Annotated in this window: 53 protein-coding genes (2 of these 53 running past the window's edge); 35 read left to right on the top strand and 18 right to left on the bottom strand. The window is 66.0% G+C overall.

What is annotated here, in order from left to right; all coding sequences use genetic code 11:
• Positions 1-163, bottom strand: partial view of an MFS transporter gene (locus tag ACYX4S_RS03800; protein ID WP_476361941.1) — the beginning only. Its footprint begins 1,004 nt before the window's first position; the window shows 163 of its 1,167 coding nt (coding positions 1-163); the start codon lies at positions 161-163; its stop codon lies off the left edge, out of view.
• 137 nt (positions 164-300) lie between these two features.
• Between ACYX4S_RS03800 and ACYX4S_RS03795 the strand changes: the two genes are divergently transcribed.
• The gene (locus tag ACYX4S_RS03795) at positions 301-1,569 is read left to right on the top strand and encodes a protein phosphatase CheZ (RefSeq protein WP_476361940.1); all 1,269 of its coding nucleotides are present in this window, start codon (positions 301-303) and stop codon (positions 1,567-1,569) included.
• A 236-nt stretch (positions 1,570-1,805) separates the two neighbouring features.
• The gene (locus tag ACYX4S_RS03790) at positions 1,806-2,855 is read left to right on the top strand and encodes a DUF2336 domain-containing protein (RefSeq protein WP_422069434.1); all 1,050 of its coding nucleotides are present in this window, start codon (positions 1,806-1,808) and stop codon (positions 2,853-2,855) included.
• Positions 2,856-2,864: 9 nt separating this feature from the next.
• Here the strand turns inward: ACYX4S_RS03790 and ACYX4S_RS03785 are convergent, their stop codons facing one another.
• The 3 genes from ACYX4S_RS03785 to ACYX4S_RS03775 all read right to left on the bottom strand — a co-directional run bounded on the left by ACYX4S_RS03785 (position 2,865) and on the right by ACYX4S_RS03775 (position 5,806).
• Positions 2,865-3,851 (bottom strand): threonine ammonia-lyase, encoded by a 987-nt coding sequence (locus tag ACYX4S_RS03785; RefSeq protein ID WP_476361939.1) that lies wholly within the window; start codon positions 3,849-3,851, stop codon positions 2,865-2,867.
• A gap of 96 nt (positions 3,852-3,947) precedes the next feature.
• A complete protein-coding gene (locus ACYX4S_RS03780; protein WP_476361938.1) occupies positions 3,948-4,979 on the bottom strand; it encodes a glycosyltransferase family 4 protein in 1,032 nt (343 codons plus the stop codon).
• Positions 4,976-5,806, bottom strand: coding sequence for a UDP-2,3-diacylglucosamine diphosphatase (locus ACYX4S_RS03775; protein WP_476361937.1), 831 nt, complete (start codon positions 5,804-5,806; stop codon positions 4,976-4,978). Before ACYX4S_RS03775 ends, ACYX4S_RS03780 begins: the two co-directional genes overlap by 4 nt.
• Before the next feature lie 238 nt (positions 5,807-6,044).
• Here ACYX4S_RS03775 and ACYX4S_RS03770 point away from each other — a divergent pair, with 238 nt between their 5' ends.
• Positions 6,045-6,824 (top strand): SDR family oxidoreductase, encoded by a 780-nt coding sequence (locus ACYX4S_RS03770; protein ID WP_476361936.1) that lies wholly within the window; start codon positions 6,045-6,047, stop codon positions 6,822-6,824.
• Positions 6,825-6,983: 159 nt separating this feature from the next.
• On the opposite strand, the gene ACYX4S_RS03765 is transcribed toward ACYX4S_RS03770, so the two are convergent.
• The 3 genes from ACYX4S_RS03765 to ACYX4S_RS03755 form a co-directional block, all read right to left on the bottom strand.
• Positions 6,984-8,291 (bottom strand): OmpP1/FadL family transporter, encoded by a 1,308-nt coding sequence (locus tag ACYX4S_RS03765; RefSeq protein ID WP_476361935.1) that lies wholly within the window; start codon positions 8,289-8,291, stop codon positions 6,984-6,986.
• 375 nt (positions 8,292-8,666) lie between these two features.
• Complete coding sequence (locus tag ACYX4S_RS03760) at positions 8,667-11,846, bottom strand: efflux RND transporter permease subunit (RefSeq protein ID WP_476361934.1); 3,180 nt, start codon at positions 11,844-11,846, stop codon at positions 8,667-8,669.
• Positions 11,843-12,988 carry an efflux RND transporter periplasmic adaptor subunit gene (locus ACYX4S_RS03755; protein WP_476361933.1) on the bottom strand — a complete coding sequence of 382 codons (1,146 nt, stop codon included), beginning with the start codon at positions 12,986-12,988 and terminating at the stop codon, positions 11,843-11,845. Before ACYX4S_RS03755 ends, ACYX4S_RS03760 begins: the two co-directional genes overlap by 4 nt.
• A 502-nt stretch (positions 12,989-13,490) precedes the next feature.
• Here ACYX4S_RS03755 and ACYX4S_RS03750 point away from each other — a divergent pair.
• Positions 13,491-14,207, top strand: a complete 717-nt coding sequence (locus ACYX4S_RS03750; protein ID WP_476361932.1) for a TetR/AcrR family transcriptional regulator — start codon at positions 13,491-13,493, stop codon at positions 14,205-14,207.
• Positions 14,208-14,228: 21 nt separating this feature from the next.
• On the opposite strand, the gene ACYX4S_RS03745 is transcribed toward ACYX4S_RS03750, so the two are convergent.
• Complete coding sequence (locus ACYX4S_RS03745) at positions 14,229-15,386, bottom strand: TRAP transporter substrate-binding protein (protein WP_293723734.1); 1,158 nt, start codon at positions 15,384-15,386, stop codon at positions 14,229-14,231.
• Between the two features lie 249 nt (positions 15,387-15,635).
• Between ACYX4S_RS03745 and ACYX4S_RS03740 the strand changes: the two genes are divergently transcribed.
• Positions 15,636-15,872 (top strand): Lrp/AsnC ligand binding domain-containing protein, encoded by a 237-nt coding sequence (locus ACYX4S_RS03740; protein ID WP_293723732.1) that lies wholly within the window; start codon positions 15,636-15,638, stop codon positions 15,870-15,872.
• 22 nt (positions 15,873-15,894) lie between these two features.
• Here the strand turns inward: ACYX4S_RS03740 and ACYX4S_RS03735 are convergent, their stop codons facing one another.
• Both ACYX4S_RS03735 and ACYX4S_RS03730 read right to left on the bottom strand, forming a co-directional pair.
• Positions 15,895-16,869 carry a DMT family transporter gene (locus ACYX4S_RS03735; protein ID WP_476361931.1) on the bottom strand — a complete coding sequence of 325 codons (975 nt, stop codon included), beginning with the start codon at positions 16,867-16,869 and terminating at the stop codon, positions 15,895-15,897.
• 290 nt (positions 16,870-17,159) lie between these two features.
• On the bottom strand, positions 17,160-19,478 hold the full coding sequence (locus ACYX4S_RS03730; protein ID WP_476361930.1) for a xanthine dehydrogenase family protein molybdopterin-binding subunit: 2,319 nt from the start codon (positions 19,476-19,478) through the stop codon (positions 17,160-17,162).
• A gap of 360 nt (positions 19,479-19,838) precedes the next feature.
• Between ACYX4S_RS03730 and ACYX4S_RS03725 the strand changes: the two genes are divergently transcribed.
• Complete coding sequence (locus ACYX4S_RS03725; RefSeq protein WP_476361929.1) at positions 19,839-20,804, top strand: DMT family transporter; 966 nt, start codon at positions 19,839-19,841, stop codon at positions 20,802-20,804.
• A 30-nt stretch (positions 20,805-20,834) separates the two neighbouring features.
• Here ACYX4S_RS03725 and ACYX4S_RS03720 read toward each other — a convergent pair whose 3' ends face one another.
• From ACYX4S_RS03720 to ade, 3 genes are all read right to left on the bottom strand, one after another.
• Positions 20,835-21,707 (bottom strand): substrate-binding domain-containing protein, encoded by an 873-nt coding sequence (locus tag ACYX4S_RS03720; RefSeq protein ID WP_422069445.1) that lies wholly within the window; start codon positions 21,705-21,707, stop codon positions 20,835-20,837.
• A gap of 96 nt (positions 21,708-21,803) precedes the next feature.
• On the bottom strand, positions 21,804-23,456 hold the full coding sequence (locus ACYX4S_RS03715) for a long-chain-fatty-acid--CoA ligase (protein ID WP_476361928.1): 1,653 nt from the start codon (positions 23,454-23,456) through the stop codon (positions 21,804-21,806).
• Between the two features lie 231 nt (positions 23,457-23,687).
• The gene (ade, locus tag ACYX4S_RS03710; RefSeq protein WP_476361927.1) at positions 23,688-25,424 is read right to left on the bottom strand and encodes an adenine deaminase; all 1,737 of its coding nucleotides are present in this window, start codon (positions 25,422-25,424) and stop codon (positions 23,688-23,690) included.
• A 265-nt stretch (positions 25,425-25,689) separates the two neighbouring features.
• Between ade and ACYX4S_RS03705 the strand changes: the two genes are divergently transcribed.
• The 14 genes from ACYX4S_RS03705 to ACYX4S_RS03640 all read left to right on the top strand — a co-directional run bounded on the left by ACYX4S_RS03705 (position 25,690) and on the right by ACYX4S_RS03640 (position 39,297).
• Complete coding sequence (locus ACYX4S_RS03705) at positions 25,690-26,991, top strand: ROK family protein (RefSeq protein WP_293723716.1); 1,302 nt, start codon at positions 25,690-25,692, stop codon at positions 26,989-26,991.
• A 45-nt stretch (positions 26,992-27,036) separates the two neighbouring features.
• Positions 27,037-28,053, top strand: coding sequence for a sugar ABC transporter substrate-binding protein (locus ACYX4S_RS03700; RefSeq protein WP_293723715.1), 1,017 nt, complete (start codon positions 27,037-27,039; stop codon positions 28,051-28,053).
• A 104-nt stretch (positions 28,054-28,157) separates the two neighbouring features.
• Positions 28,158-29,234: an ABC transporter permease gene (locus ACYX4S_RS03695; protein ID WP_293723714.1), complete on the top strand. Its 1,077-nt coding sequence runs from the start codon at positions 28,158-28,160 to the stop codon at positions 29,232-29,234.
• Positions 29,231-30,010, top strand: coding sequence for an ATP-binding cassette domain-containing protein (locus ACYX4S_RS03690; protein WP_476361926.1), 780 nt, complete (start codon positions 29,231-29,233; stop codon positions 30,008-30,010). Before ACYX4S_RS03695 ends, ACYX4S_RS03690 begins: the two co-directional genes overlap by 4 nt.
• A 9-nt stretch (positions 30,011-30,019) precedes the next feature.
• Positions 30,020-30,208 carry a hypothetical protein gene (locus tag ACYX4S_RS03685; RefSeq protein ID WP_476361925.1) on the top strand — a complete coding sequence of 63 codons (189 nt, stop codon included), beginning with the start codon at positions 30,020-30,022 and terminating at the stop codon, positions 30,206-30,208.
• Positions 30,205-31,179 carry a carbohydrate kinase family protein gene (locus ACYX4S_RS03680; protein WP_476361924.1) on the top strand — a complete coding sequence of 325 codons (975 nt, stop codon included), beginning with the start codon at positions 30,205-30,207 and terminating at the stop codon, positions 31,177-31,179. The genes ACYX4S_RS03685 and ACYX4S_RS03680 overlap by 4 nt, the downstream gene beginning before the upstream one ends.
• Before the next feature lie 11 nt (positions 31,180-31,190).
• A complete protein-coding gene (gene zwf, locus ACYX4S_RS03675; protein ID WP_476361923.1) occupies positions 31,191-32,663 on the top strand; it encodes a glucose-6-phosphate dehydrogenase in 1,473 nt (490 codons plus the stop codon).
• A 186-nt stretch (positions 32,664-32,849) separates the two neighbouring features.
• On the top strand, positions 32,850-34,676 hold the full coding sequence (gene edd / locus ACYX4S_RS03670; protein ID WP_476361922.1) for a phosphogluconate dehydratase: 1,827 nt from the start codon (positions 32,850-32,852) through the stop codon (positions 34,674-34,676).
• A 35-nt stretch (positions 34,677-34,711) separates the two neighbouring features.
• Positions 34,712-35,347: a bifunctional 4-hydroxy-2-oxoglutarate aldolase/2-dehydro-3-deoxy-phosphogluconate aldolase gene (gene eda, locus ACYX4S_RS03665; RefSeq protein WP_476361921.1), complete on the top strand. Its 636-nt coding sequence runs from the start codon at positions 34,712-34,714 to the stop codon at positions 35,345-35,347.
• Between the two features lie 131 nt (positions 35,348-35,478).
• On the top strand, positions 35,479-35,793 hold the full coding sequence (locus ACYX4S_RS03660; RefSeq protein ID WP_476361920.1) for a hypothetical protein: 315 nt from the start codon (positions 35,479-35,481) through the stop codon (positions 35,791-35,793).
• 87 nt (positions 35,794-35,880) lie between these two features.
• Positions 35,881-36,822, top strand: coding sequence for a calcium/sodium antiporter (locus tag ACYX4S_RS03655; RefSeq protein WP_476361919.1), 942 nt, complete (start codon positions 35,881-35,883; stop codon positions 36,820-36,822).
• A 16-nt stretch (positions 36,823-36,838) separates the two neighbouring features.
• Positions 36,839-38,467 (top strand): glucose-6-phosphate isomerase, encoded by a 1,629-nt coding sequence (gene pgi / locus ACYX4S_RS03650; protein ID WP_476362812.1) that lies wholly within the window; start codon positions 36,839-36,841, stop codon positions 38,465-38,467.
• 212 nt (positions 38,468-38,679) lie between these two features.
• On the top strand, positions 38,680-38,949 hold the full coding sequence (locus ACYX4S_RS03645) for a glycine zipper domain-containing protein (RefSeq protein WP_293723701.1): 270 nt from the start codon (positions 38,680-38,682) through the stop codon (positions 38,947-38,949).
• A 78-nt stretch (positions 38,950-39,027) separates the two neighbouring features.
• Complete coding sequence (locus ACYX4S_RS03640; protein ID WP_293723699.1) at positions 39,028-39,297, top strand: glycine zipper domain-containing protein; 270 nt, start codon at positions 39,028-39,030, stop codon at positions 39,295-39,297.
• An 81-nt stretch (positions 39,298-39,378) separates the two neighbouring features.
• On the opposite strand, the gene ald is transcribed toward ACYX4S_RS03640, so the two are convergent.
• A complete protein-coding gene (gene ald / locus ACYX4S_RS03635; protein ID WP_293723698.1) occupies positions 39,379-40,515 on the bottom strand; it encodes an alanine dehydrogenase in 1,137 nt (378 codons plus the stop codon).
• Between the two features lie 195 nt (positions 40,516-40,710).
• Between ald and ACYX4S_RS03630 the strand changes: the two genes are divergently transcribed.
• From ACYX4S_RS03630 to ACYX4S_RS03620, 3 genes are all read left to right on the top strand, one after another.
• Complete coding sequence (locus ACYX4S_RS03630) at positions 40,711-41,178, top strand: Lrp/AsnC family transcriptional regulator (RefSeq protein WP_476362811.1); 468 nt, start codon at positions 40,711-40,713, stop codon at positions 41,176-41,178.
• A gap of 78 nt (positions 41,179-41,256) precedes the next feature.
• Complete coding sequence (locus ACYX4S_RS03625; RefSeq protein WP_476361918.1) at positions 41,257-41,775, top strand: response regulator; 519 nt, start codon at positions 41,257-41,259, stop codon at positions 41,773-41,775.
• 112 nt (positions 41,776-41,887) lie between these two features.
• Positions 41,888-42,775 carry an SMP-30/gluconolactonase/LRE family protein gene (locus tag ACYX4S_RS03620; RefSeq protein WP_476361917.1) on the top strand — a complete coding sequence of 296 codons (888 nt, stop codon included), beginning with the start codon at positions 41,888-41,890 and terminating at the stop codon, positions 42,773-42,775.
• On the opposite strand, the gene trhO is transcribed toward ACYX4S_RS03620, so the two are convergent.
• Both trhO and ACYX4S_RS03610 read right to left on the bottom strand, forming a co-directional pair.
• Positions 42,765-43,601 carry an oxygen-dependent tRNA uridine(34) hydroxylase TrhO gene (gene trhO / locus ACYX4S_RS03615; RefSeq protein ID WP_476361916.1) on the bottom strand — a complete coding sequence of 279 codons (837 nt, stop codon included), beginning with the start codon at positions 43,599-43,601 and terminating at the stop codon, positions 42,765-42,767. The two genes, ACYX4S_RS03620 and trhO, sit on opposite strands and share 11 nt — an antisense overlap.
• A 51-nt stretch (positions 43,602-43,652) precedes the next feature.
• The gene (locus ACYX4S_RS03610) at positions 43,653-44,366 is read right to left on the bottom strand and encodes an SDR family NAD(P)-dependent oxidoreductase (RefSeq protein WP_476361915.1); all 714 of its coding nucleotides are present in this window, start codon (positions 44,364-44,366) and stop codon (positions 43,653-43,655) included.
• Between the two features lie 219 nt (positions 44,367-44,585).
• On the opposite strand from ACYX4S_RS03610, the gene ACYX4S_RS03605 reads away from it, so the two are divergent.
• Positions 44,586-45,494, top strand: a complete 909-nt coding sequence (locus tag ACYX4S_RS03605; RefSeq protein WP_476361914.1) for a PhzF family phenazine biosynthesis protein — start codon at positions 44,586-44,588, stop codon at positions 45,492-45,494.
• Here the strand turns inward: ACYX4S_RS03605 and ACYX4S_RS03600 are convergent.
• Both ACYX4S_RS03600 and ACYX4S_RS03595 read right to left on the bottom strand, forming a co-directional pair.
• The gene (locus ACYX4S_RS03600; protein WP_476361913.1) at positions 45,491-45,895 is read right to left on the bottom strand and encodes a ribbon-helix-helix domain-containing protein; all 405 of its coding nucleotides are present in this window, start codon (positions 45,893-45,895) and stop codon (positions 45,491-45,493) included. The two genes, ACYX4S_RS03605 and ACYX4S_RS03600, sit on opposite strands and share 4 nt — an antisense overlap.
• Positions 45,896-45,992: 97 nt before the next feature.
• On the bottom strand, positions 45,993-46,562 hold the full coding sequence (locus ACYX4S_RS03595) for a DJ-1/PfpI family protein (RefSeq protein ID WP_476361912.1): 570 nt from the start codon (positions 46,560-46,562) through the stop codon (positions 45,993-45,995).
• 257 nt (positions 46,563-46,819) lie between these two features.
• On the opposite strand from ACYX4S_RS03595, the gene ACYX4S_RS03590 reads away from it, so the two are divergent.
• The 11 genes from ACYX4S_RS03590 to ACYX4S_RS03540 form a co-directional block, all read left to right on the top strand.
• Positions 46,820-47,479 (top strand): TetR/AcrR family transcriptional regulator C-terminal domain-containing protein, encoded by a 660-nt coding sequence (locus ACYX4S_RS03590; protein WP_293723686.1) that lies wholly within the window; start codon positions 46,820-46,822, stop codon positions 47,477-47,479.
• Between the two features lie 55 nt (positions 47,480-47,534).
• A complete protein-coding gene (gene ilvC, locus ACYX4S_RS03585; protein ID WP_293723685.1) occupies positions 47,535-48,554 on the top strand; it encodes a ketol-acid reductoisomerase in 1,020 nt (339 codons plus the stop codon).
• Between the two features lie 321 nt (positions 48,555-48,875).
• Positions 48,876-49,421, top strand: coding sequence for a dihydrofolate reductase (locus ACYX4S_RS03580; RefSeq protein ID WP_476361911.1), 546 nt, complete (start codon positions 48,876-48,878; stop codon positions 49,419-49,421).
• Positions 49,422-49,592: 171 nt separating this feature from the next.
• Entirely contained in the window at positions 49,593-50,702 is a 1,110-nt protein-coding gene (locus ACYX4S_RS03575) for an S-(hydroxymethyl)glutathione dehydrogenase/class III alcohol dehydrogenase (RefSeq protein ID WP_422069462.1), read from the top strand.
• A gap of 86 nt (positions 50,703-50,788) precedes the next feature.
• On the top strand, positions 50,789-51,190 hold the full coding sequence (locus ACYX4S_RS03570; RefSeq protein WP_293723682.1) for a helix-turn-helix domain-containing protein: 402 nt from the start codon (positions 50,789-50,791) through the stop codon (positions 51,188-51,190).
• A complete protein-coding gene (locus tag ACYX4S_RS03565; RefSeq protein WP_476361910.1) occupies positions 51,190-51,738 on the top strand; it encodes a GNAT family N-acetyltransferase in 549 nt (182 codons plus the stop codon). The genes ACYX4S_RS03570 and ACYX4S_RS03565 overlap by 1 nt, the downstream gene beginning before the upstream one ends.
• Entirely contained in the window at positions 51,735-52,577 is an 843-nt protein-coding gene (gene fghA, locus ACYX4S_RS03560; RefSeq protein WP_422069464.1) for an S-formylglutathione hydrolase, read from the top strand. The genes ACYX4S_RS03565 and fghA overlap by 4 nt, the downstream gene beginning before the upstream one ends.
• 203 nt (positions 52,578-52,780) lie before the next feature.
• Positions 52,781-53,959 carry an FtsH protease activity modulator HflK gene (gene hflK / locus ACYX4S_RS03555; protein ID WP_476361909.1) on the top strand — a complete coding sequence of 393 codons (1,179 nt, stop codon included), beginning with the start codon at positions 52,781-52,783 and terminating at the stop codon, positions 53,957-53,959.
• Positions 53,959-54,900, top strand: coding sequence for a protease modulator HflC (gene hflC, locus ACYX4S_RS03550; RefSeq protein ID WP_476361908.1), 942 nt, complete (start codon positions 53,959-53,961; stop codon positions 54,898-54,900). Before hflK ends, hflC begins: the two co-directional genes overlap by 1 nt.
• Positions 54,897-55,082, top strand: coding sequence for a DUF2065 domain-containing protein (locus ACYX4S_RS03545; RefSeq protein ID WP_476361907.1), 186 nt, complete (start codon positions 54,897-54,899; stop codon positions 55,080-55,082). The genes hflC and ACYX4S_RS03545 overlap by 4 nt, the downstream gene beginning before the upstream one ends.
• Positions 55,083-55,206: 124 nt before the next feature.
• A protein-coding gene (locus tag ACYX4S_RS03540; RefSeq protein ID WP_293723676.1) for a DegQ family serine endoprotease crosses the window boundary here: on the top strand, positions 55,207-56,175 show its 5' portion. The gene runs 537 nt beyond the window's last position; 969 of the gene's 1,506 nt are visible here — the first part of the coding sequence; the start codon lies at positions 55,207-55,209; the stop codon falls past the right edge of the window.

Genomic DNA, 56,175 nt, shown 5'->3' with positions numbered 1-56,175 from the left:
GATTCGCGGCGAGCCTTACCAGCATCGGCAGCGACAGCAGCGTGCCGATTTCGCCTGGCGAGAGACCTGAGTCGCGCAGCACCACGGGAAAGAAGGGCAGAAACAGCCCGAAGCCAAAGAAGTAGGCCGCAAAAAGACTTGCGACCAGATGACCTTGCGTCATTATCCGGTGTCCGGTTGGGCGGCGTTTCGCCTTCTATACCGATTTTAAGGATTTGGCGATTAAACCTCGAGGCTGCGGACACCGTGTCGCCGATCCCGGCGGCAGATGAGCGAAACGACCTTTTGCGGATCTCGAGCATGGCTGAAAGTGGAGCGCCCGGCGCGATCAGGGAGAACGAGTACGAGGCCCTCCTCGGTGCCCTGACGGAGACCGATCGCGGTCGCTGGTTCCTGGACGAGTACATCCGCCGGAACCAGAAGCCTGAAACACAGGTCGTCCTCGACGCCATCGCACGGCTCGAGAAGACCATGACGCGCGAGCGCACGGTGCCCAGCATCGACCGCATCCGGCTCGACATCGCGGACATGCAGGAGGCCATCGAGCGCACGAAGCGCGAGATCGCCAACATCAAGCACGAGTCCGACGACGGCAACCGCTTCATCGAGGCCTCCAACGAACTCGACGCCATCGTCACCAAGACCGAGGCCGCGACCCAGGAGATCCTCGCGGCCGCCGAGGCCATCCAGGAGCACGCCTGGACGATGCGCGAGGCAGGCGCCGACGAGACGGCCTGCGACGAGATCGACGCCCGCGCCACCGAAATCTTCATGGCCTGTTCCTTCCAGGACCTTACCGGCCAGCGCACCCAGAAGATCGTCAATGTGCTCCAGTACCTGGAATCGCGCATCAACATGATGATCTCGATCTGGGGCATCCAGGACGCAAGCGCCGACGAGGGCGCCTACATCGAGGACAGCCGCCCCGACGCCCACCTTCTCAACGGCCCACAGCTCGACGGTCGCGGCGTCAGCCAGTGTGCCGTGGACGAGATGTTCGGATCGTCCGCAAGCGCCGGGGACGAGGCGGAAACCGCCTCCGAGGAGGACATCGACGCGCTTTTCGCCGCCGCTCCGGCGCAGGAGACACCGGCCCCGCAGGACGCCGCGCCCTCGCTTGCCGAAACGCAGACCCAGGCCGAGGCCGAAGCCGCCGCCGCGCTCAGCGAAATGACGGACCAGGAAGCCGCCGAGGCCGCCGCGCTCGACGCCGGCGAGATCGACATCGACGCGCTCTTCGCCGCCGAATCCGGCACGCCGGAGGACGCATCCGGGGACGGAGCCGAAGCCGGCGATCCCTTCGATGATCTGGTGATGGTCGAGGCCGAGGACGCGGCCGGCGTCGAGACCGACGAGGACGTCGCCACCACGGAAGACGGCGAGATCGACTTCGACTCGATCGACTTCGATGCCATCGACACCGACGACGCGCCGGAGAAGGATGAGCCGTCCGCCACGACGGACCTTGCCAGCCACCGCGACCGCGCGCTGGATCTGGACGAGGATGACGCGGGCGAGGATCCGCTGGAGCAGCTTTCCCCGGGAGAGCGCCAGTCGCTCTTCAGTTGAGGTTCGGGCCGCGCCGGTTACGTCGCGGCCCTTTTTGCAGGGAGGGATCTTTCAGAGGCCGCCACGGGGCGGCAATTGGAACCGTGAGACGCTGAACAGTTTGCGCCTGCTTGCAAAGCGTGTTCGCCTGCGGTGTTTTATCTACGTGATTTTAACAGTGCATGGCCAAGACTGGGGTCTTCGCGTCGGCGTTGCCGGGCGCGGCTTGGCGGCACCCGGGAGATTGGGTCGAGGGGATGATCAGGGAGAGATTGGAGGAGCTTGCGAGGATCCGGGAGCCATCGGCCCGTTCGGAACTCGTACGCCTTCTCAGTGCGCAATATTCGGACAAGCTGGAACGCGAGCCCACCGGAGCCGAGCGAATGCTGTTCTCGGGCCTGGTTCTCGACGTTTTCGACCAGCTCGATCATTCCGCCCGCCTCGACATCGTCGTGCGTCTCGCCCGCACCGACCGCATCACCACGGACCTCGCCGACCGTCTGGCGGAGGAAGCCTTCGACCTCAGCGAGCCCGTGCTCCAGCACTCTCCGGTGATCTCGGAGGAAAAGCTCGTCGACGTCGCGCGTCACCGCTCCGACAGGCACCGCCTTGCCATCGCGCGTCGAACGGGCGTCTCTTCCCGCGTGGTCGACACGCTCGTCGCGCGCGGCGCGTTTCCCGTGGTCAATGCATTGCTGCACAATGACGATGCCACCTTCGGCACCCGTGCCCTGCTCGCGCTGCTCATCCTGTCGAGCGGCGATCCGCGCCTTCTCGGCGCGCTCGCCTGGCGCTGCCACGCCGACAACGTGTTCCGCGAGGAGCTGCGCCTCGTGAGCGACACCGACTGCCCGCTCATGCCGCCGGAGCTGGACAAGGCGCTCGCCAACGAGGACGCGCTCGCCCGCCTCGCCCAGCGCGCCATCGCCGACACGCCGGACGCGGGGCTCGACATCAACGGCGAAACCCTGTCCAAACACGAGGTCCACATCCAGATCGCCGCCGGCGAGCTGAGCTTCGAGACGATCCTGCTGACGCTCATCGCCCGCGAGGACATGGACGCCATCATCTGGCTCGTCTCGCGTCACCTGTCTCTTCGCGACAGCGCGGTGCGCGACACCTTCGCCTCGCAGGCCGACGGCGCGGTCGCCTTGCTGATGAAGGAGACCGGCATCGGCTACAAGACCTACGGAAGCTTCCTGCGCTTCAGGTGCGGCTGGCTCGGCATCGGCACGTCGAGCGTCGCCCGCGACGTCTACGTCTACCGCACCATGCGCCATCCCGGCAGCCAGCGCGCCTTCAACTGACGCCTGCCGTCAAAGCGCCAGCGCGCGCTCCAGCATCTCCGGATCGAGGTTGCCGCCGGAGAGTGTCAGGGCGATGGTGCGCCCCTTCACCGGCAGCTTGCCCGAAAGAACGGCGGCCAGGCAGACCGCGCCGCCCGGTTCCACCACCAGCTTGAGCTCGCGGAAGGCGAAGGCGACCGCACGAAGCGCTTCCTCGTCGCTCACCTTCAGGCCCGAGGTCGCGCGCCTGCGCACGATCTCGAAGCCCAGTTCGCCCGGCATCGGCGTCAGCAGCGCGTCACAGACCGAGCCGCCCGAACGGGCGTTGCCGACCCGCGTGCCGGCCTGCAGCGAGCGGTCGTAATCGTCGAAATCCTCCGGCTCCACCGGCACGAAGGCGCACTCCGGCGCGAGCCGTTCCAGCGCCAGCGCAACACCTCCGGACATGCCGCCACCGCCGGTGCAGACCAGCATCGCCTCGGGCGCGAGACCCATGGCTTCGGCCTGTTCGACCGTCTCGGCGGCAAGCGTCCCCTGCCCCGCGATCACACCCGGGTCATTGTAGGGGTGCACCATGGTCGCGCCGCGTTCGGCCGCGATGGCCTCGGCGATCGCCTCACGGTCCTCCGTCTCGCGCTTGTAGGTTACCACCTCCGCGCCGGAACGCTTCGTCCGCGCGATCTTGGCCGTCGGCGCGTCCTCGGGCATGACGATCACCGCCGGCATTCCCAGAATGCGCGCCGCCTCGGCGACACCCTGCGCGTGATTGCCGGACGAGCAGGCAACGACACCGGCGGAGCGCGCCTCCTCGGGGATCATCGAAAGGCGGTTGAAGGCGCCACGGAACTTGAAGGATCCCGTGCGCTGGAGGTTTTCCGCCTTGAGCAGGATGCGCCCGCCGACGAGTTCGTCCAGATAGGCCGACGACAGCAGCGGCGTGAGATGCGCCTGGCCGGCGATCCGCGCGCGCGCGTCGACAATGTGCTGAAACTCGGGAACCTTGAAGCTGATCGTCATGGGACTCTCCAAACCGGCGGGATCCTCAATCGGTACACGATCCTCCGCGTCCGGTGAAGCCTCACGCCGGCCGAACAGCAGGCACGCCCAAAAGCGTCAGGCCGCGACGCGGCTGTCCGCCGTATGCGCCCTCATGCAATTCTCCATGAACTGGCGGGTGCTGCGCTGCCAGGTGAACTCCAGCGCCAGGTCCCGCGCCCGGGCCGGCGAAACCGACAGCGCGCCGAGCGCGGCAAGCCTGAGATCGGCGTCGAGTACGCCCGCACCCGTGCCGCCGAGAATGTCGAGCGGCCCCATGACGGGAAAGGCGGCGACCGGAACGCCGCAGGCCAGCGCCTCGAGCACCACGTTGCCGAAGGTGTCGGTCAGGCTCGGGAACACGACCACATCGGCGCTGGCGTAGTGGCGGGCAAGATCCTCCCCCGACTTCGCGCCGGTGAAGAGCACCTCGCGATAGCGCGCCCTGAGGTCCGCAAGCTGGGGGCCATCGCCCACGACCACCTTGGAGCCCGGCAGGTCCAGGTCGAGAAAGGCGGCGATGTTCTTTTCGACCGCCACCCGGCCCACATACATGAACACCGGGCCCGTCACCTCCGCCGGCAGAACACTGCCCTCATAGGGACGAAACAGCTCGTGATCGACGCCGCGCGACCAGCGCATCAGGTTGCGGAAGCCGCGCGCCGAAAGGTCGTCTTCCAGCGTGCGCGTCGCCACCATGCAGCCGTTGCCGGAATTGTGGAAGCGCCGCAGCCAGCCGTAGGACCACGCGACGGGCACCGGAATGCGGGCCGAGAGATACTCGGGGAACCGGGTGTGATAGCTCGTGGTGAAGGCAAGCGCCTCGCCCCGCGCGATCCGTCCGGCCAGAAGGCCCAGCGGACCCTCGGTGGCGATATGCAGATGCTCGCAGTCGAGTTCGGCCATGCGCCGGCGCACCGCGCCCGGTGTCGTCAGCGACAGGCGGATCTCCGGATAGGTGGGGCATGGCAGCGTCGGGTAGTCGGCGGGCGAGAGCACCTCGACCCGCACGCCGAGGCGTTCGAGCTCGGCCGCCGTGCGCTCGATGGACCGCACCACGCCATTGACCTGGGGGTGCCAGGCGTCGGTGACGATCAGCAGCGACTTCATGCGGCGACCTGCCGGCCGCCCTCGGCCTTGCGCTTTGCCTTGGCTTCCGCCTTGGCGTCGGCGGCCTGACGGCCCGCCTCCACCGTCCAGCGGATGATCTCGAAGCGTCCGTCGTGGTGCTCGGCAACCGCCGTGCAGCTCTCCACCCAGTCACCGGTGTTGATGTAGTGCGTGCCGAACTCATGGTGGTCGGCGGCATGGTGGATATGGCCGCAGATGACCCCGTCCACGCTCTGGCGCGCCGCCTCGTGGGCCAGAGTCTCCTCGAACTTGCCGATGAAGCTGACCGCGTTCTTGACCTTGAGCTTCGCCCAGGCCGACAGCGACCAGTACTGCAGGCCGAGGCGCCGTCGCACCACGTTGAGCACCGTGTTCAGGTTGAGCGCGCTCACGTAGGCCCAGTCACCGAGGAAGGCCAGCCACTTGGCGTGGCGCACCACCACATCGAACTTGTCGCCGTGGATCACGAGATAGCGCTTGCCGTCGGCCGCCTCGTGGATCGTCTCCTCGACGACCTCGATGCCGCCGAAATGCGTGCCCAGGAAGTCGCGCAGGAACTCGTCGTGATTGCCGGGCGTGTAGATGATGCGCGCGCCCTTGCGGCCCTTGCGCATCAGCTTCTGCACCACATCGTTGTGCGCCTGGGGCCAGTACCAGGCGCGTTTCAGCCGCCACCCGTCGACGATGTCCCCGACGAGATAGATCGTCTCGGCGTCGTGGTGACGCATGAAGTCGAGCAGAAGATCTGCCTGACACCCGCGTGTTCCCAGATGGATGTCGGAAAGAAAGATCGCCCGGTAGTGTCGCGGGGCCGGATCGACGGACATGGCGCGCTCCTGACAAGTATTCGCGACCTGTTTCCTCGATTCCGATCTCATTAATGTGACAGCCGGGGCAGAAGAGCCGCATAGTGCCCGCAATCACCTATCAGCCTGCGCCGGCCGCGCCTCCCCCGTGCAGCGAGGGGGCCACGGGATGGACGTCCGCAAGGCTCTTCCGCTATCACCGGGTTCGACCCTTGCTCACCTTGACCGGCACCCGCCGGCAGCGACAGGAGCTGATTTCATGGATCTTGGTATTTCCGGCCGCAAGGCAATCGTGTGTGCCTCAAGCCGAGGGCTCGGCCGTGGCTGCGCCGAGGCGCTGGCCGAGGCCGGCTGCGATCTCGTCATCAACGGGCTGGACGGCGCCCGCCTCGACGCGACGGCGAGCGACCTTCGCGCGCGCTACGGCGTCGACGTGAAGCGGGTCGTGGCCGACGTCTCCACGCCGGAAGGCCAGAAGGCGCTTTTCGCCGCCTGCCCCTCCCCCGACATCCTGGTCAACAACAACGGCGGGCCGCCGCGCCGCGACTTCCTCGAGCTCGACCGGGAGAAGATGATCGAGGGCGTGATCCAGAACATGATCTCGCCCATCGAGATGATCCAGCAGGTCGCCGAAGGCATGGCCGAGCGCGGCTTCGGGCGCATCGTCAACATCACGTCGATCTCGGTGCGCATGCCGCTCGAGGGTCTCGACCTGTCGAGCGGCGCGCGCGCGGGCCTCACCGCGTTCCTGGCCAGCATCGCGCGGCGCTACGCCTCGCGCAACGTGACCATCAACAACCTGCTGCCGGGCAAGATGGACACCGACCGCCTGCGCGGCGGACTGGAGCGCGCCGCCGGTCAGGCCGGCGTCAGCCTCGCCGAGGCAGCCGCCGCCCAGGAAGCTGAAATCCCCGCAGGTCGCTTCGGCACGGCGGAGGAGTTCGGCAAGGTCTGCGCCTTCGCCTGCTCCACCCACGCGGGCTACCTGACGGGCCAGAACCTGCTGCTCGACGGCGGCCTGTATCCGGCCGCCTTCTGAGACCCGCAAGGACGGGGACGGAGAGGTTCGCCGACCGGCCGGCAGGCAAAACGAAAAAAGCACCGGCGGATGTGTCCGCCGGTGCAACTTGAAAAAAGTTCGACTCAATTCTTCGAACTTTCCTGTTCGAAATTGCGCGTCCTGAAAAGGATGCGGCGCTCAGTAGCCGCGCACCGGATCCTTCTGCGGACGCGGCAGTGCGCCGCCCCAATTGTAGCGCATCGACGCCGTGACGATGTTGACGCTGGAATCGGCGCTGCCGTTGAAGGTACCGATCGCCGGATTGTAGTCCTGATGCGTGCCGCTGATGTTGATCGGCGTGCTCTTGGCCGTGAGAATGTGCGTGTAGCCGAGATCGAACGCCAGATTGTCGCTCCAGTTGTAGGAAGCACCGGCCGACAGCCAGATCCGGTCGTTGTCCGGCAGGCGGGTCGAGCGGATCGCATCGTCCACCGGCGAGATCTCGTAGGCCGCGCCCGCGCGCAACGTCAGGTCCTCGTTGACGTCGTACTCGCCGCCGAGAGCGAAGAACCAGCCGTCGTCGTAGTTGAACTGCAGGTTCGTGACCGTCGCACCATTGGCCTGAGCGTAGACGCGCGGCGCCTTGAGACGGCTCCAGTTGGTCCACTCCACCGTGCCGAACACCCGGAAGCCGTCGCTCACCCGCTGCTTGACCGAGAAGGTCACCATGTCCGGCGTGATCAGGTCGGCGCCGATCGGTGTCGCGCCGGCCGGCGTGATCACGTTGCCGTCCAGCTTCTGCGAAATGCCGGAGCGATAGCCGAGACCGATCTCCGTGCCGTCCATCGGACGGAACGTCAGACCCGCCGTCACGCCGAAGCCGACGTCGTTTCCTTCCAGAACCTGGGACGGAAAGCCCGGAACATTCGGAATAGCGGACGTCAGTCGCACCTTGAGCTGCTGGATCTGAAGGCCAAGGCCGATCGCCAGCATGTCATTGATCTGATACGACAATGTCGGCGTGACATTGAGTGAGCTCACCTTCGAGGTGCGCGAATAGAACTGCCCCGCCCAGTTGAAGTTCGCCTTGGTCGAGAGCCCGAAGGGCGCGTTGACCGACACGCCGAAAACAGCACGCTCGTTCAACCGGTAGGCGATGTAGCTTGCGGGAATGTAGGCATCCGACCCGATGTCTCCGGACGGCGCCGTGCTCGGCGGCACCGGAAGAAGGCCCGGCGTGAAGGTGCCCGTGATCTTCGATTCGGGAACGATGAGCGTGTTGTGCGCCTCACTGGTGAACCCCACTCCCGCACCGGAAAGGGCGGCCGGGTTCCAGTACATGGACGAGATCGACGGACCGGTCGTGCCATAGCCGGCAAACGACATGCCCTGATAGTAGGAGCTCTGTTCGCGCAGTGCGAAGCCACCGGCCAGGGCCCCGCCAGCAGTCGCACACAAGGCGGCCGAAGCCACCGAAAGCATTAACACCCTGCGCTTGCTTGTCATTTCGCTCGTGTCCTCCCAAAACACGCCGCCAGCATGCCCCTGCCAGCGATTACGTTAACGTAATGGTGACCAAGCGACTCGGAGGACACAAGTGGCGAGTTTGCCGATGGAGGCACACTCTCGCAGCGCACAAACATCGGGAGGTGACGTTTTCGTAACGTAACGCACCCGATGGTTGCGCACCCGCATCAAATCAACTCATTGAGAAAATGAACTTTTTGCGACGCATCGAACATGGGAACGCGGAATCGCGCTTTTCCGCGGGTCGGCGAACATCTCGCAACGCAACATGCGTTTCCTGTTACAGCGTTGCGCGAATGCCACATATTCGGTGGCCGAATGGTCCGCTGGCGGCGGAGTGACCGCGGGGGTCGCTCACTCCGCCGCCTGAGGCAGAGCCGGCGCGGGGTCCGTTTTCTGCTCTGCCCTGTCCGAATTGCCCGGCGTCCCATCGCCGGCCAGGGTCTCCACCGCCAGATCCGCGTCACTCTTGTCGAGACGCCGGCGGAACCACAGCGCATAGAGCGCCGGCATGAAGACCAGCGTCAGCACGGTGGCCACCGTCAGCCCCCCGATCATGGAGATCGCCATCGGCCCCCAGAAGATGTTGAAGGTCAGCGGCACAAAGGCGAGCACGGCGGCCAGAGCCGTCAGGATCACCGGCCGGGCGCGGCGCACGGTCGATTCCACGATGGCCTGACGCATGGTCACTCCCGACGCCAGATCATGCTCGATCTGGTCGGCCAGGATCAGCGTGTTGCGCATGACCATGCCGCCGAGCGCGATCACGCCCAGGATCGCGACGAAGCCGAACGGCGCGTCCGCGACGAGCAGCGCCGCGACCGCGCCGACCAGCCCGAGCGGGAAGGTCAGGAACACGATGGCGAGCTTCGAGAAGGACTGCATCTGGATCATGATCAGGAACGCCATGGCCAGCAGCATCACCGGGAAGACCGCGCCCAGTGCCTTGTTGGCCTTGGCGGATTCCTCCGCAGCGCCGCCCGCCTCGATGCGGTAACCCGGCAGGAGCTCGCTCTGGAGCGCCTGCATGGCCGGCTCGAGCCTGGCGGTGACGTCGGGGGGCTGAACGCCGGCCAGCACGTCGGCCCGCACCGTGAGCACGGTCTCGCGGTTTCGCCTCCACAGGATGGGCTCCTCGGCGGTGTACTCGATACGCGCCACCTGGGAGACGGGGATCGCGCGTCCGTCGCGCACGTGAAGCACCAGATCGCCCAAGTTTCCAAGGGCGGCCCGTTCGGCCTCCGCCGCCCGCACCATCACACCGACCGAATGGCGCCCTTCGCGCAGGGCCGTTGCCTGAACGCCGCTCAGAAGCGCCTGGAGCCCCTGGCCGATGTCCGAGGTTGAAAGTCCCAGCGCCCGTGCCCGGTCCTGGTCGACCACGAGGCGCACGGACTTCATCTTGTCGCCCCACTGCAGCTCGGTGTTCAGCGTGTCGGGATCGGCGCGCATGATGTCGCGCACCCGCTCCGCGATCCGCCGCACTTCCTGCGTGTCGGCCCCGATGACACGGAACTGGACGGGGAAGCCGACGGGCGGCCCGAGCTCCAGCCGCGAGACACGTCCGCGCACCGGGCCGTTCGTGTCGGCAAAATGCGCGCGCATCTCCTCCACGAGCCGGCCCGTGTGCTCCCCGCCCTTCGACTGGGCCAGGATCAGCGCGTAGCTCGGGTTCGGCAGCGCCGGGTTGTAGGCCAGCATGAAGCGCGGCGCACCCGCCCCCACATAGGTCGTGAAGTAGTCGACGTTCTCGTTCTTCGACAACAGTTCCTCGATCTTGCGGGCCTGCGCGTCCGTCGCCGCGAAGGAGGCGCCTTCCGCGCCCTGCAGCTCGATCAGCACTTCCGGGCGCGAGGAATTGGGAAAGAACTGCTTCTTCACGAAGCCCATGCCGTAGCCCGACAGGCCAAGTAGCGCGAACGTCAGCACGACCACGGGAATGCGGAACCGCACGGCGCCCGAGACGATCCTGCGAAGCCGCTGGTAGGACGGCGTGCGATAGATCGCCTCCTCGTCCTGCGCGCCATGCTCGGCCGCGTGTCGCTCCAGCGATTTCGGCAGGAGATAGATGCCCAGATAGGGCGTGAAGACCACCGCCACGAACCACGAGATCAGAAGCGCCGTCGTGACGACCCAGAAGATGCCGCCGGCATATTCGCCCGCCGCCGACCGGGCGAAGCCCACCGGCAGGAAGCCCGCCGCCGTCACCAGCGTGCCGGTGAGCATGGGAAAGGCCGTCGATTCCCAGGCATAGGTCGCCGCGCGGAACCGGTCCCACCCCTGTTCGATCTTCACCACCATCATCTCGATGGCGATGATCGCGTCATCGACGAGAAGGCCCAGCGACAGAATCAGCGCACCGAGCGAGATGCGCTCCAGGTCGATACCCATGAGAAGCATGGCGACGAAGGTGCCGGCCAGCGTCAGCGGCACGGAAAGCGCCACGATGATGCCGGTCCTGAAACCAAGCGACATGAAGGAGACCAGCAGCACGATCGAAATGGCGACCACGAACTTCAGCAGGAACTCGCCGATGGCCTCTTCCACCACTTCCGGCTGGTTCGACACCTGGTGCAGTTCCGCCCCGATCGGAAGACGGGCTGCGAGCTCTTCGGCCTTTTCATGCAGGCGCTCACCCAGTTCCAGAACGTTGCCGCCCTTGGCCATGGCGATTCCGATCATGATCGCCGGCTCGCCGTCATAGCGGCTCTCGAAGCTCCTGGGATCCGCCACCCCGGTGCTCACGCGGGCGATGTCTCCAAGCCGGAACGTGCGTCCGCCCGCCTCGATGGGCACAGCCGCCACCGCGTCGGCGCCGGACAGGCTGCCGCTCACACGCACCTGCACGGTCTCCGCCGCGGTATCGACGGATCCCGAGGGCACGACCGCGTTCTGAGCCGAAAGCGCCTCGAAGATCGCGCTGACGGGAATGCCGAGCGTTGCCAGCTTCGCATAGGAAATATCGACGAAGATCCGTGGTTCCTGTTCGCCGAAGAGCTGGACCTTCTCCACCTCGGGAACGGCGAGAAAGCCCTGGCGCACCATTTCGGCGAGGTCCGAGCGCTCCATCCACGTCGCACCGGGCGCGGTGAGCGCATGGACCTGCACGTAGACATCGGAATATTCATCGTTGAAAAAGGGGCCAAGCACGCCCGTGGGCAGATCGGCATGCACGTCGCCGACCTTCTTGCGCACCTGGTACCAGAGGTCCTCCACCGCCGAGGGAGGCGTGGAATCCTTCAGCGTCACCTGCGTCGCCATGAACCCGGGACGCGTGTAGGTCTCCAGCCGTGACAGGTAGGGCAGCGTCTGGAGGCGGGTCTCGACGGTGTCGGCGACCTGCTCCTGCATCTCGCTCGCGGTCGCACCGGGCCAGGCGGCGGTGACGACCATCACCTTGACCGTGAAGCTCGGGTCCTCGTTGCGTCCGAGATTGGCATAGGCGAATGCGCCGGCCGCCGCGACGACGAGCATCATGAAAAGGACGAGCGTGCGGTGCCTAAGGGCCCAGGCGGACAGGTTGAAGGCGCTCACTTCAGGGCCCCCACAGTCACGGTCGCCGCGCCGCCGTGCAGGACGACCCGCACGGGCGTTTCCGCATCCAGCCGATGGGCACCCATACTGACTACCAGAGCGCCCGCATCGAGGCCGCCCTCGATCAGCGCGGTCTCCGCCGTGAGACGCAGCACCTTCACGGGCACCGCGCTGACGTGATCGGAATCCGCCCCGGCACGCCAGACGTTTGCCTGGCTCCCGTCGTACCAGACCGCCGAAAGCGGAACGGAGACGCCTGGAACCGGCGCATCGTCGGCAAGGCGCACGGTGGCGCTCATGCCGAGCCGGGCGGTATCCGCGGGAGCATCGATCGTGAACCGCGCCGCGAAACTGCGCGCGGCGGAATCCGCCTGGGGCGAGAGCTCGCGCAGGCGCGCGGGATAGACGCGATCGGGATCGGCCCACAACGTCACGCTGGCGCTGGCGCGCGACAGCAGACCGACGCGGGCTTCCGGCACCGCGACCTCAACTTCGCGCGCCGCATCGCGGGCCACATGGACCACGGGCTGCCCCGCCGTGACCACTTCGCCGGGCTCGGCGGAAACGGACGTGACGACACCATCCGCATCGGCGGTGAGCACCGCGTAATCCAACCGGTTCCGGGCAAGGGCCGAGCTTTCGCGAGCCGCCTTCAGCGTCTCGCGGGCCGCGTCGGCCGCCGCCTGCGCCGCATCCAGCGCCGATTGGCTCACGTGCCCCTTGTCCCTGAGCGCCACGATCCTCTCCAGATCGTCGTCAAGCTGGCGCGCCTGCGCCTGGGCCGCCTTCTCACGCGCCTCTTCCGCGCGCAGGCTCGCCGAGAGATCCGTCATGTCGAGCCGGGCGATGGCCTCGCCGCGCTCGACACGCGTTCCCGCATCGACGAGACGTTCGGCGATCTTGCCACCCACACGGAATGCCAGGGGCACCTCGACGCGCGCCCGGACCGTGCCCGACAAGGCGTAGGCCGGCGGCGCGGCCGGAGCGGCCGGAACCACCCAGACGGCGCGCGGAACCGCTTCGTTCTTGCCGGAAGCCTCCTCCGCCGCCTCGGGCTGGCAGCCGGCAACGAGCAATGTCGCGACAAGGCCTGCAAGCGGGACAAGCCGGCCATGACCGGCGAAGGCGAGGAACGGACGCATGATCGAAGTCTCCGGGACGGGCCTGCAAGGCGGCCCTTCGTTCAGTCATATCGGAGCCCCGCAGGGCCCGGCGGGCTGAGGGCGGGCCTTCTGCCTCGCCCGGTCCCGGGAGAACCTTCAGCCCCCTGCGTGAAGGGAGCGACCATTACCGGCCCTCTCCGGTTTAACGCATATTGTCGTTCGCCTGATGAATGTCAATATTCGTCACTATACATTCATCAAGCCTGCGCCATTGACTGTACCGCGCGGGCCACCCATGCTGACATTCCAGCAGGGGGCAGGTTCGTGGTCCGGTAATGCGCGACCGGACGACGAATGACATGCGGCTTGCGGCAGCTCCGGGCGGCCGCGGTCGGAAATGTCGTATCTGCGGAGGTTGTTTGCGGCTTCGGAGCCGGGATGCCTGTAATGTGTTACAGAGGCACTCGATCGAGGTCGTGACTCGAAAACCTCGAATGCATGCTATTTCGGCGCGAACGGGAACGAACGGGACCTGGAAGACATGACGGAAGCAGACGGGGCTCTCATGCGGGCTGATGCAGCCGTGACCGAGGGCGGATCACGCGACGGCTCGACGAGCAGCTCTTCCCAGGAGACACGCAAGCGGATCGTCGAGACCGCCAGCGAGCTGTTCCACGTCTACGGCTACCAGAAGACCACGGTGGCCGATATCGCCCGCGAACTGGGCATGTCGCCGGCCAACGTCTACCGCTTCTTCGCCTCCAAGGCCGAATTGACCAAGGCCGTGGCCGCTGTCATCACGGCGCGGATGCGCGAGGCGGTGTGGAACGACCCACCCATGCCGGAAGCCGACGGGACGAGCACGTTGCGGGAAATGGTGCGCCGACAGTTCCACTACACACGCCAGCATTATGCGGGCAACCGCAAGATCCACGACCTGCTCGAGGCTGCCATGGAGGAAGCCTGGGACGTGATCATCCGTCACAAGGAAGAACTGCGCCGCGACTATGCGGGCGTGATCCGCGCCGCTATCGAGCGCGGCGAGTTTCCGGAGCAGGACGCGGACAATTCCGCCCTGCTGTTCCAGCATTCGCTCGTGATGTTCTTCCACCCCGCACTCGTGGCGGAGAACTGCCGGTGCCTGCCCGACGGCCTTCAGGACCGGATGCTTGAACCGATGCTGGATTACGCCATCGCCGCGCTGCGCGAGGGGCATTTCGGCTGCGTGCCCGACGAGGTGCGTGAGACAATCGGCTGACGACACCTTCCTCCGGGGGGATCAGAGCCCCCGACCGGCGAGGAAGCTTCCCCGCGAGGCGCTGCTCCACGGCGCGACCCTGGCGAGAGCGCGCACGTAGCTCTTGTAGATTTCCCGGTTGAGATCGCCGCCGTCCGCAAGGCTGGCCACCACATCCGTCGAGGTGGACCGCAGCGCCGCCATGATGGGCTCGGGATAATTCACCAGTTCAACCGCATCGTCCTCCACGAGAACGCGCAATGCCTCGGCGTTGATCCAGTCGGCCTCGGAGAGGCTGGCAAGCGTCTCCGCGCGGCAGGCCGCCTGCACGATCGCCTTGAGATCGTCCGACAGACCGTCGAAGGCGACCGTGTTGACCAGCGCCTCCGTGGCGCCGTTCGGCTCGTGGAAGCCCGGCGTGTAACAAAAGGGCGCGACCGCCTGCAGGCCCATCGCGCGATCGCTTTCAGGCCCCAGGAACTCGGCCGCATCGATCAGCCCGGTTTCGAGCGCCGGCACGAGCTCCGCCGGCGGCAGCGAGACCGGCGTCGCGCCGAGCCGGCGCATGACCTCGCCGCCAAGCCCGGTCATGCGGATCTTCAGCCCCTTGAGGTCCTCCAGCGAGACAAGCTTGCGGCGGTACCAGCCGCCGAGCTGGCAGCCCGTATTGCCGGCCAGAAAGGGCCGCACCCCGTACTGCGCATACAGTTTGGTCCAAAGGTCCTGCCCGCCGCCGAACTCGATCCAGGTGGCATGTTCGCCAGGCAGAAGACCGAAGGGCACGGTCGAGAAGAAGGAGGCCGCAGGCATCCTGCCGGCCCAGTAGGCCGGGGAGGAGTGTCCCATCTGCGCCGTCCCGGCGGCAACCGCGTCGAACACCTCGCTTGCCGGCACCAGTCCGCCGGCGGGAAACAGGCGCACCCGCATCCGCCCGCCGCTCATGGTGGCGATCATGTCGCAGATCCGCTGTGCCGAAACGCCGGCGCCCGGCAGGTCCGCCGGCCAGGACGTGGCCATTTTCCACTCGATGGTCGTCTGGGCAACCGCCGGCCGGGCAAGCCCGGCAACGGCCCCGGCCCCGGCAAGCCCCAGCGCCGTACGCCGGCTGAACCGCGCACCGGAAGATGCCGCGGCCCGCTCTTCTCCCGCCGCTTGCGCGGTACGCTCGCAAGTCGTGTGTGTCGGGTCGCGCTTCGTCATCTTCCTGGTCCGGTATTCCCATCGGCATCGACCCGCCCGCGACGGATCCGCAACGCCCTGCATCCTCGTATGAAACGCAACGGCTTTCCTGTTTCTGGCAGAACCGGCAAGGGCCTGCAACGTCCAAGCCACACTCTTGGCAAGGGTAACACTCTCGCGGCACTTGCCGAGCCCCCTCCTATCCGCTTCACTGGCGCCCGGTTCATCGCGCGCGCGCCATGAAGGCGAAGTGCCGCCACGGAGAGAAAGATGGTTCCCTTCTTCGTCATGATAAAGTGCCATCTCGGCAAGGCTTACCAGGTCGCGAATGCGATCGCCGATGCAGAGATCGCGTCCGAAATCTACTCCACTGCGGGCGATTACGACCTCATGGTCAAGTTCTACGTCGAGGACGAGACCGACATCGGTCATTTCGTCAATGAAAAGGTTCACCCTTTCGACGGAATCCTGGACACGAAGACGATCATCACGTTCAAGGCATTCTGAGCCGGCGCGAATCGCGCAAGCCTCAGACCTTGGACGGCGTGACCGTGCTGCGTTCCTTGGACCGGTCGAGCCCGAGCGCGCGCTCGCGGAAGATGACGAAGACGCCGGCGCCGATCACGATCGCCGCGCCGACCAGAACCTCGATCGTGGGCACCTCGGAAAACACCAGATAGCCCACGATCACCGTCCAGATCATGGTCGAGTAGTCGAAGGGCGCGATGGTCGAGGCATCGGCGAAGCGGTAGCTGTGCGTCAGCAGGATCTGGCCCACGCCCCCGAACAGACCGATGGCCGCGAGCATGGCGAAGCCCTTCGCGTCCGGCATCACCCAGCCGAACGGCAGGGTCAGGAGCGCCAGTCCGGTCGTCACCATTCCGAACCAGATCACGATGGTCGACGTGCGCTCGGTTCCCGTCAGCCGGCGCACGGTGATCATGGCGAGCGCCATGCAGATGGCCGAGCCGAAGGCGAAGGCCGATCCCAGCGTCGTTTCGTCGGATTCCACGGACCCGCCCATGTGCGGCGACAGGATGATGAGAATTCCGACGAAACCCACGACAACGGCCGACCAGCGATAGATCCGCACCTTCTCGCGCAGGAACAAGGCGGCGAAAATGACGGTGATAAGCGGCGCGGCGAAGCTGATCGCGGTCGCGTCGGGCAATGGCAGGCGCGCCAGCGCCGAAAACCACAGGCTCATGGCCGTGGCGCCCACGATCGCGCGGCTGAGGTGTCCGAACGGACGCGACGTCTTGAAGGCCCCGGGCAGTTCGCCCTGAAACCCCGCCATGATCAATACCGGGATCAACCCGAAGATCCCCCGCGCGAACAGCACCTCCCCCACGGGAAATGTGGTCGCGACCATCTTCACCATCGCGACCATGCCGGTGAAAACAAGGGCCGACGCCACTTTCAGCGCAATGCCGATCCGCGGATTGTGATGATTGAGGTCTTTGGCGGACTCGCTGCCGGCGGCCGGCGCGGGGCGGGAACTCATGCGGGAAACATCCAGGGTTCGCCGCGCGGACGCGTTCGGGGACGCCACACGCCCGGCACCTGCAGGCAGGCGGGGAAGACAGGGTCGGACACAATCGTCGGACAAATGCGAGCAAACCACCTCCCGCGTTCCCGCGCAACCATCGAAGCGGGACGAGCGGCCTGTTCCGGTCGGCGCGGACACCTTTTTCGCTCGTCACGCCGCCACGACGACAAAGAGCCCGGGCCTTGCGGACCGGGCTCTTGATGGTGTTCAGGTCGGGAGGGTGCGGCCGAGAGACCGCTCGACGTTCAGCTCCGCGCCGCCTGGATCGCCTCCCAGACCCGAAGCGGCGTTGCCGGCATCTCGATCTGCGCAACGCCCGCACCGCGCCGCAGCGCGTCGTTGACCGCATTCATCACCGCCGGCGTGGCGCCGATGGTGCCGGCCTCGCCCGCCCCCTTGATGCCGAGCGCATTGGTGGTGGAGGGAACGTTGCGGGTGTTGAAAGCGATGTCCGGCAGGTCGCCGGCGCGCGGCATCCGGTAGTCGAGGAACGAGGCGGTAACAAGCTGACCGTCCTCGTCGTAGACCGTGTACTCCATCAGCGCCTGGCCGATGGCCTGAACCACGCCGCCATGCACCTGCCCGGCAAGCAGGATCGGGTTCACGACCACGCCGAAGTCATCGACGATGACATAGTTGGCGAAGGCCGTATCGCCCGTCTCCGGGTCGATCTCGACCTCGCAGATGTGGGTGCCGTTGGGATAGGTCGCCTCGTTCTGGCGCACCTCCTCCCGGCCCATCAGCGGCTCAGGAGCGGCGGCCGCCACCTCGGCGAGCGTGACCGCCCGGTCCGTGCCGACGACCCGCACCGCGCCGTCGAGAAGCTCCAGATCCTCGACACCCGCCTCGAGCTTGTCGGCGGCGATGTCCTTGACCTTCTTCACCAGCGCCTTCGAGGCCTCCAGGACCGAGGGAAGGCCGAGCGGGATCGAGCGCGAACCGCCCGTGCCGCCTCCCTTGCGCACCCGGTCGGTATCGCCCTGGATCATGGTCACCTTGTCGAGGTCGACACCGAACTGTTCCGCGATGATCTGGCCGTAGGCGGTGGCGTGACCCTGACCGTTGGTCTGCGTGCCGATGAGAAGCGTGAGCGAACCGTCGCCACCGAGTTCGACCGTCGCTTCCTCGGATCCCGCGAAGGCGCAGGCCTCGATATAGGTCGCCATGCCGATGCCGCGCAGCTTGCCGCGTGACCGGGACTCCGCCGCCCGGGCCTCGAAGCCGGCCCAGTCGGCAAGCTCCAGCGCCTTGTCCATGTGTTCGGCAAACTCACCGGTGTCATACATGCGCCCGGCCGGCGTCGTGTAGGGAAGCTGATCGGGCCGGATGAAGTTGCGCCGGCGGATCTCGGACGGCGCGAGGTCCATTTCCGCCGCCGCCTTGTCCACGAGACGCTCCAGAAGATAGGCGGCCTCCGGTCGCCCGGCACCGCGATAGGCATCGACCGGCGTGGTGTTGGTGAACACGCCCTTCAGCGCCGTGTGCATCACCGGAATGTCGTAGAGGCCGGTTGTCATCGACAGGCCCAGATAGGGAATATAGGGGCCGAACTGGTGCAGATAGGCCCCCATTGCGGCCACGAGGTCCACCCGCATGGCCAGGAAACGCCCATCCGCATCCATGGCAACCTCGGCGGTCGCCAGGTTGTCGCGCCCGTGGGCATCGGCCAGAAAGTGCTCGGAGCGCTCGCAGACCCATTTCACGGGCCGGCCCAGGCGCTCCGCCGCGACGAGCGTGACGGGATACTCGGGGTAGACGAAGTTCTTGGTACCGAAGCCGCCGCCGACATCCGGGGTCACGACACGCAGCCGATCCTTCTCGATGCCGAGAATGTCGCCCGTGATGATGTCGCGCATTCCGTGGCCACCCTGGGTGCCGGTGGTCAGCGTGTAGCGGCCAGTCTCGCCGTCATACTCGCCGATGCAACTGCGTGGCTCCATGTAGTTGCACACGAGACGATTGTTGACGATCTCGATCCGGGTGACGTGATGGGCACCGGCAAAGACCTCATCCGTCGCCGCCCGGTCGCCAAGCTCGAAGTTGTAGGCAACGTTCGTGCCCGTCTCGGGCCAGACAAGGGCCGCGCCGTCCTTCAGCGCCTCACCCGTCTCCACGATCGCCTCGAGCGGCTCGTAGTCGATCTCGATCAGCTCCGCCGCCGACTTGGCGTTGGCGATCGTGTCCGCGACGACGAAGGCGATGGGTTCGCCCACGTGGCGCACGGTGTCGGCGGCAAGCACCGGGCGCGGCGGAACCGCGTGCTTGCTGCCGTCCGGCTGGGTGAGAATCACCTTGGTCGGCATGTTGCCGAGGCCCTCGAGATCCGCCGCGGTGAAGATCGCCGCGACACCGGGCGCGCTACGGGCCTCGCCGAGATCGCCGAGCGTGATGCGCGCATGCGCCATGGAGGAACGCAGCATGTAGGCGCGCAGGGCGCCCTCGGGCTGGATATCGTCCGTGTACCGGCCATGTCCGGTAACGAGGGCGTCGTCCTCCTTCCGGCGAACCGGGGCGCCGAGGCCGAACTTTGCCTTGCCGAAGCTGCCTGGGGTAATCTCGTTCATGCGTTGGCCTCGCTGGGATCTCTTGCTGGGCTGGTGCCTTGCGGGCGACATGGGTCCGGGCGACGCCCGGTCAAGGCCCGCGTTTCCGGAGTTGCCGGGAAACACCGGTGCGCCCGGGCCGTCTTGTGCGGCGGTGAGGCTGAGGCGCGGACCAGACCTGGCAAATCCTGAGGTTGATGATGCGGTTGGCGGGCGATGGAACGCGCGGGCCCGTCGGCCCCGTTCCATTCCTTCCCGTCCAGACTAGCGGCAAAGTCGCCTTCCCGCCAAGCCCGTCTTGCCACTTCCTCCGGGCGCCGGGTTGGGTCTATGCTGGTCCGACCAGCCTCCCCGCTCTCCGTTCCACGGACACCACACTTCATGGGATCTTCTTCACGGCGCCAGGCCGCGACCCAGCGCTTTCACGACGTCGGCGATCGCCTTTCGCTTCTTCCGGGAAATCTGCGCGGCATCCTGTGGATGCTACTCGGCGGCCTTTTCTTCACCGTGATGGTGACCCTCATCAAGCTGCTCGGCCAGCGTCTCGACGTCACCCAGATCCTGCTGCTGCGCCAGTGCTTCATGGCCGCGATTGTCGCGCCCACGATCATCTACGGCCTGCCGGCCTCCCTCATCACCCACCACCCGATGCTGCACGCGACCCGCATCGTATGCGCGGCAACCGCCATGTTCTGCGGCTTCTCGGCCGTCATCCACCTGCCGCTCGCGGATGCCACCGCAATCGGGTTTTCCAAGACGTTTTTCGTGACGATCTTCGCCATCATCTTCCTGGGCGAGACGGTGGGACGTCACCGCTGGGCCGCGACGATCATCGGGTTCGTGGGCGTGCTGGTGATCGTGCGGCCAGGCGGGGAAGGCGGCCTCAACCCTTATGCCGTCCTGGCCGTGCTCGGAGCCTGTGGCGCGTCCTGCGTGATGATCATCATCCGCAAGCTTTCGCAGGTGGAACGCCCGGTCACCATCCTCACCTACCAGGCGGTCTTCGTGGGCGCCATCATGGCCCCCTTTGCCATCTGGAGCTGGGTCACGCCGACCCTGACTGAATGGCTTCTGCTCGGGGTGATCGGCATTTCCTCCTGGGCGGGACAGATGTGCAACATCCGCGCCTTCCGCGCCGGCGAGGCCTCGGCCATCGCCGCCTTCGAATACGTCAGGCTGCTCTATGCGACCGTGATCGGGTTTCTGCTGTTCGGAGACCTTCCCGCCTATGCCACCTATCTGGGCGCCGCGCTCATCGTGATCGCCGCCTTCTACACGGCCTTCCGCGAGAAGCAGCTCGGCCGCTCGAATGCAACACGCGCGACCGTGCGGGCCGATCCTCCGTGAGGCGCCCCCGGGGCAAACCCGGGAACCCGCCTACGAGCCGTTGAAATGGGGGGTCCAGATCCCCTCGACCCGGTAGCCGCCGAGCGAGCGCGCCATCTCCGCGAAGGCCGGCGTGCGGGTGAACCGCACGAGCGCCTGGAACGGCGGTTCGAACCAGTCGCGGCGGGACACCAGAAGGTCGAAGCGTTCCTCGCAGACCGGCACGAAATCGAGTTTGAACTGATGCGCGGATGCCTCCAGCCCGAAGGCCGCCTCGGCGCGTCCGTCGAGAACGGCGAGCGCCGCCTCGCGCTCGTCACGGGCAAGCGGGGTCTCGGTGCCGGGAAGCGCGATGCCCTCCTCCGCGCACAGACGCTCGAGAAGAAGCTGTCCGCCCGCGCTCGGCTGGCGGCTCACCATGCGCCGTCCCGCGATGTCGGCAAGGCGCGTGATCCCTTGCGGATTTCCCGGCGGCACGATCAGGCCGCGCGAGCGCCAGGCCCATTCCAGCAAAACGGCCGGACGATAGCGAAACCGCGCGGAGACGGCCTCCGTGTTCCACCCGCCGTCCTGCACCACATGAAGGCCGGCCGCGATCCCCTCGCCGTGCTCGAACCTGTCGATGCCGTCGAGGCTCCCGTCGAAGAAGGCCGCCAGACCGGAGCCCGATTCGCGCAGGGCCCACTCCAGCAGCGGGTCATGGCTTCCAAGCACGACGGTCGGACGCGCCGCGTCGGGAGAAGGCGTGTCCGACGCATTCTCGATCCAGGCAAGCACCACATCGCGGGGAAACAGCAGCTTGCCCGTCGCCCGGCTGTGCGGAATCTCGCCGGCCGCGGCCAGGTCATAGATCTTGCGCTCCTTGACCCGCAGGAGATCCGCCATTTCCCGTGTCGTCAGATAGGTCGGCAGTTCGCCTGTCATGTCGCCGTCAAGCCCGCTTCTTGATGAAAATTCGTCACCTGCCGGTTTTGGAGCCAACAGAGCGCCTTGGCAAGCGTGGCAAGCGGCCCGCGACGTTCAGGACACGTCGTGCCTGTCCGCCTCTTCCGCGACGAGTTCCTTCTTCGACAGCTTTCCGACCATAGTCTTGGGCAGCGCATCCCGGAACTCCACCGCCTGGGGCATCTCGATCCGGGACAGGTGGTCCTTGAGGAAGGTCTTCATCTCCTCCTCGTTCACGCTCTCGCCGGGACGAAGTTTCACGAATGCCTTTGGCGCCTGCCCGCGATAGGCATCGGGAATGGCGATAACGATGGCCTCCTCCACGGCCGGATGGCGGTAGATCGCGTCCTCGATCATGCGCGGGTAGACGTTGTAACCCGAACACAGGATCAGGTCCTTGATCCGGTCGACCAGGAAGATGAAGCCGTCCTCGTCCCGGTATCCGACGTCACCGGTGTGCAGCGCGCCGTTGCGCAGCGCCAGGCCGGTCTCGTGCTCGCGTTGATAGTAGCCGGCCATGACCTGCGGCCCGCGCACGACCAGTTCCCCCTTTTCGCCGGCCGGCATCTCCACGTCGGGATCGTCCAGCGAGTGGAACGTGATCGTGGTGCCGGGCAGCGGATAGCCGATGGACCCGGCGCGCCGGCGCTCGTCGAAGGGGTTCACCGCGACCACGGGAGAGGCCTCCGTCAGCCCGTAGCCCTCCACCAGCATGCAGCCGGTCAGCGTCTCGAATTGCTCCTTCACCTCCACGGGAAGCGGCGCGCCGCCGGAGATGCACAGCTTGATCGAGGTGAGATCGTATTTCGGCGTGATCGTGCCGGTATTGATCGCGGTGAACAGCGTCGGAACGCCGGGAAACAGCGTGATCGACTTGCGCCTGATCGTATCGAGCAGCGCCTTCAGCTCGAAGCGCGGCATGAGAATCATTTCCGCTCCGATTGCGACAGAGAGATTCTGCGCCACCGTCATCGCGAAAACGTGGAAGAACGGCAGCACGCACAGCATCCGTTCGCGGCCCGGCACAGCCATGTGAAAGAGGGCCCGCATCTGTTCGATGTTGGCCGACAGATTGGCGTGGGTGAGCATGGCCGCCTTCGGCGTGCCGGTGGTGCCGCCGGTGTATTGCAGCACCGCCACGTCCTGCTCGGGCACGATCCGGGGGATGTGCGGCGTTGCCCCGCGCGAGGTCAGTTCGTCGTACTTCGGATGCGCACCGTCGTTGGGAATGCTCGCCCGGTCGCCACCCTTGAAGAGCTGGAACAGGAGCTTTTTCGGCTGCGGCAGGATATCGGCCATGGGGCAGACGACGATCGTGTCCAGCCCGCCGGAGCGGCGCACCGCCTCCACCTTGTCGTAGATGACCTTGAGATCCATCGTGACCATGACGCGCACGCCCGCGTCACGCGCCTGCGCCTCGATCTCGCGCTCCACGTAAAGCGGGTTGAAGTTCACGACGACGGCGCCGATCTTCAGCGTGGCGAAATAGAATACCGGATAGTAGGGCGTGTTCGGCAGGCAGAGACCGACCTTGTCTCCCTTGGCGATCCCCTGCGCCTGGAGACCGGCCGCGACCCGGTCGGCCATCGCCCCGATCTCCGAATAGCTCCACCCCTTGCCCATGAAATCGACGGCCGGCCGGTCGCCATGGGCGCGCACGGCCTCGTCGAGGTAGGTGTGAAGGGGCTGGGGACGAAAGGCGGCAAGCCAGACTTGCGGTTCGCTCAAGATGTTTCCTCCCGGGACGGCTTCGCGTCCTCTTTGTCGTGCCGGCACGCCCGACCCGGGCACCCGGCCAGTCGCGCACGGGGCCCTTCCAACCAATGTCGTGCCGGATGGAGCCGAGCGCAATGCTTGCAGTCGCATCCCCGGCGCGTCTCCTCCCGCCGGCAACACGGACCCTGCCTCGACAATCGCCAGAGGTTCCGTTTACGTCAACGTTAAAATTCCGCGTGTCCGTCAGCCGATAAGCGCGAACCGGTCGACGTCGAAAAGCCCCTTGTCGGTGATCTTGAGATGCGGAATCACCGGAAGCGGCAGAAAGGCGACCTGGAGGAACGGTTCCGGCAGCGAGCAGCCAAGCCCCCTCGCCGCCTTGCGCAGGTCCAGAAGAGCATCGCGCACCTCCTCGAAGGAGGCGAGGCTCATCAATCCCGCGACCGGAAGCGCGAGTTCGGCGAGAACCTCCTCGCCATCGGTGACGACGAAGCCGCCCTTCAGCTTGGCGACCCGCTTCACCGCGCTGGCCATGGAGATATCGTCGGCCCCCACCACGCAGATGTTGTGGCTGTCGTGACCGACCGAGGATGCGATCGCGCCGCGCTCGAGCCCGAAGCCGGCAACGAATCCGAGGCCGATGTTGCCGTTCACGCCATGGCGCTCGACCACCGCGACCTTGGCGACATCGCTCGCCGGATCGGCGCAGAGCGCCCCTGCCTCGCGTGGCAGCGTGCGCGTCAGGTGTTCCGTGATGATGCGTCCTGGAACCACACCGATCACCGGGTGCTCGTTGCCGCCGTCCGGAGCGATGCGGAAACCCTCCGGCGTCACGGAGGGAATGGTCACGCTGTCCAGGCCAACCGGCTCAAGCGGCGGACGACTGGCGAAAAGCGCCTCCTCCACCACCTGTCCCCCGGCCACGACCTGATGGACGCGGCAGTCGAGAAGATCGTCGAGCAGCACAAAATCGGCCCGAAAACCCGGCGCGACCTGCCCCCGATCCATCAGGCCGAAGGCCCGCGCCGCCGACCAGCTCGCGGCCCGATAGGCATCGAGCGGACGCGCGCCGCCGGCGATCAGCCGGCGGATCATGCTGTCCAGATGCCCCTCCTCCGCGATGTCGAGCGGGTTGCGGTCATCGGTGCAAAGGCACAGGAACGCGGACGTATCGGGGCCCAGAACCTCCGCAAGCGCGTCCAGGTCCTTGGAAACCGAGCCTTCGCGAATGAGGATGGTCATGCCCTTGGCGAGTTTCTCGCGCGCCTCGTCCGCGGTCGTCGCCTCGTGATCGGTGCGGATGCCGGCCGCGAGATAGCCGTTCAGGTCGAGCCCGGACAGAAGCGGCGCATGGCCGTCGATATGGCCGCCCTGGAAGGCCGCGAGCTTGGCAAGCACCGCCTCATCGCGCGCAAGAACCCCGGGAAAGTTCATGAACTCCGCCAGACCGATGACGGCCGGGTGATCGCGCATGGGCAGCAGGTCGTCGATCTCGAGCCTCGCGCCGGCGGTCTCGAAAGCGGTCGCCGGCACGCAGGACGAAAGATTTACCCTAAGATCCATTGCCGTAAGGGAACTTGCCTCGAGAAAATAGCGGATTCCCCCACTTCCGAGTACATTGGCAATCTCATGAGGATCACAGATTGCAGTCGTGACCCCGTGAGGGAGGACGCACCGGTCGAACTCGAGCGGTGTGACCAGGGAGGATTCGACGTGAAGATGCGTGTCGATGAAACCGGGCACCACCACGCGCCCCGCCGCGTCGAGCACTCGCGCGCCCTCGTATCGTCCATGCGTTCCCACGATCCGGTCGCCAACGACCGCGATGTCGGTTCGTGTCAGGGATCCGTCCACGACCGAGAACAGGTCGGCATCGCGCACCACGAGGTCCGCCGGCTCCTCGCCACGCCCGACGGCGATGGCGCGCGCAAGCTCTCGCCTGCCCTCTTCTCCAGGCCCGAAATTCGTCGCAGCGGCCATGTGGCCCTCCCGTTCGGCAAGTCTCGAATCCACGCGCGGAGCGTCACCGTCCCGCCAACGGCAGCTTTGCACGACGCACGGCCTCGCCGCCAGACCCCTTCGCACCGGACAAGGGTGATCGCCGTTGCGGCGCAGCAACGATTTCGTTTGACAGACCGCCACGCAATCTCCAATTTCATAAATCAAATAAAAATAATATGGAGCAGAGGGCTGGTCATCGCTCAGGATCTATCGCGCCGGGCGCGATCCAGCCCAGGAGGACACCTTGTTGCACAAACGCCCACTCGTCGGACAGGGATCGAATTCCGTGCAGCTCAGGCGCTACAACGAGCGCCTCGTGCTTCAGGTCCTGCGTCGTGTCGGCGAAGCCTCCAAGGCCGACCTCGCACGCCTCGCCCAACTGACCAATGCCGCGATCGGCGGCATCATCCACGAGCTTGCCGACGCCGGCATGATCGAGACCCTCGGCAAGCGCCACAGCGGCGGACGGGGCCAGCCGGCCACCATGCTCAGGATCGCGGCGAGCGGCGCCTTCGGCTTTGGCGTGCGCCTTGACCGGACCTCCATCGAAACCGTTCTTGCGGACTTCTCCGGCCGTATCATCGGCAGACGCTCGCACGATCGCATCCTTCCCGCCCCCGAGGAAGCCGTTGCACTGGTGGGCAAGGACATCGAGGACCTTCTGCCGCTGGTCGCGCCAGAGGAGCGCGAGCGGATCACGGGCGTGGGGCTCGCCATGCCGTTCAATCTCGGGGCGTGGCTTCCCGAACTGGGACTTCCGGCCGACTGCTTTGCCCCCTGGGAGGGCATCGACTTCAAGGCGATGCTGGAAGACAGGGCCGGGTTCCCGGTGGTTTTCGAGAACGACGGAACGGCCGCCTCGATCGCCGAGCTTTTCTCGGGCATCGGCCAGACGGAAGACGACTTCCTCTATCTCTTCCTCGGCCCGGCCATCGGCGGCGGGGTGATCTGCGGCGGTGACAGCCTGCACGGCGTGAGCGGCAACGCCGGTGACGTCGCCATGATCCAGGTTCCCGCCTCCACGCTTCCCTCGGCACCTCCGCCGCGCAAGGGGCAAACGGACATCCTGCTTACGCGCGCCTCCATAGTCGCGCTGCGTCGCCACCTCGCCTTCCATGGCGTGAAGGCGGAAACCCGGGAAGAGCTGGAGGCGGTGATCTCCAACGGACATCCCGCCGTCGGCGAGTGGATCGCCGACTGTGTCGCGGCGCTGACACCGGCGATCTGGTCGGCGATTTCCGTGCTGGACGTTCCGCTGGTGGTCATCGACTTCGACGTCGACGGCGGCCTGTGCCAGCGCCTGCTGGACGCGCTTGCGGCCTCCCTTGCCGAGGCGGCGCCCGAGGCGCGCACCCCGCCGCGCCTGATGCGCGGATCCTTCGGCCCGGACGCCGGAGCGGCAGGTGCCGCCAACCTGCCGATTTTCTTCAACTACTCGCCACGCGCCGCGATCCTGACCGGGCGCGAGGCGGATCAGGGAGCCTCCGAGGACAAGCCGGATGGGAGCCGGCACCCCCTCGGTGCGCGCGGTGGCCGAAGCGCATAACGGCACGGCCGCACCGCAACAGCAAACGTGGGAGGAGACCACATCATGCTTCGCAAGTTGATGCTCGCAGGAACCTTTCTGGCCCTTGCCTCGGCAAGCCCGGCCATGGCGGCAGACATTACCGCCTGCCTTGTCACCAAGACCGATACCAACCCCTTCTTCGTCAAGATGAAGGAAGGCGCGACCGCCAAGGCCGCCGAGCTCGGCATCGAGCTCAAGTCCTATGCCGGAAAGATCGACGGCGACCACGAAAGCCAGGTGGCGGCCATCGAGACCTGCATCGCCGATCAGGCGAAGGGCATCCTTCTCACCGCATCGGACACCCAGGCCATCGTGGACAGCGTCCAGCAGGCACGCGATGCCGGCATCCTGGTGATCGCCCTCGACACGCCGCTCCAGCCGATTGACGCCGCCGACGCGACATTCGCCACCGACAACTTCAAGGCCGGCGAACTGATCGGCCAGTGGGCCAGGGAAAGCCTTGGCGACGCGGCCGCCGACGCGAAGATCGCCATGCTCGATCTCGCCGTCAGCCAGCCGTCGGTCGGCGTCCTGCGCGACCAGGGCTTTCTCACCGGCTTCGGCATCGACGTGAAGGACCCCGGCCGCTGGGGTGACGAGGACGATCCGCGCATCGTCGGCAACGACGTCACCGCCGGAAACGAGGAAGGCGGGCGCACCGCGATGGAGAACCTTCTCACCAAGGATCCGGCCATCAACGTGGTCTACACGATCAACGAGCCGGCGGCGGCGGGCGCCTACGAGGCGCTCAAGGCGATGGGCCGCGAAAGCGACGTGCTGATCGTCTCCGTCGACGGCGGTTGTCCGGGCGTGAGGAACGTGGCCGACGGCGTCATCGGCGCGACCTCCCAGCAGTATCCGCTGCTGATGGCGTCGCTCGGGATCGAGGCGATCAAGACCTACGCCGATACGGGCAACAAGCCCGAGCCGACGCCGGGCAAGAACTTCTTCGACACCGGCGTGGCGCTCGTGACCGACAAGCCGGTGGAGGGAGTGCCCTCGATCGACACGAAGGAAGGCCTGGACAAGTGCTGGGGCTGAACCCCGTCGCATCCTGAAACACCGTCCCGCGGAGAGGCATGTGCCGATCCGCGGGACCCCGGATGCGGCACGCGCCGCGCAATCAACGTCCCTGGGAGGGCCAGATGAGCGAAGCCGAGAGCCGGGAGGCCCACTCTCCCGACAGTTCCCGGAACAGCGGGCCGGACACGGTCGCCGCCTTCGACGACCACAGGCATTCGCTGCTCGACCGGATCCAGCACAAGCTGCATGCCCGGCCGGAGTTTGTGCCGCTGATCGTGCTTGTGATATCCGTCGCGATCTTCGGACTGACGCTGGGCGGCAAGTTCTTTTCGCCTTTCGCGTTGACGCTGATCCTGCAGCAGGTTGCCATTGTCGGCATCGTCGGCTGTGCGCAGAGCCTGGTCATCCTGACCGCCGGCATCGACCTGTCGGTGGGAGCGATCATGGTGCTCTCGTCCGTGGTGATGGGCCAGTTCACGTTCCGCTACGGCCTGCCGGCCGAACTGGCGCTCCTGTGCGGTCTCGCCTGCGGCGCGCTGTGCGGCTTCATAAACGGAAGCCTCGTGGCGCTGATGCGCCTGCCCCCCTTCATCGTCACGCTCGGCATGTGGCAGATCGTTCTGGCGACCAACTTCCTCTATTCCGCCAACGAGACCATCCGCAGCCAGGACATCGAGGCCCAGGCGCCGATCCTCCAGTTCCTGGGAGAGAAGGTGATCATCGGCGGCGCGGTCTTCACCTATGGCGTGATCGGACTGTTCCTGCTGGTGCTGCTGCTCAATTACCTGCTTACCCAGACGGCCTGGGGGCGCCACGTCTATGCCATCGGCGACGATCCGGATGCGGCCGAGCTTGCCGGCGTGCGCGTGGCTCGCATCCGGATCTCGGTCTACACGCTCGCCGGACTCATCTGCGCCTTTGCCGGCTGGGCGCTGATCGGCCGGCTTGGCTCCGTCTCCCCGACATCCGGCCAGTTCACCAACATCGAATCCATCACTGCCGTGGTGATCGGCGGCATTTCGCTGTTCGGCGGTCGCGGCTCGGTCCTCGGCATGCTGTTCGGCGCGCTCATCGTCGGCGTCTTCTCGCTCGGGCTTCGCCTCGTGGGCACGGATCCGCAGTGGACCTACCTGCTCATCGGCGTGCTCATCATCTCCGCCGTCGCCATCGACCAGTGGATCAGAAAGGTGTCCGCATGACCGCAGAACCGATCCTGACCGCCCGCGGTCTCGTCAAGCGCTACGGCCGGGTCGTCGCCATCGACCGCACCGACTTCGACCTCTACCCCGGCGAGATCCTTGCCGTGATCGGCGACAATGGCGCGGGCAAATCGACCCTCATCAAGGCGATTTCAGGCGCCGTCGTGCCGGATGAAGGCGAAATCCGGCTCGAGGGCCAGCCCGTCCACTTCACCTCGCCGATGCACGCCCGGCGGGCGGGCATCGAGACGGTCTACCAGAACCTTGCCCTGTCCCCGGCGCTTTCCATCGCCGACAACCTCTTCATGGGCAGGGAACTTCGGACTCCAGGTGTTCTGGGGCGGTTTTTCGGCAAACTCGACCGCAAGGCCATGGAACGGATCGCGCGCGAAAAGCTCTCCGACCTCGGCCTGATGACGATCCAGAACATCAACCAGGCCGTGGAGACCCTGTCCGGCGGCCAGCGCCAGGGCGTGGCCGTGGCGCGTGCCGCGGCCTTCGGCTCCAAGGTCGTCATCATGGACGAACCCACCGCGGCACTCGGCGTCAAGGAAAGCCGCCGGGTTCTCGACCTGATCCGCGACGTGAAGGCGCGGGGCCTGCCCATCGTGCTGATCTCGCACAACATGCCGCACGTCTTCGAGGTCGCGGACCGTATCCACATCCACCGTCTCGGCCGTCGTGCCTGTGTCATCAGACCGCAGGACTTCTCCATGTCCGACGCGGTGGCAATCATGACCGGCGCGATGGAACCGCCAACGGCGGCCGCGGCATAAGGGGACCGGATGCTTCGAGCTTTCCTTGCCATGACACTTGCGCTTTGCACCGCGATGCCCGCGACGGCATCCGGGATCGAGGCGCCCGGACCGCAAGGCCCGCTGCGCGGCACGCTGGCCAACGGGGTCGTCGACGCCGTTGCCGCCATGACACTTGGCAGCCGGCCGGAAACATCCGACAGGAGTCCCTCGCAATGATCCTCGTGTGCGGCGAAGCCCTGTTCGACCTGTTCGCCGAGGAGACGGGCGAACGCCTGACCTTCGACGCCAGGATCGGCGGCTCGCCCTTCAATGTCGCCGTCGGCCTTGCCCGTCTCGAGACACCTGTTGCCTTCTTCGGCGCCCTGTCCGCCGACCTCTTCGGCGAGCGGCTGCGTCAGGCTCTCGCGCGCGAGGGCGTCGACACGACCCTCTGCCCGACGCGCAAGGCGCTGACGACGCTCAGCGTGGTCGGCCTCGATGCCAGCTGCAGCCCCGCCTATGCCTTTTATGGCGACAATGCCGCCGACCGGCAGTTGCACGAGCAGGACCTGCCGGATCTCCCCGATGACATCGACATGATCCATCTCGGCTCGTTCTCGGCATTGGTGGAGCCCATCGGCAACACGCTTCTCGCTCTCGCGAGACGCGAACACGGACGCCGTCTCATCGCCTATGATCCCAACGTGCGCCCGAGCGTCGTAGGGGATCTCGATGCCTGGCGCGCGCGTCTCGACGAACTCCTGCCCCATGTCGACCTGCTCAAGATCAGCGCCGAGGACGCCGAAACGCTCTACCCCGACATCGACCCGCGCGCGCTTGCCCGCGACTGGCTTTCCAGGGGGCCGCGCCTTGTCGTCGTCACCCGGGGCGGTGACGGCGCGCTGGCAATGACCGCCCGCCAGGAGGTCGAGAGGCCGGGCCGCAAGGTCGGGGTGGTCGACACCGTCGGCGCCGGCGACACCTTCCAGGCCGCCCTTCTTGCCGGGCTCGCCTGGGGTGGTACCGTGAGCGGCGACGCCCTCGCGGCGCTGGAGGCCGGTGCGCTCGACACGCTTCTGGCCCGCGCCATCGAGGCGGCGGCCATCACCTGCACCCGTCGTGGAGCCGACCTGCCACGGCGCGACGAGATCACCTTGCAGACGGACCCGGCGGCGACCTCCCCCGCCCCGCGCTCCCTGCACCGCTGAAAGGACTTCCCATGGCCACCCGCGTGATCGAGGTCGCCCCGTTCGACCTCGTCGTCTTCGGCGCAACCGGCGACCTTGCCCACCGCAAGCTGCTGCCCGCGCTCTATCATCGCGACGCCGACGGGCAGATCCCCGACGATGCGCGCATCGTCGGCTGCTCCCGGCGCGACATGAGCGATGCCGACTACCGAACGTTTGCCACGCAGGCGCTCGAGGAACATGTGGGCGACCTCGAGCGGGAGACGCTTTCCCGCTTTCTGGAGCGGCTCACCTACATCGCGGTGGATGCCGCGGGCGAACGTGGCTGGAACGAACTCGCCGCGAGCGTCGAGGGACGCGAGGACGTGGTTCGCGCCTTCTATCTCGCCGTATCGCCGGATTTCTTCGGCCCCATCTGCCAGCGCATCGGCGCGCACGGTCTCGTCACGGAGAACGCACGCGTCGTGATCGAGAAGCCGATCGGCAAGGACGGCACCTCGGCCAAGGCACTGAACGAGGCGATCGGCGCGGTCTTCCGCGAGGAGCAGGTGTTTCGTATCGACCACTACCTCGGCAAGGAAACCGTGCAGAACCTCATGGCACTGCGCTTCGCCAACGCGTTGTTCGAACCCCTGTGGAACGCCGCCCACATCGACCACGTGCAGATCACGGTCGCCGAATCCATCGGGGTCGGCGGACGCGCCGGCTACTACGACACCGCCGGCGCCATGCGCGACATGGTGCAGAACCACATTCTTCAGCTCCTGTGCCTGGTCGCCATGGAGCCGCCGGAGTCCATGGACGCGGATTCCGTGCGCGACGAGAAACTGAAGGTGCTCAAGGCGCTGAAACCGATGGACGCCGACAGCGCGACACGCCTTACCGTGCGCGGACAGTACCGCGCCGGCGCTTCGGCCGGCGGAGCGGTTCCCGGCTATCTCGAGGAACTCGACGATCCGGGCTCGCACACGGAAACCTTCGTGGCGGTGAAGGCGGAAATCGCCAACTGGCGGTGGGCCAACGTCCCCTTCTACCTGCGGACGGGAAAGCGGCTCGCGGACCGGGTCTCGGAGATCGTCGTGCAGTTCCGCCCCATCCCGCATTCGATCTTCGAGGCGGAGGCAGGCGAGATCGCCTCCAACAGGCTGGTGATCCGCCTGCAGCCGGACGAGGGGGTCCGGATGCAGGTGATGATCAAGGACCCCGGCCCGGGCGGAATGCGGCTGCGCCAGGTGCCGCTCGACATGTCCTTTGCCCGCGCCTTCAACGTGCGCAACCCGGACGCCTACGAACGCCTCATCATGGACGTCATCCGGGGCAACCAGACGCTGTTCATGCGCCGGGATGAGGTCGACGCCGCCTGGACCTGGGTCGACCCGATTCTCGAGGCCTGGACAGCATCTCGCGAAGCCCCCAAGGGATATACGGCGGGAACCTGGGGTCCCTCCGCCGCAATCGCCCTGATCGAGCGTGACGGGCGCACCTGGTTCGAGGATCTCATCTAGGGTGCGGCCCTGGAAAGCCCGAACCGGAACAGGGCCGTTGTATCGGCCTTTAAATCGATTTAAACCACCTGGAACCGGGCTCCTCCCCTGCCCGGTTCCGGTCCATCACGGTCCAACAGGATCGCCGGTCGCCAGCAAGCGGTTTCTGCCGCCACGCGACTGCAACCCAAAGGACGGACGCACGCCATGGCCATTCACGCGACTCTTTCCGACGTCACCGCACGCATCATCGAGCGCAGCCGCGACAGCCGCGGCCGGTACCTGGAGCGCATCCGCGCCGCCGGCGAGGCCGGGCCGACCCGCTCGCGCCTCTCCTGCGGCAATCTCGCTCACGGCTTCGCCGCTTGCGGCCTTACCGACAAGTCGCGCCTGTCGGATGACGTGGTGCCCAATCTGGGCATCATCACCGCCTACAACGACATGCTGTCCGCCCATCAGCCCTATGAGCGCTTCCCCGAACTGATCCGCGACGCGGCGCGCGAGGTCGGCGCCGTAGCCCAGGTCGCCGGAGGCGTTCCGGCCATGTGCGACGGTGTCACCCAGGGTCAGACGGGCATGGAGCTGTCGCTGTTCTCGCGCGATGTGATCGCCATGTCGGCGGCGGTGGGTCTTTCGCACCAGATGTTCGACGCGGCGGTCTTTCTCGGCATCTGCGACAAGATCGTGCCGGGCCTGATGATCGCGGCCCTCTCCTTCGGTCATCTGCCCACCGTCTTCGTGCCGGCCGGGCCGATGACATCCGGCCTGTCAAACGATGAAAAGGCAAAGACCCGCCAGCTCTATGCCGAAGGCAAGATCGGCCGCGCGGAATTGCTTGAGTCGGAGAGCAAGTCCTACCATTCGCCCGGCACCTGCACGTTCTACGGCACGGCCAACTCCAACCAGATGCTGATGGAGATCATGGGGCTGCACCTGCCCGGCGCGTCCTTCGTCAATCCCAACACGCCGCTGCGCGACGCGCTGACGAAGGAAGCCGCCAGGCGTGCGCTGTCCCTGTCGGCGCTCGGTAACGCCTACGCCCCCGTCGGCGAGATCATCGACGAGAAGGCCATCGTCAACGGCGTCGTCGGGCTGCACGCGACCGGCGGATCGACCAACCACACCATGCATCTGGTCGCGATTGCCGCCTCGGCCGGCATCCGGCTGACCTGGGAGGACATCTCGGACCTGTCCGAGGTCGTGCCGCTGATCGCGCGCATCTATCCCAACGGGCTCGCCGACGTGAACCATTTCCATGCCGCCGGCGGAATGGGCTACCTGATCGGCGAACTGCTTTCCGAAGGCCTGCTGCACGAGGATGTGCGCACGGTGGCCGGCAGCGGCTTGTCCTCCTACACGGTGGAGCCGAAGCTCGATGCGGAGGGAAACCTGACCTGGGAGCAGGCAGCGAAGGAAAGCGCCGATCCGAAGGTTCTCTCCACCGTGCGCGAGCCGTTCCAGCCCAACGGCGGCCTCACGGTTCTGGACGGCAACATGGGCCGCGCCGTCATCAAGATCTCGGCGGTCAAGCCCGACCGCCGCGTGATCGAGGCGCCCGCGCGCATCTTCATGTCCCAGGAGGCCCTGCAGGACGCCTTCAAGGCCGGTGAGCTTTCGGAGGATTTCGTGGCCGTGCTCCCCTTCCAGGGGCCAAGGGCCTGCGGAATGCCGGAACTGCACAAGCTGACTCCCTCGCTCGGGGTGCTCCAGGATCGCGGCCTGAAGGTGGCCCTTGTCACCGACGGTCGCATGTCTGGCGCCTCGGGCAAGGTGCCCGCGGCCATTCATGTCACCCCGGAAGCCGTCGACGGCGGGCCGATTGCCCGCATTCGCGACGGCGACATGATCCGGGTCGATTCCCGGACCGGCCGCCTCGAGGTGCTTGTCGACGCGGATGAGTTCGCCGCGCGCACGCCGCTCACGGCGGACCTTTCCGCGCATCAGACCGGCCTCGGGCGCGAACTCTTCGCCGCCTTCCGCGCCACCGCCGGCCCGGCCGATCAGGGCGCCCATGTCTTCGGTGCCTTCGGCTGAGCTTCGCCCGCATCGTTTCAGGAGATGAATACGCAATGACACAGAATGTTGCCCGCCTCGACGAGGTCATGCTCGCAGCCCCGGTGATCCCGGTTCTCGTGGTGGACGACCCGGCGCGGGCCGTGCCCATGGCCAAGGCGCTGGTGGCCGGCGGCCTGCCGGCCATCGAGATCACCCTGCGCACGCCGCGCGCCCTCGAAGCGATCCGGGCGGTGGCCGCCGAGGTCGAGGGAGCCATGGTGGGTGCTGGAACCGTGCTCGACGACGCCCAGTACAAGGCGGCGGTCGATGCGGGCGCGACCTTCATCGTCTCTCCGGGGGCGACCGAACGCCTGATCGCGGCCGCCGCCAGTCACGAGGTGCCTTTGCTGCCCGGTGCGGCCACCGCGTCGGAGGTGATGCGGCTGCTGGAAGCAGGCTACGAGCGGTTGAAGCTCTTCCCGGCCGAGGCGGCCGGCGGCGTCGCCTTGCTGAAATCGCTTGCCTCGCCCTTGCCTTCGGCCCGCTTCTGCCCCACCGGCGGCATCTCCGAAAAGACCGCGCCATCCTATCTGGCCCTGCCCAACGTCGCCTGCGTCGGCGGGTCGTGGATCGCCGGGGCCGATGCCATCGCATCGGGCGACTGGGAGGGCATCGAGGCCCGCGCCCGCGCCGCTGCCGCACTCGGCTGACAGTGTACGCATGAGCCGGGCGATCGAAATAATCGCCACTCACACCGTGATGGCCTTGCGCAACCGGGACAGGCTTCCCATCTGCGCGAGGCTGCCGGCGCTGTTGCCGGTTTCTCTCGAGGGTCACGGCAATGCCAGGCTCGCATTCCGTCGCGTCCGCGGCGGTTCCCGCCGATACGCGCATACAGCGCATCGGTTTCTCCGCAACGATCATCCTCGTTTCCGCGCTCGCACTGTTTTTCGGCGAAATCGCGACGATGGCGTTCGGTGTTCTGTGGGCCCTTCAGGGCTTCTTCGCGCTCGGTCCGGTCGCGACCGCCATCCTGGCGGCGCTTGTCGCCCCCCTCGCGGTCGCAGCCTGCTGGTATCTCACCCGCACGGCGATAGCAGGCGAGCAGGCCCTGGCGACCAATCGGGCGACGCAAGGTTTCGAAACGGATACCTGATCCTCGGGCATCGGCGTCGCCGGGCGCTTGTTCCAGACCTCTTTTGCCATTTCCGGCGAGATTCGCCGGAGACGCCGGACCCTTGCCATGCTCATGGACACCGGGCTTGTCGCCTTGGGCCTTGCCCTTCTCGTTGCCGGCGGCGACGCCCTCGTGCGCGGCGCGCTGATGCTCGCCACGCGGCTGCGCCTGCCCCCACTCTTCGTTGGCCTGACCATTGTCGGTTTCGGCACGTCCCTGCCCGAACTTCTGGTATCCGTCGAGGCAGGCTTGGCCGATCTTCCCGACATCGCGGTGGGCAATGTGGTCGGCTCCAACACGGCCAACATTCTGCTGATCCTGGGAATTGCCATGGTGCTTGCGCCCATGCCGACACGCATCCCGGGAATCATGCGCGACACGGTGGCGATGCTTGCGGCAACGGCAGCTCTCACGGGCGTGGCATTTTCCGGGGGGTTGTCACCAATTGTCGGCCTCGCCTTCGTCCTCGCCCTGGCGCTCTATCTCGTCGTGTGCGCGCGTACCTCGCGAGACCAGGCCAAAATACCGGGTACAGACATTCCGCCGGCTCCTCTTTGGCGCGCGGGCGTCTTCTCGGGGCTGGGCCTTCTGGCGCTTGTTTTCGGTGCCGACTGCCTGGTGGAAGGAGCTCGGAGCATGGCCGCAACGCTTGGCGTTTCGGATGCAGTGATCGGGCTGAGCGTCGTGGCAGTGGGCACAAGCCTGCCGGAACTCGCAACATCGATTGCCGCCGCACTGCGTCGACAGCCGGAGATCGCCATAGGAAACGTGCTCGGGTCGAACCTCTTCAACATTCTCGGCATCCTCGGCCTGACGTCCCTCGTGGCACCACTTCCCTTTTCCGCCGCAATGATCCGGCACGACATACCGGTCATGGCTGCAGCGACGCTGGTGCTTGCCGTCCTCGTCGCCGCGACCGCGAAACTTCCGCGCCTTGCCGGGGTGCCGCTGCTGATTGCCTATGGCTGGTACTGCACGAGCCTTCTGACCCAGGGTGTGTTCACATGAACGGAGGAGCCCCATGATGCAGGATGTCCTGCCGCCCGACCTGAAGCGCAAGGCATGCGAGATGCGCGACACGGGGCTCAGGGAGCTGTTTCGCACCGATCCCGCGCGTTTCGAGTCCCTGAGCTTCACGCTGGACGACCTGCTGCTCGATCTCTCCAAGGTGCAATGGACCCGCGAGGTCCTGAACGAGCTTGCCGGCTTCGCCCGCACGCGCGGGCTGGAGGAGCGGCGCGCGGCCATGTTCGCCGGACAGCCGATCAATGCGACCGAGAACCGGGCGGTGCTCCATGTGGCCCTGCGCGACCGGTCCGGCGGACGCCTGGATGTGGACGGCACGGACGTCATGCCCGAGGTGCGCGACGTGCTCGAGCGGATGGCCCATTTCGCCGACGACGTGCGCGAAGGGGACATCACCGGACATACGGGAGAGCGCTTCACCGACGTCGTGAACATCGGCATCGGCGGTTCGGACCTTGGCCCCGCCATGGTGACCCAGGCGCTCGCCCCCTATGCCGACGGGCCGAAGCTGCACTATGTCTCGAATGTCGACGGGGCCCACATCGCGGACACGCTGAAGGGACTCGATCCGGTGACCACCCTGTTCATCGTTGCCTCCAAGACCTTCACGACCATCGAGACCATGACCAATGCCGAAACCGCACGACGTTGGATCGCCGGTGCGCTTGGCGAGGACGCGGTCGGAGACCATTTCGCGGCCGTCTCCACGGCCCTCGACAAGGTCGCGGCCTTCGGCATCGACGAGGCCCGGGTGTTCGGCTTCTGGGACTGGGTCGGCGGCCGCTATTCCGTGTGGTCTGCCATCGGCCTGCCCGTGATGATCGCCGTCGGGCCACAGGACTTCTTCGCGTTCCTCGACGGCGCGCATGCAATGGATGTGCACTTCCGCGACACGCCGCTGGAGGAGAACCTTCCCGTTCTCCTCGGGCTGGCGGGCATCTGGCACCGCAACGGTCTCGATCACGCCTCGCGGGCCGTCCTGCCCTATGACCAGCGCCTCGCCCGCCTGCCCGCCTATCTTCAGCAGCTCGACATGGAATCGAACGGCAAGCGCGTGACCCTGGACGGCAGTCCCGTTGCGGGCGAAACCGGTCCCGTCGTCTGGGGCGAGCCGGGCACCAACGGCCAGCACGCCTTCTACCAGCTCCTGCATCAGGGCATGACGGTCGTCCCGTGCGAGTTCATCCTCGCGGCGCGGGGCCACGAACGGGACCTCGCGCACCATCATTCGCTTCTGATCGCCAACTGTCTCGCCCAGTCGGAAGCGCTCATGAACGGGCGCACGCCGGACGAGGCCCGCGCGCTTCTGGAAGAGGAAGGCCATGACGCGGAAACCGTGCGCAGGCTCGCGCCGCACAAGACATTTCCCGGCAACCGCCCCTCGATCACCATCCTCCACGAGAAACTGACGCCCTTCACGCTCGGTCGTCTGGTGGCGCTTTACGAACATCGGGTGTTCGTTGAAGGAACCATCTGGGGGATCAATTCGTTTGATCAGTGGGGTGTGGAGCTCGGCAAGGTGCTTGCCGCGGAGCTTCTGCCGATGGTGGAGGGACGCCAGACCGCAAGCGGTCGTGATTCCTCGACCCTGGGCCTGCTGGACCGCGTGTCCCCTGCGTCCCCCTGAGCATGTCGCCTGTCCGGGCGATGGCGCGAAAGGAACAGCGAACCAATGATCTGTGTCACATACCGATCCACGACCATTGCTAGACTGGTGCCGTTTTTGATGGTCAGATAAAAAGGTCGGGGGGGCAGAGATCAAGCGTTTGCCGCGCCACCCGCCGGTCGGTCCGACCGGAAGACAGTTCGGAACTTTGGCGAAATGCGAGGAAGAAAAACATGTTGAGGTTCGTTGTTGTTGGTGGCGCCGCGCTCCTGCTTGCGGCATGTCAGTCGGACAGCCAGCGTGATCGCACGCTTGTGGGCGGCGGCCTTGGCGCCGCGACCGGAGCCATCATCGGTGGTGCCGCGACCGGCGATGTCGGCGGAGCCCTCGTCGGCGGCGTGATCGGCGGTGTCGGCGGTGCCATGGTCGGCTCGGCGACCACCCCGAAGAACTGCGTTGCCCGCGACCGCTACGGTCGCCGTTACCGCGTCGTCTGCCCGTAAGCGGCGACGCTCCCCCCAGGCGCCCGGAGGCCCTGCCGCCGGGCGCAACCGCTGGATGTCCAAACCGGAGGCACAGACATGTACAAGATCCTTCTCATTTCCTGCGCGGGACTCGCGCTCGCGGCCTGCCAGTCGGACAGCCAACGTGATCGCACGCTCGTCGGCGGCGGCCTTGGCGCCGCGACCGGCGCGGCCATCGGTGCCGCCGCCACCGGCGATGTCGGCGGCGCGCTCGTGGGCGGTGCCATCGGCGGTCTCGGCGGCGCGGCCGTCGGATCCGCGACGACGCCGAAGAACTGCGTCGCCCGCGACCGCTACGGTCGCCGCTACCGCGTCGCCTGCCCGTAAGACGCAACTGACGTATCGAAACAGAAAAGCCGGCCGGGGAAACCCGGCCGGCTTTTCGCGTTTCAAAGGCCGCGACCCTCGTCAGGCGGCGGCGGGAACCTTGCCGGCCAGGGCGGCAGCCGGATCGACGAACGGCAGGCCAAGCGCCTCTGCAGCCGCCTTGCAGGTCAGGTGACCGCCCGCGACGTTGAGACCGTTCATCAGGTGAGGATTGGCTTCAAGGGCCGCCTCGACACCCATGTCGGCAAGCGCGAGCGCGAAGGGGAGCGTCGCGTTGTTGAGCGCATGGGTCGAGGTGCGCGGCACGCCACCCGGCATGTTGGCGACGCAATAGTGCACCACGTCGTCGACCACATAGGTCGGCTCCGCATGGGTGGTCGGGTGCGAGGTCTCGAAGCAGCCCCCCTGGTCGATCGCCACGTCGACGAGCACCGAGCCCGCCTTCATGCGCCGCACATGGTCCGCCGTGACGAGCTTGGGCGCGGCGGCACCTGGAACAAGCACGGCACCGATCACCAGGTCCGCATCCAGCACATACTGCTCGACCGCCGACCGTGTCGAGTAGACCGTACGAAGCGCCGGACCGAAGCGTGCCGAAAGCCCTCCGAGAACATCGATGGAGCGGTCGAGAACCGTCACGTCGGCCCCAAGGCCCAGCGCCATCGTGATAGCATGGGCACCAACGACGCCGCCGCCGATCACCACGACCCGCGCGGGAGCAACGCCGGGAACACCGCCGAGCAACATGCCCGCGCCACCGTGGGATTTTTCCAGCGCGGTCGCGCCCGCCTGGATCGAAAGCCGGCCGGCCACCTGCGACATGGGAGCCAGGAGAGGCAGGCCGCCACGTGCATCCGTTACCGTTTCATAGGCAATGCAGGTCGCACCCGAGTTCAGAAGATCGCGCGTCTGGTCCGGATCAGGCGCAAGGTGCAGATAGGTGAAGAGAATGTGATGCGGACGCAACATTGCCCGCTCGATGGCCTGCGGCTCCTTCACCTTCACGATCATGGTCGCAGCAGAAAAAACGGAAGCCGCATCGGAAAGGATCGAAGCGCCGGCCGCCTCGTAATCGTCGTCCAGGGCACCGATGCCGGCGCCCGCCCCGGTTTCCACCACGACTTCGTGACCATGAGCCACCAGTTCCCGCACACTGTCGGGGGTCAGCCCCACACGATACTCGTGGTTCTTGATTTCCTTGGGCACGCCAATCTTCATCTTAACCTCCATTTTCGGGCCCCTCTGGTTCTTTGGCCCCATCATGCAAGTTTATACCGACCCCTGTCGAATATGCTTGCAAAGAGGCCTTACGTTCTCCCTTTGACGCAATTATCAAGCGTGACAGGATTCAATAACGCAATATGATGCGGAGCTTGAGCAAACGAGCCCGGCGGGCCGAAAGGAAGCCACATGATGACCTTCGACCGCATCGACCGACACATCCTCAACGAACTCCAGCGGGACGGCCGCATCGCCAATGCCGATCTGGCGGAAAAGGTCGGCCTTTCCCCGTCCGCCTGCCTGAGAAGGGTCAGGGCGCTGGAGGAAAGCGGCGTCATCGACAGCTATGTCGCCCTGCTCGACCAGAGTCGCATCGGCCGCAGCCTGGAAATCTTCGTGGAGATTTCGCTCACCGCCCAGACCAGCGAGGCGCTGAGCCGTTTCGAGGATGCGGTTGCCCGCTCGCAGGAAATCATGGAATGCTACCTGATGGCGGGGGACGCGGACTACCTGTTGCGCATCGCCGCGGCGGACCCGGTGGACTTCGAGCGCATCCATCGCGACCACCTCACACGCCTGCCCGGCGTCTCCCGGATGCGGTCGTCCTTTGCCATCCGGACCGTGTCCCGCAAGACGGCCTTTCCCATCACCGGCGACTGACCCTGCGACAGCCTGGTTCACGGGCGATGCGGCCCACGCAATGGATTATTGACACATTTACTGATACAATCCGGCCTCATGAGCGAGATGCACCTTGCAAAGAGAGCCGGAGAGATCGAGGCGACGGGCACGGCGTCCCGCTGCTCGACCCGCGTTGTCGTCATAGACGATGACCCGGACGACCTGTGGCTGCTGCGACGCTCGCTGACACGGGCCTCCGACGAAGGGGCACCCGTCGACCTGAGCATTTGCCGCGGGCCGGCGGTGGCACTCGACTTCCTGCGATCCCAGAACGAGACCAGCCAGCGTGCGTCGTCTCCCGATCTCATTCTGATCGACGTCAACATGCCGGACATGTCCGGTATCGAGCTGCTGCGCGTCATTCGCTCCATCGAGCGCTTTCGTGACACGGCGATCATGGTCATGACGAGCGCCGTGGACGAGGAGCTGGCCGAGGAAGCAAGCGCGGCGGGCGCCGATGCCGTGCTTACCAAGCCGGACACGCTGGCGGGGCTGGATGCTCTGGTCGCGTCCCTGCTTCGGGGACGCGCCGCGAGCCGGACCCGGACCACCGCGACCAGGCTGCGCAGCGCCTGACCGCCTCCCTGGCACCATCCCCAAGTAGCTTGATTTCACTCATGCCTTCCGTCAGGCTGCGCCCCGGTTGCGGCCAAGGTGGCGCCGCGCCACTGACGCGAGGGAGCCGGCCATGCCGCAATCCGTGGAAAAGCTGTCCGACACGCGGTCGGACCTCGCCGAGGGCGCCCTTTGGGACCCGAACGCAAACCGCTTCTACTGGTGCGACATCCTTGGAAAGGCGATCCACGCCCGAGACTGGGAAACCGGTGAGGAACGAAGCTGGACGTTTCCCTCGACAGTCGGCTCCTTCGGCCTGACCACTCGCGACAACGTTCTCGTGGTTGCCCTGCGGGACCGCGTGGTGACCTATGACCTCGAGAGCCGCGAGATCCTCGACACGCTTGCGGAGATCGAGGCGGATGATGAGAGAACCCGCACGAACGACGGCAAGGTCGGTCCGGACGGCGCCTTCTATGTCGGGACAATGGATGACAGGCCGACGCGCGAACCCATTGGAGCGCTTTACCGGGTGACCGCGTCCGGCGAAACGGACCGTCTCGTGGGCGAACTCACCATCTCGAACGGACTTGCGTGGTCACCCGACGGGCGGACCATGTATCACGCCGACAGCCGACCAGGGCGGATCGACGCCTATGATTTCAATCCCGCAAGCGGTGACATGTCGAACCGCCGCACGTTCGTCCAGCTCACCAATGAAACGGGGCGCCCGGATGGCGGCACCGTGGATGCGAACGGTCATTACTGGTCGGCAGGCGTTTCCGCCGGAGTGGTGAACCGTTTCGACCGAGACGGACAGCTTGTCGAGCGCATCGACATGCCTGTGCCACGCCCCACGATGACCTGTTTCTGCGGCCCTCACCTCGATGCCATCGCCGTCACGTCACTGCGCCCGCTCAATGACGAGGCACTGCTGAGCGCCTACCCCCAAAGCGGGCACGTGTTCCTGTTTCAGCCTGGCGCCGCGCGCGGTCTGCCGCCGCATCGCTTCAAGCTTTGACGCCATCCGACGACGACGGCTCGCCGGGCTCCGTCCGCGCATAGAGATCGTCGGGGAGAACCTCGCGGGCCTCCTCCGGCGCGCCCTCGCCCCAGGTCGCTCGGAGATCGTGATCGACCGCGACGCGCTCATCGAAGACAAAGCAGTCGCCGTGCCAGAGGCTTTCCTCCCGGGGCACCTTCTCCAGATAGTTCAGTATGCCGCCGTCGAGGTGATAGACGTCCTCGAACCCCTCATCGAGAAGGAAGCTCGTCGCCTTTTCGCAACGAATTCCGCCCGTGCAGAACATGGCAACCTTTTTCGCGCGTCCGGCTTCGCGTTGCCCGCGCACCCACTCCGGGAAACTCCTGAAGGTTCTGGTTTCCGGCGAAAGCGCGCCTTCGAAGGAACCGAAGGCAATCTCGTAGTCATTGCGGGTGTCGACCACCACCACGTCCGGATCGCTGATGAGCGCATTCCAGTCCTGCGGCGCCACATAGGCACCGACGCGGCGGCGCGGGTCCACGCTCTCCACGCCAAGGCTGACGATCTCGCGCTTGAGACGCACCTTCAGCCGCCCGAAGGGCATTCGCTCCGCGCGGGCGTTTTTCTCGCTCAGATCCGCCAGGCGCGGATCGCGGCGCAGATGTGCGAGCACCGTTTCCACGCCGTCATCGCTGCCGGCGATCGTTCCGTTGACGCCTTCGGCAGCCAGAAGGATGGAGCCCCGCACGCCGGCCGCCTCCGCGACCGCAAGCAAGGGGTCCCGCATTGCCTGAAAATCATCAAGCGGGACAAAGAGATAAAATGCGGACACCCGCAAGGTGGAGGAAGCAGCCTGTGACATGGCGCGCAATCTGGCAGGCTTCGCATGGCCTCGCAAGACACGGACAACTGCCTACCAGGGCAGGCGCTCGCCCCGATAGTTCAGGAAAGCCCCCGTATCTTGCGGGCCGGCCGCATCGATAACGCAAAGCAGGCGGTCTGCCGCGACCTCCGGTGACTGCACCTCGAGCCCCGTCCGCGCGAACGGACGCGAAAGGCGGGTCTCGACGGTGCCTGGATGAAGGGCAAGAACGACATGCTCCGGCCAGCGACGGGCAACCTCGATCGAGGCCGTGCGGACGATCTGGTTCAACGCTGCCTTGGACGCGCGATAGCTGACCCAGCCTCCAAGCCTGTTGTCACCGATACTGCCGACCTTGGCGGACAAGGTCGCGAAAACCGACTTGCCCTCGCGCGGCATGAGCGGGAGAAAATGCTTGAGCAGAAGCGCCGGTCCGATGGCGTTGACCGCGAAAGAGCGCGCCATGGCCTCGTGATCGATCTGGCGCAGCGCCTTTTCCGGCTGCATGGCCCCATCGGAAAGAATACCCGTCGCGTCGACAAGCAGTCGAAGCGGCATGCCTCCCCCCACCAGCGCGGCGACGTGGTCCGCCGCACATGCAACCGATCCCTCGTCGACGATATCCAGTGCCGGTTGCGTGGTCCGCGACAGGCTCACGACACGCTTGAAAGCCGACGCGGTTTCGAGAGCGGACACGAGGGCGGAACCGATGCCGCCGGTTCCGCCGACAACGAGGGCAAGCCCCCCTGGGGCAAAGCTTTTCATGGACTGTGTCATGACCGGTTTGTACGCACCGCCCCTGTTCCCGGATTGCAGGCGCGGGTCCGTCGAGCGCGATCAAGGTTTCGTTAAGGCTTGCAGGGGCACGCGACCCGACCCGCGCTGGTATTGATGCGCGCGCCATGCCAAAGTCTGGACCTTCCGCGACACCGACACGCGCCTCAAGAGCGCACGATTCACCTGACATTGCGAGGGAACGACACGATGGGACGCCGCTATTTCATCCTCGACGTCTTCACCAATCAGGCGCTTGCCGGCAACCCGCTGGCGGTCGTCCTGGACGGCGAGGGCCTGTCGGACGCGCGGATGCAGGCGATTGCCCGTGAGTTCAACCTGTCGGAAACCGTGTTCGTGCTGCCGCCCGAGACGCCGACCCACTCCGCGAAGCTGCGCATCTTCACCCCCGCAAAGGAGCTGCCCTTCGCGGGACATCCCACCGTCGGCACCGCGATCCTGCTGGCGCGCGAACGGTTCGGCGAGATCGAGGAGGATCAGAACGCGATGGTCGTCCTCGAGGAAGCCGTCGGCAAGGTGCGCTGCGGCGTCGTGCTGAAACCGGGGGCCGCGGGCTTTGCAGAGTTCGACGTGCCGAAACTTGCCCGGCCCGCAGATCCGCTGGGCGACAAGGACGTGATCGCCGCAGCCCTCGGACTGGAACCGTCGGAGATCGGCTTCGAGAACCACCGCCCCACTGCTTATGAGGCTGGCGTTCCCTTCGCCTTCGTGCCGGTTGCCGACCTCTCGACGCTGTCACGCGCGGCTCCCCGCGCGGGGCGCCAGTGGGACGAAGGATTTGGCGGGCTCGGCTCGGCCTATGTCTACTGCCGGCAGACCACCTCGAGCGAAAGCACGTTTTCCGCGCGCATGTTCTCCCCGGCCATGGGCATCAGCGAGGATCCGGCGACCGGCGCGGCGGTGGCGGCCTTTGCCGGCGTCGTGCGCCACTTCGACAAGCCGACCGACGGCACCCACTACCTGCGTATCGAGCAGGGCGTGGACATGGGCCGGCCCTCGATGATCGACCTGGAGATCGATATTCACGCCGGCAATCTCAAGGCCGTGCGCATCGGCGGCCAGGCCGTTGTCATCGCCAGTGGCGAGTTGTTTCTCTAGCCGGCGGCTGACCTGACTACGGTCAATTCGCTGCCGTGAGCGGGCCTCGCGGCGGCAGCGCGGTTACGCTCCTTGTCGAGGATTCTTGCGCTGTCGAGAGTGGCGATCGGCGTTTCCAGATCGCCCGGGATATCACCGCTCAACTGCAGGGCCTGGTAGCGACCGCAGCAGACCCGCAGGAACGAGGCGAAGTTTCCAAGATCATGCCCCGCCTCGATGGACTCGCCATGCAGGCGGGTTATCAACTGGACGAGATTCATGCCGTCGCGCGCGGCGATCTCCTCAAGGATCGCCCAGAAAAAATTTTCCAGCCGGACGCTGGTGACCATCCGCTCAATGCGCAGGGACCGCGTCGTGCTGTCCCACAAGGCCGGATCCGCCTCGATGAAGAGCTTGCACATGGTCTGTTCCTCCCCTTGACTAAGCCAGCAAGGCTGCCGTCGAAACCGGCACAGCGCGGGCCCGACACAACACCGGGCCCGCACGAGGACATGCCGTTCAGGCAGCAAGCACCGCCATGAACTGCGAAAGCCATGCGGGATGGGCCGGCCATGCAGGCGCCGTCACCAGCTTGCCGTCCGTGACCGCGCCGTCAATGGCAATATCCGCGTAGGTGCCGCCCGCCAGTTCCACCTCAGGACGGCAGGCCGGATACGCGGACACCTTGCGCCCATCGATAACCCCTGCAGCGGCCAGGAGTTGCGCGCCGTGGCAGATTGCGGCGACGGGCTTGCCGGCCTCGAAGAAATGCTTCACGGCCGCGATCACCTGCGGATCGAGACGCAGGTACTCCGGCGCGCGGCCACCCGGAATCACCAGCGCGTCATAGTCGCTCGGATCAACCTCGGCGAATGTCGCATTGAGCGCAAAATTGTGCCCCCGTTTTTCGGTGTAGGTCTGGTCACCCTCGAAATCGTGGATCGCCGTCGCGACGCTATCCCCCTTTTTCTTGCCCGGGCAGACGGCGTGGACGCTGTGCCCGACGGCAAGCAGCGTCTGAAACGGCACCATGGTCTCATAGTCCTCGGTGAAGTCACCGGTGATCATCAGGATCTTCTTCGCACTCATGTTTTCCCTCCCGAACAGTCACACGCTCGCCATCCCGCGCGAGAGGCGGTGGCCAACAGAAACGGACGGTAGCAGCGACACGGTTTTCGGTGGTATTAGCGCGGTACTACATCCCCCTTTCCCGCTTGACGGCGGCAGCCTTCCGGGCCATTGTGCCGGCGAACCGTACGGTACGGTACGCATCTGGCCGAACCGCTCCGAGACATGCGGCTCACAGAAATCAAACACCTCAATCAGACACTCCGCCCCCGAGACCGATGACCGACACTCCCGCCCCGGAGGAATTCAACGACCGCCAGAACGAGGTGCTTGCCTCGGCTCTGCGTCTGGTCGTGGAAGGAGGCGAGAAGGCGCTGACGACGGCAGCCCTCGCCCGTGCGGCCAACTGCTCCAAGGAAAGCCTCTACAAGTGGTTCGGCGACCGCGACGGCCTACTCGCCGCCATTGTCGCCCATCTGGCGTCCAAGGTGCGGGTACCAGGCGAACGCGGCGGACGGTTGAGCGCGGAGGAGTTTCGCGACAGGCTCGTCAGCTTCGCGGAGGATCTGCTGACCGTGCTCGCCGGAGACACCTCACTGGCGCTCAACCGGCTGGCCATTTCACATGCAAGCCGCGAGGGCGCCCCTCTCGGTCGCCTGCTTCTCGAGCGCGGCCGCGAGCGCATCGCCACCCGTGCCCGCGTGCTGCTGGAGGCGGGCCGCAGGCAGGGGCACATCGCCTGCGACGATACGACCGACGCCTACCGCACACTCTACGGGCTTATCGTGCGCGATGCCCACAACCGCTGGCTTCTGGGCGAAGCGCCCGAAGTCGCGGAACCGGACTTCAGCGCCAGGGCGCGTTGCGCCATCGATCAGTTCCTGACGCTTCACCCATCCGACGGAGCGGGACACACGAAAGAGCCCGCCCGGACGTGACCCGCCGGTCTTTTCCGGCACGACTGCAAGACCGCAAGAACCAAGGGAGATCCCCATGCGCGTTTACTACGATCGCGACGCCGATCTGAACCTCATCAAGTCCAAGAAGGTCGCCGTGATCGGCTACGGCAGCCAGGGCCGCGCCCATGCGCTGAACCTCAAGGACAGCGGCGTGGCCGAGGTGGTCGTCGCCCTGCGTCCGGGCTCCACGACGGCCAAGAAGGTCGAGGCCGACGGCCTCAAGGTCATGAGCGTCGCCGAGGCCGCCGGCTGGGCCGACCTGATGATGATGGCCACCCCGGACGAGCTCCAGGCCGACATCTACAAGGACCATATCGCCGACAACATCCGTGACGGCGCCGCGATCGCCTTCGCCCACGGCCTCAACGTGCACTTCGGCCTCATCGAGGCGAAGGCCACCGTCGACGTCATGATGATCGCTCCGAAGGGCCCCGGCCACACCGTGCGCGGCGAGTACGAGCGCGGCGGCGGCGTGCCCTGCCTCGTGGCCGTCCACCAGGATGCCTCGGGCAACGCCCTCGACCTCGCCCTCGCCTACGCCTCGGGCGTCGGTGGCGGCCGTTCTGGCATCATCGAGACCACGTTCAAGGAAGAGTGTGAGACCGACCTCTTCGGCGAGCAGGCAGTGCTTTGCGGCGGCCTCGTGGAGCTGATCCGCGCCGGCTTCGAGACTCTGGTCGAGGCGGGCTACGCCCCCGAGATGGCCTACTTCGAGTGCCTGCATGAGGTGAAGCTCATCGTCGACCTCATCTACGAGGGCGGCATCGCCAACATGAACTACTCGATCTCCAACACCGCCGAGTGGGGCGAGTACATGTCCGGCCCGCGCGTCATCACGCCCGACACCAAGGCCGAGATGAAGCGCATCCTCACCGACATCCAGACCGGCCGCTTCACGTCCGAGTGGATGCAGGAATGCAAGGCCGGCCAGGCCCGCTTCAAGGGCACCCGCCGCCTCAACGACTCCCACCAGATCGAGGAAGTCGGCGAGAAGCTGCGCGGCATGATGCCGTGGATCAAGAAGGGCGCCCTTGTCGACAAAGAGCGCAACTAAGCCTTCGGGCGAAACGCCCTCTTGATCCAGGCATCGCCACTGGCGCGTGGCAAGACCACGCGCGGGGGATCAAGAAGGGCGCCCTTGTCGACAAGGAGCGCGACCAAGCCTTCGGGCGAAACGCCCTCTTGATCCAGGCATCGCCACTGGCGCGTGGCAAGACCACGCGCGGGGGATCAAGAAGGGCGCCCTCGTCGACAAGGGAGCTCACTCTCCCGACCAGGGTTTCAACAGGACAGGAAACGGCCCGCACACGCGGGCCGTTTTCATTTGACGCACGGCGGTTTAGGAAAAGACACGGCCTGCGAGGAGAAAACAGGAATGTCCGACACACGCGAACAGCAGCTCCCCGCACCGGAGGTCGTTCTCGTCGCCGCCGTTGGCGAGAACGGGGTGATCGGCTCCGAGGGCGACATGCCCTGGCGGCTGTCGAGCGACCTGAAACGCTTCAAGCGACTGACGACCGGCCATCCGGTTCTCATGGGGCGCAAGACCTTCGTGTCCATCGGCCGGCCGCTTCCCGGCCGCACCAATATCGTGGTCACACGGGATTCGGGCTTTTCACACGAGGGCGTTCACGTCGCCGCCTCGCTCAAGGCCGGCCTCGAGACTGCACGACAGGTCGCGACCGACGCGGGCAAGGATGCGGTGATGGTGATCGGCGGAGGCGAAATCTACGCCGCAACCATGGACATGGCGGATCGCCTCGAGATCACCCGCGTCCATGCGTCCCCCGCAGGCGATACCCGCTTCCCCGTGGTCGATCCTGCCCTGTGGCTGGAAACCGCCCGGGAAACGCCGGAACGCGGGGAAAAGGACAGTGCCGACGTCACCTTCCTCACTTATCGGCGCAGACCATCGGCCTGACACGCCTCTGCGACAAAAAACCTGTCGAGCCTGTCGCACAATCGCTGTCTCAGGTCGCCTGCCCACTTTCGCCGGACACCTTCCTTATCCTAGGATCGGCCAAACGGTTCGCGGCCACTGCCGTCGCGTTCCGCCCGCTTTCGCATTTCCACCCCCGGAGGTTTTCTTCCCATGGACGTTCGTGCCGCAATCGCCCACAAGGCCGGCCAGCCGCTCACCATCGAAACCGTGCAGCTCGAGGGCCCCAAGGCTTTCGAGGTGCTCGTCGAGATCAAGGCAACCGGTGTGTGCCACACCGATGCCTTCACCCTCTCCGGCGATGATCCGGAAGGTATCTTCCCTGCCATTCTGGGCCATGAGGGCGCCGGCGTCGTCGTCGAGGTCGGCAAGGGTGTCACCTCGCTGAAACCGGGCGACCATGTCATTCCGCTCTACACGCCCGAGTGCCGCGAGTGCGAATACTGCCTCAATCCGAAGACGAACCTGTGTCAGAAGATTCGCACGACACAGGGCGCGGGCGTGATGCCCGACGGCACGTCCCGCTTCTCGATCAACGGCGAGAAGGTGTTCCACTACATGGGCACCTCGACTTTCGCGAACTACACGGTCCTGCCCGAGATCGCCCTGGCCAAGGTCCGCCCGGATGCTCCGTTCGACAAGATCTGCTACATCGGCTGCGGCGTGACCACGGGCATCGGCGCGGTGGTGAACACCGCCAAGGTGGAACCGGGCGCGAATGTCGTCGTGTTCGGTCTCGGCGGCATCGGCCTCAACGTGATCCAGGGCGCGCGCATGGTCGGCGCCAACATGATCATCGGCGTCGACATCAACCCGTCCAAGAAGGAACTGGGTGAGCGCTACGGCATGACCCACTTCGTCAATCCGCTCGAGGTGGAAGGCGACCTGGTTCCCTATCTGGTCGACCTCACCAAGGGCGGAGCCGACTACTCCTTCGAGTGCATCGGCCGTACCGACACCATGCGTCAGGCCCTCGAGTGCGCGCACAAGGGATGGGGTGAATCCATCATCATCGGCGTCGCCGGCGCCGGTCAGGAGATCTCGACCCGCCCGTTCCAGCTCGTCACCGGCCGCTCCTGGCGCGGGTCCGCCTTCGGCGGCGCACGCGGGCGCACGGACGTGCCGAAGATCGTCGACTGGTACATGGACGGCAAGATCGATATCGACAGCATGATCACCCACACCATGCCGCTCGACGAGATCAACACCGCCTTCGACCTGATGCACGAGGGCAAGTCGATCCGCTCCGTCGTCACCTTCTGACGCACGGATGCAATCATGAAGGACGCGCCGGCCCCACCGCCGGCGCGTCAGCCACACGCCGAATGCCGGCAAGGGAGGTCGTTGCCATGACGGAACAGACACTGTGGTCGGAAGCACGTGATCGCGACACGCTGGGAGGCCGCATCCGGCGGGCCCGCGAGGCGGTCGGACTGAGCGGCGCGCAGCTTGCCCGCCGTCTCGGCGTGAAGACGGAAACGGTCACCGGCTGGGAAACCGGACGCACCGAGCCGCGGGCCAACCGGCTGACCATGCTGGCCGGCTTCCTGGCCGTGAGCCCGACCTGGCTGCTCCATGGTGTCGGTGAAAGCCCGACCGACGGAGACCTGTCGAGCGAGCTCACGCTCATTGCCTCTTCCCTCAAGGCGCTGAAAGACAACCACGACCGCACCGGCGAGATGATCGAACGGCTGGAGGCGCAGGTCGCGGCCCTTCAGTCGGGAGCCGGCGCAGGATCGGCGGGCGAGTAATGCTTCGCCGGATTGATCCGCCGCCGGCGACACGGGCCGGACGGCCCGCCTTGCGCACGCTCTGGTGCGATTTCGCCGACGTCGACGTCTATCGCCTTCACGCCCTTTTGCGGCTGAGGGTCGACGTCTTCGTGGTCGAGCAGGAATGCGCCTACCCCGAAATCGACGGCCGGGATCCGGACGCCCTTCACCTTCTCGTCGAGGAGGAGGAAAGCGGGAACCTTGCCGCCTGCCTGCGCCTGTTCGCGCCGCTGCCGCCACCTGAGGGCGACGGCCACTGTCATCTCGGCCGTATCGTCACCGCACCGGCCTGGCGCGGGACCGGCCTCGGCGCGACGCTTCTGGAGCTTGGCATCGCGGAATGTTCGCGCGCGTTTCCTCAAGCGGACATTCATCTTGCCGCCCAGGCACATCTGCGCGAATTCTACGCCCGTTTCGGCTTCATGACCGTCAGCGACGTCTATGACGAGGACGGCATTCCCCATATCGACATGCGGCGGCAATGCGCCGCGTCCCTTTCCATGGCCAAGGAGCCAGCCTCTCCATGACCCTTACCCTTGTTTCCACGTCCCGCTCCTTCGGTGGCGAGCAGCGTGTCTATCGTCACGCCTCCACGGCGACCGGCACCGACATGGAATTCGCCGCCTATCTTCCGCGGGAAGCGCTTCGCGGAGAAGCCTGCCCGACACTCTTCTACCTGTCGGGCCTGACGTGCACCTGGCAGAACGCAACCGACAAGGCCGGCTATCAGCGGCTTGCCTCCATGTACGGACTGATCGTCATTGCCCCCGACACCAGTCCGCGCGGTGACGATGTGGCCAATGACGAGGCCTATGACCTGGGTCAGGGCGCGGGCTTTTACGTCGATGCGACCGAGACGCCCTGGGCACCGCATTTCAACATGGAAACCTATGTCACCGACGAGCTCTACCGGCTCGTGGCGGGCGAACTTCCGGTCTGGGAAGGCGCGGTGGGCATCACCGGCCATTCCATGGGTGGCCATGGCGCGCTGACGCTGGCCCTGCGTCATCCCGACCTGTTCCGCTCGGTGTCGGCATTCGCTCCGATCACGAACCCGCTGGATTGCCCCTGGGGCGAAAAGGCGCTTGGCGCCTATCTCGGCTCGGACCGCGAAAAATGGGCGGAGCACGACGCCTGTGCGCTGGTGAAGGCGCGCGGCTGGTCATCGGACATCCTTGTCGACCAGGGCACCTCCGACGGCTTCCTGAGCGAACAGCTCAAGCCCTGGGCGCTCGAGGCCGCCTGCCGCGAGGCCGGTGTCGACCTGACGCTTCGTCTTCAGGGCGGATACGACCATTCCTACAATTTCATCTCGACATTTCTCGAGGAACACTTCGCCTGGCACGCCGAACGGCTCGCCGGGTAACCAAAACGCAAAGGATCCGGCGGTGTTTTGCCGCCGGATCCATTGAAAAGCGCGGCCTCAATCGCCAATTCCACTTCGGGAGGCGCGTCAACGGGTTTCATTGAAACCCCCCGCCAATCTTCCTATAACCGCGCCAGGCCAAGTGGCGCGATCAGGACAACGACCCCGGCCCGGCCGGCCGGGGCCAGACGAAGGATGTGTTGATGCCTTGGAGCAACCAGAACGGCGGTGGCTGGAAAGGCGGCGGAAACGGCGGCCCATGGGGCGGTGGTTCCGGCGGTGGTGGTCCCTGGGGCAGCGGCCCGCAACGCGGCGGTGGCGGTGGCGGCGGTGGCGGTAACCCGCCCGATCTGGAAGAGCTCCTCAAGCGCAGCCAGGACAAGCTGAAGACCGTTCTGCCCAGCGGCGGAAACATGGGCTTCAAGGGCGTCGTACTGGCAATCCTCGTTGCAGGCGTGATCTGGCTTGCCACCGGCTTCTACCGCGTGGAACAGGGGCAGGTCGGCGTCGAACTCGTCTTCGGCCAGGTCGAGAGCCAGACAGCCCCGGGCCTGAACTACAACTGGCCATACCCGATCGGCTCGGTATACACCCCGCAAGTCCAGCGTATCCGTGAAGTTGCCATCGGAATGCGCGAGACCGTGCGCGGCAGCCAGGTGGGCAAGCAGGACGTTGCAGAAGAAAGCCTGATGCTGACCGGCGACGAGAATATCGTCGACGTCGACTTCAAGGTTCAGTGGCGCATTCAGAGCACCCCTGAGGGCGTCGCCAACTTCCTGTTCAATATTCAAAACCCTGAAGGCACTGTGAAGGCCGTCGCCGAAAGCGCCATGCGCGAGGTTGTCGGCGAGAACAATATCGATTCCGTTTTGGCCGAGAACAAACAGCAGGTCCAGGGCGCCGTCATGAAACTGATGCAGACGGCACTTGATCAGTATGGCGCCGGCATCGAGGTCACCGACGTGCAGATGCAGAAGGTCGATCCGCCGCAGCAGGTGATCGAGGCCTTCCGCGACGTTCAGGCTGCCCGTGCCGACCAGGAGCGTGTCCAGAACGAGGCGCAGGCCTATGCCAACCGGATCGTGCCGGAAGCACGAGGCAATGCGGCCCGAATTCTTGAGGCTGCAAACGCCTACCGTGAGCAGACGGTTGCCGAAGCCAGCGGTCAGGCCCAGCGTTTCGAGAAGATCCGCGAGGAGTACGAGAAGGCCCCGGACGTGACCCGTCAGCGTCTCTATCTTGAGACCCTCGAAAAGGTTCTTGGCGCCAACAACAAGATCATCATCGATGACTCCGCGGGCTCTTCGGGCGTGGTTCCCTATCTTCCGCTTGACCAGCTCAACCGCAACCAGGGCAACGCCCGCACCGGAGGCAACCAGTGATGAAGAACGGTTTCCTCAGCCTTATCGGCATTCTTCTCGTGGTCGTCGCCGTCGTCGGCTACCTGTCGCTCTACATCGTCAACCCGACACAGCAGGCGCTGGTCCTGCAGTTTGGCGAGGTGAAGGACAGCGAGCGCGGCCCGGGCCTCAAGTTCAAGGTCCCGTTCGTGCAGAACGTCGTCTACTTCGACAAGCGCGTGCTCAACCTGGACATGCCGCCCATCGAACCGATCCTGTCGGACAAGAAGCGGCTGGTCGTTGACGCCTTTGCCCGTTACCGGATCACCAATCCGGTTCTCTTCTTCCAGACGGTGAACAACGTTTCCGAAGCGAACCAGCGCCTTTCGACCTTCATGGACGCCAGCATCCGCTCGGTTCTCGGGCGGTCAACCTTCCTCCAGGTGGTGCGTGACAACCGCTCACAGCTCATGGACGAGATCCGCAAGGAAATCGCACTGAAGGCGGCTCCAATCGGGATCGAGGTCGTCGACGTCAAGATCCGTCGCGCGGACCTGCCGCAGACCAACTCGGAGGCGATCTTCCGCCGGATGCAGACCGAGCGTCAGCGTGAAGCGACGGAGATCCGTGCCCAGGGCGCCGAGCAGTCGCAGCGCATCCGTTCCCGCGCCGACCGCGACGCCACCGTCATCGTGGCCGAAGCCAACCGCGATGCCGAGGTGATCCGCGGTGACGGCGACGCCGAGCGGAACCGGATCTTCGCGGAAGCCTTCGGAAAGGACTCGGAGTTCTTCGACTTCTATCGCTCGATGCAGGCCTATTCCTCCGCATTGAACGAAGGCGGCACCTCGATGGTGCTGTCGCCGAACTCGGACTTCTTCCGTTACTTCCGCAACCCGCTTGGTCCGGGCGCCCAGGACGGTGACACGGCCCGGCAACCGACACTGCCCCAGTCCGGGGCACAGACGTCGCAGGCCCAGTGACGGACCTGCTGGCCGCTCTTGGCCTGGCGCTGGCGCTCGAGGGAACGATCTACGCGCTGGCGCCAGGTTCCATGAAGAGGGCGATCCGGCAAATGCAGGATCTTCCCGACCAGACCTTGAGAATTGCCGGTCTCACCGTTCTTGCGACCGGCGTGTGCCTGGTCTGGTTCGTGCGCGGCTGACACCGAATGAAAGCCAGGTGGCCGGGATGGAGAAGCTGTTTCTCCTTCCCGGCCACCGGCGTTAAGCTGAACCACCGGACGGAAGCCGACGGCAAGCCGCCCATCAGATGGAGGACAACGGCCGATGGCCCTGTTGCAGACCGCTCTTCCTAAACGTCGCGGCCTCGGCCGCGTGTCCCGACTGGCATTCGCGGGCGCACTCGCCTGCTTCGTGGGTGCGGGAAGCATTTCCATTCCCGCCTCCCCCGCACTCGCGCAGCCACCGGAATCGATTCCCGACCTCGCCGAGACCCTGCTGGATGCGGTGGTGAACATCTCCACCACCCAGAACGTTACCGCACAACGCTCGGTGCCGATCCCGCAGGTTCCCGAAGGATCCCCCTTCCAGGAGTTCTTCGACGAGTTCTTCAACCGTCAGAACCGTGACAATGACCGTCCCCGGCGCGTCCAGTCCCTGGGATCGGGTTTCGTTCTCGATGGCACGGACGGCATCATCGTCACCAACAATCACGTGATCGAGGGTGCCGACGAGATCACCGTGAATTTCTCGGACGGGTCCAAACTCAGCGCCGAAGTGGTGGGAACCGATCCCAAGACCGACATCGCCGTGCTCAAGGTCGAGCCCGAGTCGCCGCTGCCGGCCGTCTCGTTCGGCTCGTCCGACGCCATGCGTGTCGGTGAGTGGGTCATGGCCATCGGCAATCCGTTCGGCCTCGGCGGAACGGTGACGACCGGCATCGTCTCCGCGCGGAACCGGAACATCAACTCCGGCCCCTACGACAACTACATCCAGACCGACGCCTCCATCAATCGGGGCAACTCCGGCGGCCCGCTCTTCAATCGTGAAGGCAAGGTCATCGGCATCAACACCGCGATCATCTCGCCGTCCGGCGGCTCCATCGGCATCGGCTTCGCCATCCCCTCGGACACGGCGATCCGCGTCGTTCAGCAGCTGCGCGAGTTTGGCGAGACGCGGCGCGGCTGGCTTGGCGTGCGCATCCAGGAAGTCACCGACGAGATCGCCGAGAGCCTCGGCATGGACCGCGCGCGCGGTGCTCTCGTTGCCGGCGTCACCGAGGACGGCCCGGCCGAG

The sequence above is a fragment of the Stappia sp. ABD4_338 genome, assembly GCF_056312175.1.
Note: the sequence above shows the minus strand (reverse complement) of the source record. Positions and strands in the feature narration are given on the sequence as shown.

Excerpts from the sequence above, each read along its gene's own strand:
- ACYX4S_RS03795 (WP_476361940.1), top strand. The coding sequence starts at position 301 with ATGGCTGAAAGTGGAGCGCCCGGCGCGATCAGGGAGAACGAGTACGAG.
- ACYX4S_RS03790 (WP_422069434.1), top strand. The coding sequence starts at position 1,806 with ATGATCAGGGAGAGATTGGAGGAGCTTGCGAGGATCCGGGAGCCATCG.
- ACYX4S_RS03785 (WP_476361939.1), bottom strand. The coding sequence starts at position 3,851 with ATGACGATCAGCTTCAAGGTTCCCGAGTTTCAGCACATTGTCGACGCG.
- ACYX4S_RS03780 (WP_476361938.1), bottom strand. The coding sequence starts at position 4,979 with ATGAAGTCGCTGCTGATCGTCACCGACGCCTGGCACCCCCAGGTCAAT.
- ACYX4S_RS03775 (WP_476361937.1), bottom strand. The coding sequence starts at position 5,806 with ATGTCCGTCGATCCGGCCCCGCGACACTACCGGGCGATCTTTCTTTCC.
- ACYX4S_RS03770 (WP_476361936.1), top strand. The coding sequence starts at position 6,045 with ATGGATCTTGGTATTTCCGGCCGCAAGGCAATCGTGTGTGCCTCAAGC.
- ACYX4S_RS03765 (WP_476361935.1), bottom strand. The coding sequence starts at position 8,291 with ATGACAAGCAAGCGCAGGGTGTTAATGCTTTCGGTGGCTTCGGCCGCC.
- ACYX4S_RS03755 (WP_476361933.1), bottom strand. The coding sequence starts at position 12,988 with ATGCGTCCGTTCCTCGCCTTCGCCGGTCATGGCCGGCTTGTCCCGCTT.
- ACYX4S_RS03750 (WP_476361932.1), top strand. The coding sequence starts at position 13,491 with ATGACGGAAGCAGACGGGGCTCTCATGCGGGCTGATGCAGCCGTGACC.
- ACYX4S_RS03745 (WP_293723734.1), bottom strand. The coding sequence starts at position 15,386 with ATGACGAAGCGCGACCCGACACACACGACTTGCGAGCGTACCGCGCAA.
- ACYX4S_RS03740 (WP_293723732.1), top strand. The coding sequence starts at position 15,636 with ATGGTTCCCTTCTTCGTCATGATAAAGTGCCATCTCGGCAAGGCTTAC.
- ACYX4S_RS03735 (WP_476361931.1), bottom strand. The coding sequence starts at position 16,869 with ATGAGTTCCCGCCCCGCGCCGGCCGCCGGCAGCGAGTCCGCCAAAGAC.
- ACYX4S_RS03730 (WP_476361930.1), bottom strand. The coding sequence starts at position 19,478 with ATGAACGAGATTACCCCAGGCAGCTTCGGCAAGGCAAAGTTCGGCCTC.
- ACYX4S_RS03725 (WP_476361929.1), top strand. The coding sequence starts at position 19,839 with ATGGGATCTTCTTCACGGCGCCAGGCCGCGACCCAGCGCTTTCACGAC.
- ACYX4S_RS03720 (WP_422069445.1), bottom strand. The coding sequence starts at position 21,707 with ATGACAGGCGAACTGCCGACCTATCTGACGACACGGGAAATGGCGGAT.
- ade (WP_476361927.1), bottom strand. The coding sequence starts at position 25,424 with ATGGCCGCTGCGACGAATTTCGGGCCTGGAGAAGAGGGCAGGCGAGAG.
- ACYX4S_RS03700 (WP_293723715.1), top strand. The coding sequence starts at position 27,037 with ATGCTTCGCAAGTTGATGCTCGCAGGAACCTTTCTGGCCCTTGCCTCG.
- ACYX4S_RS03695 (WP_293723714.1), top strand. The coding sequence starts at position 28,158 with ATGAGCGAAGCCGAGAGCCGGGAGGCCCACTCTCCCGACAGTTCCCGG.
- ACYX4S_RS03690 (WP_476361926.1), top strand. The coding sequence starts at position 29,231 with ATGACCGCAGAACCGATCCTGACCGCCCGCGGTCTCGTCAAGCGCTAC.
- ACYX4S_RS03685 (WP_476361925.1), top strand. The coding sequence starts at position 30,020 with ATGCTTCGAGCTTTCCTTGCCATGACACTTGCGCTTTGCACCGCGATG.
- ACYX4S_RS03680 (WP_476361924.1), top strand. The coding sequence starts at position 30,205 with ATGATCCTCGTGTGCGGCGAAGCCCTGTTCGACCTGTTCGCCGAGGAG.
- zwf (WP_476361923.1), top strand. The coding sequence starts at position 31,191 with ATGGCCACCCGCGTGATCGAGGTCGCCCCGTTCGACCTCGTCGTCTTC.
- edd (WP_476361922.1), top strand. The coding sequence starts at position 32,850 with ATGGCCATTCACGCGACTCTTTCCGACGTCACCGCACGCATCATCGAG.
- eda (WP_476361921.1), top strand. The coding sequence starts at position 34,712 with ATGACACAGAATGTTGCCCGCCTCGACGAGGTCATGCTCGCAGCCCCG.
- ACYX4S_RS03660 (WP_476361920.1), top strand. The coding sequence starts at position 35,479 with ATGCCAGGCTCGCATTCCGTCGCGTCCGCGGCGGTTCCCGCCGATACG.
- ACYX4S_RS03655 (WP_476361919.1), top strand. The coding sequence starts at position 35,881 with ATGCTCATGGACACCGGGCTTGTCGCCTTGGGCCTTGCCCTTCTCGTT.
- pgi (WP_476362812.1), top strand. The coding sequence starts at position 36,839 with ATGCAGGATGTCCTGCCGCCCGACCTGAAGCGCAAGGCATGCGAGATG.
- ACYX4S_RS03645 (WP_293723701.1), top strand. The coding sequence starts at position 38,680 with ATGTTGAGGTTCGTTGTTGTTGGTGGCGCCGCGCTCCTGCTTGCGGCA.
- ACYX4S_RS03640 (WP_293723699.1), top strand. The coding sequence starts at position 39,028 with ATGTACAAGATCCTTCTCATTTCCTGCGCGGGACTCGCGCTCGCGGCC.
- ald (WP_293723698.1), bottom strand. The coding sequence starts at position 40,515 with ATGAAGATTGGCGTGCCCAAGGAAATCAAGAACCACGAGTATCGTGTG.
- ACYX4S_RS03630 (WP_476362811.1), top strand. The coding sequence starts at position 40,711 with ATGACCTTCGACCGCATCGACCGACACATCCTCAACGAACTCCAGCGG.
- ACYX4S_RS03625 (WP_476361918.1), top strand. The coding sequence starts at position 41,257 with ATGAGCGAGATGCACCTTGCAAAGAGAGCCGGAGAGATCGAGGCGACG.
- ACYX4S_RS03620 (WP_476361917.1), top strand. The coding sequence starts at position 41,888 with ATGCCGCAATCCGTGGAAAAGCTGTCCGACACGCGGTCGGACCTCGCC.
- trhO (WP_476361916.1), bottom strand. The coding sequence starts at position 43,601 with ATGTCACAGGCTGCTTCCTCCACCTTGCGGGTGTCCGCATTTTATCTC.
- ACYX4S_RS03610 (WP_476361915.1), bottom strand. The coding sequence starts at position 44,366 with ATGAAAAGCTTTGCCCCAGGGGGGCTTGCCCTCGTTGTCGGCGGAACC.
- ACYX4S_RS03605 (WP_476361914.1), top strand. The coding sequence starts at position 44,586 with ATGGGACGCCGCTATTTCATCCTCGACGTCTTCACCAATCAGGCGCTT.
- ACYX4S_RS03600 (WP_476361913.1), bottom strand. The coding sequence starts at position 45,895 with ATGTGCAAGCTCTTCATCGAGGCGGATCCGGCCTTGTGGGACAGCACG.
- ACYX4S_RS03595 (WP_476361912.1), bottom strand. The coding sequence starts at position 46,562 with ATGAGTGCGAAGAAGATCCTGATGATCACCGGTGACTTCACCGAGGAC.
- ACYX4S_RS03590 (WP_293723686.1), top strand. The coding sequence starts at position 46,820 with ATGACCGACACTCCCGCCCCGGAGGAATTCAACGACCGCCAGAACGAG.
- ilvC (WP_293723685.1), top strand. The coding sequence starts at position 47,535 with ATGCGCGTTTACTACGATCGCGACGCCGATCTGAACCTCATCAAGTCC.
- ACYX4S_RS03580 (WP_476361911.1), top strand. The coding sequence starts at position 48,876 with ATGTCCGACACACGCGAACAGCAGCTCCCCGCACCGGAGGTCGTTCTC.
- ACYX4S_RS03575 (WP_422069462.1), top strand. The coding sequence starts at position 49,593 with ATGGACGTTCGTGCCGCAATCGCCCACAAGGCCGGCCAGCCGCTCACC.
- ACYX4S_RS03570 (WP_293723682.1), top strand. The coding sequence starts at position 50,789 with ATGACGGAACAGACACTGTGGTCGGAAGCACGTGATCGCGACACGCTG.
- ACYX4S_RS03565 (WP_476361910.1), top strand. The coding sequence starts at position 51,190 with ATGCTTCGCCGGATTGATCCGCCGCCGGCGACACGGGCCGGACGGCCC.
- fghA (WP_422069464.1), top strand. The coding sequence starts at position 51,735 with ATGACCCTTACCCTTGTTTCCACGTCCCGCTCCTTCGGTGGCGAGCAG.
- hflK (WP_476361909.1), top strand. The coding sequence starts at position 52,781 with ATGCCTTGGAGCAACCAGAACGGCGGTGGCTGGAAAGGCGGCGGAAAC.
- hflC (WP_476361908.1), top strand. The coding sequence starts at position 53,959 with ATGAAGAACGGTTTCCTCAGCCTTATCGGCATTCTTCTCGTGGTCGTC.